This window comes from Kiritimatiellia bacterium (assembly GCA_026417735.1).
Lineage (GTDB): Bacteria > Verrucomicrobiota > Kiritimatiellia > PWTM01 > PWTM01 > CAACVY01.
On the sequence record JAOACR010000010.1, the window covers coordinates 57496 to 109022 of the forward strand.

Consider the following 51527-nt stretch of genomic DNA (forward strand, 5'->3'; position numbering starts at 1 on the left):
AGCGCCTCCTCCCGCGAGACCGGCCGGCCTGCCGCAACTCGAGCGGCCAGTTCGATCCAGTTCGTCGTCATGGTCCGAGGTCACTATACACAAGACGCCCGCCCGACGCGGCAGCGCAGCCACCTCAGCCGGGGTCTGCCATCCGAAACGCAAACGCGGATTCCGCAGCGGCTAGAACGTGTAACGCGCAGAAAGGCCCCAGCTCGTGCCGTCCAGAAACTCCAGCTGCAGCCCCAGCAGAAAATTGTGCGAGAGGTGCACCTCCGCACCCGCCGCCACCCCCCACGCCGACTCCCCCTCGAAGTCCTCGCGAATCGGCCCCGATTCGCTACGTCCGTCCAACGCGGAGTACAGCGGCCCGGCATACAGCGCGAAACTGAAGGGCACCCGGTCGGTGGACGCGGGCGAATCCGCGAACATCTCGAAGTGCAGATCGGCGGAGCCGGACGCGGTTTGCCAGTGCCCACCGTCACTGTCCGCACGCCGGAACTCCCCGCCCGCCCGCACCGACCAGCGGCCGGCCAGAAACTCCGGATCTTTGAGATCGTACCGCCACAGCCGCAGATGCATGCCCAGGCTCCAGCCCAGTCCTTCGCCGAGCGCGTCCGGGCCCACATCCGCGCTCGCACGGCCCAACGCTCCGTAGAGCAACATCCAGCGCGTCGGCCGCAGGCCAAGAAAGGCGCCGTACCAGTCCCCTTCCAGCTCGCCCGGAAAGCCCTCCTGCGTGACGTCCCTCCGCAGCTGCAACGCATCGGCGCCGACGACCCAGCGACGGATTTCCACCACCTCGATCATCGCGTCTCGGCTTCCCCCGACGATCGGCGTTGCCGCCGGCGTCCGGGGAGCCAACGCGCACGCGGCCAGCCACGCGAGAAAGCCGACCCTCAGCATTCGTTTCATCGCGATCGCTCCTGCCGCCAGCATCGCCCGGGCCGGCGGACGATGTCAAACCTCCGGTCGGCGGCCCGCCACCCACGCCTGCCCCGCCGCGATGCCGCCGTCGTTCGGCGGGACCGCGCGATGCACCAGCACCTGAAAACCGTCCGCCTCAAGCCGGCCGCGGGTTTCCTCGTGCAGGATTCGGTTCATGAACACACCGCCGGTCAGCGCCACGGTCGAGTGACCGGTCCGCTCGCGGCCATGGCGAGCCATCGCGAGGGCCGCATCCGCGAGCGAAACGTGCAGCGCCCGCGCGAGCACCGCGGCGGTGTCCGGCTCGACCGGCCCGCGGTCAAAGAGCTCCAGCAGCAGCGGCGACCAGTTCACCCTCAGCATCCCCTCCTGCTCGCTCGCCCGCCACCAGGCGCCCGGGGCCTTCACTGTGGCCGCGCGCGCAGCCAGCCCCTCCAGCCGGATCGCGGTCTGGCCCTCGTAACTGACGCGTTCCGGAGCAACGCCCAGCGCCGCCGCGACCGCATCGAAGAGCCGACCCGCCGCGTGCGTGAGTGGCGCAAGCGGCCCGCCCGCCCTCAGCCGGCTCCACACTTCCAGCTGCGCCTCCGCCAGCCCCAGCGCCTGTCGCCACTGCGCTGTGAGGGCCAAGCCCAGCGCGGCCCAGCGCGCAACGATCTGCCGTCTCGGCTCAAGGACCGCGGCATCGCCACCCGGCAACGGCGCGGGCTCGAATGTCGCCAGCCGCTCCATGCGGCCATCCTCGGGCAACCACAGCAACTCGGCCCCCCAGATACGCCCATCCGTGCCCAGACCGGTGCCGTCCCATGTCAGCGCCAGCAGGGCTTCCACGCCGTGTTCGGCCATCGCGGCGGCCGCATGCGCGTGGTGATGCTGAACCTCCACCACGCCGCAGCCGAGACGTGCGGCCAGTTCGCGACCGAGCCGCGTCGCGTGATAGTCGGGATGAAGATCCACGGCGATCACCGCCGGATCAATGCGAAGAAACCGCGGTAGATGCTCCGCGACTCTCCGCAACTGATCCACGGCGTCCGGGTCCTCCAGATCACCGATGTGCGGGGACAGGTACACCTCCGCGCCGGCTCCCACCGCGATCGCATTCTTCAGCTCCGCGCCCATCGCCAGCACGGCCCGGCGCAGCGGGCGGGCCAACGGGAGCGGACGTGGCGCATACCCGCGGGCGCGCCGCCACAGCTGGGGCCGGCCATCCCGCAACGCCACCAGCGAGTCGTCCGCGCGGAACCGGATCTCGCGATCGTGCAGCAGAAACACGTCTGCGACTGCGCCCAGTTCCCGAAGCGCACCGGCATTGTCCAGGCAGATCGGCGCTCCACTGCGGTTGCCGCTGGTCATGACCAACAGCTCGAACACGGGCACTGGATCGCCACCGATGGGCACCGCCAGCAGCAGCTGCAGCGGGGTGGCCGGCAACATCACGCCGACGGTCCGCACGTCGGGAGAAATCGCCTCCACCGGCAGCGCCCCCTCGCCGCGCGGCTCGAGGATCACGATCGGCGCCTCCGCGGAGCCCAGCAGCTCCGCGGCGACGCCGGACACTACGCAGAACTTCTCCGCCGCCGCCAGCGACGCGGCCATCACCGCGAACGGCTTGTATGGCCGGCGCTTGCGTTCCCTCAACCGCAGGATCGCACCGCGGTTCAATGCGTCGACCGCTAGCAGGAACCCCCCCAGCCCCCGCAGCGCGACAATGCCGCCGCCGGCCAGCGTCGCGCGGGCCAGCCGGATCGGATCACCCTCCAGCACCCGCCCCGCCGGATCGGTCGCCCACAACCGCGGACCGCAACGCGGGCACGCAATGCTCTCGGCGTGGTACCGCCGCGACGCGGGGTCCTCGTACTCGCGCCGGCACTCCTCACAGAGCTGAAACACCGACATCGTCGTTCGCTCCCGGTCGTACGGCATGTCGCCGATGACCGTGTAGCGTGGACCGCAGTCGCAGCAGGTGGTGAACGGATAGCCGTGGCGCCGGTCCGCCGGATCGAGCACCTCCGCCCGACATGCCGCGCACATCGCCAGATCCGGCGGCACCTGTGGGCGGGCGAGCTCGCGGAGGTCGCTGTCCACCACGCGAAAATCGGGCGAAGCGGCCGCGGCCGGAATCGTTTCGCGCGCGACGAGCTCGATCCGCTCAATCCGAGCGCGCGGCGGCGCGTGGTCGCGGAGCGCCTTCACAAACGCGGCAACCCGCTCGGACGGTCCTTCGAGAATCAACCGCACCGTGCCGCGCCGATTGCAGATGCTCCCGCGCAGACCCACCGCGCGCGCCCGCCGCGCGATCGCCGGGCGGAATCCGACACCCTGCACCAGCCCGGACACCTCAATGGTTTCTCTCGTCCAACGGTCGCTCATCGGAAGGGCCGGCCGCACCGGCACCGAGCTACACCAGACCCGGCGGAGGCGGCTGAGTGATCCGCTGCACCAGCAGCGGGAAGCGGATCTTGAGGTCCCCCTCGAGCAGCACTTCGACCCAGTGCGGCCCCTCGGTCTGAATCACCTTGTTCACAAACACTTCGACGTTCGTCGCGGTCGCTTGGGGATTGGGCAGATGGAACGGGATCGGCTGGCCCTCCATCACCACGGTCGTCTGGTCGGGTGCAAGAATTCGCGTGCGCTGATGAAAGGTGCCCTCGCCGCTGCACCAGCGGGTCACGACGAACATCCGCGGGTACACGAACGGAAACGTCGCAGAACCGACAACGTCGAACAGTCCAATCAAAATGAACTTGCCGTTGCGCTCCTGCCGTACGTCATCACACAGCAGGCAGGCTTGCAGGTCGGGCAACATGGGACCGCGCTCCAGCGGGCCGTGGGGTGGCGGAGGGGGGCGTCATCCGGCGCGACCAGGTCCAGTCGCGGGCTGGCCGTACTTCAGTACCCCCCGCAACATGTCCGCAGCCTTCAGCAGCTGGGGGTCCGACGACGGCGACATCGGCGCGTCGTTCGCGCGGCCGAGTTCCTGCTCCGCCCAGGGCACCAGCACGTCCGGCTCAATGCCCAGCTCGTGAATCATCCGCCGGTTCGGCGTGTAGTAGCGCGCGGTCGTCAGCCGCAACGCGGAGCCGTCCGAGAGCGGCAATAGCGACTGCACTGACCCCTTGCCGAAACTGCGCTCGCCAATCAACACGGCGCGGCGATGGTCCTGCAGACAGCCCGCGACGACCTCCGCGGCGCTCGCGCTGCCCTCGTTCAACAACACCGCGATCGGCCACTCGTATACCTTCGGCGCCGCGCGGGTGAGGAACGTCTGGCGTTGCCGCTCGTCGCGTCCCTGCGTGATCAGCACCATCCGGCCGCGCGGCAGAAACCGGCTACACACCTCCACCGCGCTCTCCAGCAGCCCGCCAGGGTTGTTCCGCACGTCGAGGATCAGCGCGCGCGCACCCTCCCGCTCCAGCCGTGCGAGCGCGCGGTCGAGCATCTCCGCGGTTCGCGCATCGAACTGCGTGATGCGTACGTAGCCGATCCCGTCGCCCAATACGCGCACGGACTCGACGCTGTCCACTTCGATCTTCGCGCGTTGCAACACCAGCTCCACCGGCTCGGGGCGGCCGGGCTTCAGTACCTTGATGCGCACCGTCGTGCCCGGCGGCCCGCGCATCAGCCGCACCGCCTCGCCCAGATCCATTTCGGACGTCGGACGTCCGTTGATTTCCACCAGCCGATCGCCGCTGCGCAGTCCCGCCTTCGCGCCGGGCGTGCCGTCAATCGGCGAGATCACCACCAGCGCGCCCTCCCGCATACCAACGACCAGTCCCACCCCGCCAAACTCGCCCTCCGTGTCCTCCTGCATCGCGCGATACTCCGCCGAGTCCATGAACTCGGAGTACTCGTCCAGCGACGCAATCAGCCCGCGCATCGCACCGTTGATCAGCTCCGCGTACGAGGTGCGATTCGTGTCCACGTAGTGCCGCCGCACCTGCAGCAGCACCTCCGCGAACTTCGCAATGCCGGCGTACGCCTCGTCCTGCGCCGCCACCTCGGGCCGCGGCGCCGGCGCGGCCCCCGCGATCGCGCCGTAGAGCGCACCCGCAAGGACCGACCAAGCTCTGCGTGGACGGCAGCGTGCCATGCTGAATATTATCGCGCCGCCCGCGCCCGGCCGCAAACCTCCGGCGGCCGCCGCAGCGGCCTCACTGCGCCCCCAGCGGCGGCACCCGAAGGAACCAAGAGGGCGTGCAGCACCAGACGTCGCAGTCGCTGTTCACCAGATGGCTCTGGTAGGACGGCCCGCGCTCGTTCGCCGCCACCCAAACCTCACCAGAACGCGTCGGCGCCCCCCTCGATCCTCCCGCCCCAGTATCGCTCGATGTGCTCCGGCGCCTCGCTCGAGCGCTCCGACCGCCACCCCGCCTCCACCACTAGATAAGGCGTCACCGGGGTGCGCACAGCCGAGGTCACAACGCATGCACCGCCGGCCCCTCCAGCACGCCCGCCGGCACCATCCAGGCCTGCGAGGCCCAGGAGACCTGACGCGAGGCCCCGCTGACGAAAAGCGCCAGCGACTCGTCCCACAAATGCCGGCGGGCCGCTCCCCTCATCCGTGCAATCTCCGCCGGCAGAAACCACACATCTCCCTCGCGGTCCCGTTGGCGGCCTAGCTCGAGCGTCGCACGCAGCCCAAACAGGATCGTCGCCGGCTCCGCCGCCTCCCAGTCCAGCCCCGGATCCCCGTCCACGAACAACCACCAGCTCTTGGCATCGCGCAACAGACCGTCCGGCCCGACCGGCTCCAGCGGGAACTCGAGCTGCCGGGCCGCCCCCGGCCAGAGCTCCGCGGCGGTGTCGCGGTCGCCGCTGGCCTCGAGATACACCAACGGCGCCGGCGCAAACAGCGCGGGGGCGTCAAGGATATTGTTGCGACCCCGCACCGGCTCCGTTCGCTCGACCTGACAAGTCGCGAGCAGACCGCGGGCGGTCGCGGTGCCCGCGTGCAGGTGGAGACATCGCCGCACAAGCTCGCAGTTCCGAAACGTCGCGAAGTTCCGCCCGCAGGCGCAGGTCGCCCAACCACAGCCACCGGTCGCGTTTCGGGCCGTCCTCCACCGCCGTCGGCATGCAGTTGCGCAGCGTGCATCGGGGCAACTCGTGAATCCGCTGCTGCCGCTCGGTGAGCGCCGACGGCGCGAGCGGCATGCCGCGTTCGTCCGCCGAGGTCACCGCCTCTACCCGCGGCGCGCGCACGATCGCGCGGGCGTGCGGACTGCCCGGCAGCACCTCGACGCGCACATATTCGGAATGCGTACCGCCGCGGCGACCAGATCTCCGCCAGCGCGTCGTCCACGTTGACGACCTCATCCTGCAGCGATGAGCGCGCGAGGCTCGCCGGATAGAGATCGAAGGGTTCGCCCGCTTCCGTGGGCCTTTCCACAAAGACCGCCCGCAACCGCACCGGCGCGTCAATCGGATGGGCGGGCGGACCGATCTACAGCGCGGAGCGGCCGACGAGGTGCTCACCGAAGTCCAGCGTAAACTGATCGTCGCGTTTCAGCCGCTGCTGCTCCAGCTGCGCCGGCTCACCCACCACCTCCACCCGCCGGCGTCCGCAGCCGGCCGGACCAGCGCACGCGGCTCGCCCAACGCCGCTAAAGTTCGGGCCGGAGTGCGGCAGCGCCCTCAAGCCGGCGCGGACGTTCTCACAACGCCCGCTCCACCCACGGCGCAAACCACCGCGGCGGCTCCACGCCCAGCTCCGCGAGCAGCGATAGCCGTCCGTCCGGCGCCTCCGGCCCGCCGAGCGCCGCAAGCCCCATCGCCCACATCCCCGCCACCGGCCCCAGCCCTCCCTCGCCTTCATCCTCGCACCTGCCCGCCGGCGGCGCGCCGGCGCATCTCGCAGAAACGCAGCATCTGCGCGAGCATTTCCACTCGCGCCATCACGACCCCGCGGCGCCGCGCGGCCTCAACCGGCCGCTCATAGATCGCCTCGATTTCCATCGGGCGGCCCGCATCGTGATCGAGCTTCATGCTCGGCGCATAGGGCACCATGCGGTCCGTGAGTTCAAACATGTGATCGAGAAACGCGTCGGCGATGTGCCGCCCCCACGCGCGGGCGCCCGCCTGCAGCTCGCACATCAGCGAACGCGCCAGCGCGCGCGTCGCAGGCGTCTCCACCAGCGCGCGCGTGTCGGTGCCGAGCACCACGCACAGCCCGCTGAACGGCACGTTCCACAGCAATTTTTTCCATCGCGCTTCGAGCAGATCCGTGGCCGGCTCGGTCTCGATGCCGGCGCCGGCCAGATCGCTCACCACCGCCTGGACCGCCTCCGCCAGCACCGCCGGAGGGGCGCTCTCCGGATGGCCGGCCACGGTGACCTTCCCGTAGTCGAGGTGCCGGACGCGCGCGACCGCGACGCGCTGGCTGCAGAGAAAACAAAGCCCGCCGAGCACCGGATGGCCCCGCACCGCCGCCAGCGCATCCTCCTCCGCTCCGAGGCCGTTTTGCATCATCAGCACGACCGCCTCCGGCCGCTTCAGCGCTGCCGGCAGCAGTCGGGGCAGCTCGCGATTGCCGGTGGTCTTGATCGCCACGGCGACGACGTCCGCGGCCGGCAGCTCCTCCGGCCGTTCGAACGCGGCGGGCGCGGCGATGTGCCACCGCTCGCCGCCCGTTTCCACCTCCAGGCCCGACCGCCGCCACACGTCCGCACCGGTGCGCAGGAGCCAGCTCACCGGGTGACCGGCGCGCGCGAGTGCCGCGCCGTAGTAGCCGGCGACCGCGCCGCCGCCGATGAATGTCCATGCCCGCTTCACGAAGCGGCGCGCTCGCGCATCCACCGGTCCGCCGCCGCCCGCAGCGCGCGCACGTGGGCGGGCGTCGTGCCGCAGCAGCCGCCGATGATCGTGGCGCCTGCCTCCGCCAGGCGCGGCAACCACGCCGCGAACGTCTCCGGCGCGTCCGGCCAGCTCTGCTGCCCCCGAACGATCGTCGGCAGGCCGGCGTTCGGCTGCACCAGTATCGGCGCCGAAGGCTCCGCGGCGCGCATCGCCCGCACCACCGCCAACGCCGCCTCGCCGCCGGCAACGCAGTTGGCGCCGATGATGTCCGCGCCCGCTTCCAACGCCGCCCGCGCGGCCTCGGCCGGATCATGCCCCATCATCGTGCGGTGCTCGCCCGCCGCGGCGGGCGAAAACGTGAACGTGCAAATCACTTCCCGCGCGCCCGCATCGCGCGCAGCGCGCACCGCGATCGCCGCCTCGTCGGTCGCGCTCATGGTCTCGACACAAATCGCATCCACGCCGCCGCGCAACAGTGCGAGCGACTGCTCGAGGAACGCCTCATACAGATCCGCCTCGCCAACATCCCCCATCATCAGCAGTCGGCCGCTCGGACCGACCGACCCCACCACCCATCGCACCTCCCCCGCCGCGGCGCGCGAAATCCTCGCGGCCGCCTCATTCAGCTCGGAGGCGCGGTCCCCCAAACCGTGATCCGCCAGCCGCAGCCGGTTGCCGCCGAAACTGTTGGTCTCGATGAGGTCCGCGCCGGCCTCAATGTACGCGCGCGCGATCTCCGCGACACGCTCGGGGTGCTCCACACACCACTGTTCCGGACATTCGCCGGGCGCCAGTCCCTTCGCCTGCAACTGCGTACCCCAGGCGCCGTCGGCCACCAGGATCCGTCCCGACCCGGCCGCCTCGCTCAGCCTTCCTCGTTCCATCTGCGGACTCCCGCCCCTCCGCCCGGCTCACCACAATACCGGCGCCGCCACACCGCGAGCAAACCGCCCCGCCATCGGTCGGTTCCGGCCCCCCGCTCCGCACCGTCGCTTGACACCGCCGCGAATCGCCGGCGATGGTGGCGCGGATGAGCGCCGACGACACCCTTCTCATTCGCAACGCGCGCGTGTGGCCCGCCTGGGATGCGGAGCTGATTCCGGACGGCTCAATCCTGGTGGTGGGTGAACGGATCGAGCGGGTGGGACGCTTCACCGCCCGTGCCCGCACAGTGATCGACGCGGGCGGCGCGCTCGCGATGCCGGGGTTCATCCACGCGCATGTGCATCTGTGCCAGACCCTTTTCCGCGGCCTCGCGGAGGACCTGCCCCTGCTGCGCTGGCTCCGCGAATACATCTGGCCGCTGGAGGCCGCACACACCGACGCGACGCTCGAGATTTCCGCGCGACTCGCCGCCGCGGAAATGATCCGGAGCGGCACGACCGGTTTTGCCTCGATCGAAACGGTGCGCGGCACCGAGGTGGTGCTGGACACCATCTCGCGCATCGGGCTGCCGGGGCTGGTCGGCCACTGCCTGATGGATGAGACCGGCGGCTATCCACCGCTCGCGGTGCCGATCGACGAGGCGCTGGCCACCTGCGACGCGCTGGTCTCGCTGAGCGGTGACCGTCAGTGGTTGCGCCCGGCGGTCGCGCCCCGGTTTGCGCTCTCCTGCTCGGAGCCGAACCTCGTCGAGGCGGCCGCGTTCGCGCGCGACCGAGGGCTACGGCTGCACACGCACGCGTCGGAACAGCTTGCGGAGATCGAGTGGGTCCGCGCGCACACCGGACGCGACAACATCGCCTATCTGCGCGACTGCGGCATTGCCGGCCCCGACGTGCTGCTGGCGCATTGCGTCCACGCGGACCGGACCGAGCGCGCCATTCTGGCCGACAGCCGCACCCACGTCGTCCACTGCCCCTCCGCCAACTGGAAGCTGGGCTCGGGAATCGCGCCGGTGCCGGAAATGCTCGCGGAGGGCGTCGCGGTAGCGCTGGGCGCAGACGGTGCCGCCTGCAACAACCGGCTCGACATGTTCGCAGAGATGCGGCTGGCCGGTCTCGCGCAAGCGGTTCGGCGCGGGCCCGGCGCGCTGCCCGCCCGCCAGATCGTCCGTCTGGCCACCGAGGGGGGCGCCGCGGCACTGGGGTGGGGTGGCGTGGTCGGCCGGCTCGAGCCCGGATGGCGCGCGGACGTTGTTCTGATCGAGCTCGACGACCTGGCGGTGCTGCCGGCTTCCGACCCCGCGACCGCCGTGGTGTACTCCGCACATCCCGGTTGCGTCTCGCTCACGATGGCGGCCGGCCGCATCCTCTACGAGAACGGCCAGTTCACCACCATCGACGCGGAGCGTCTGCCCGCGGACGCCCGCGACGCCCGTCGGCATCTGATGCGGCGCGCCGGCCTCGCCTGAATCGCGGCCCGCCGAACCTCCCTCAACGGCGAACCCGCTCGCGGATCTCGATCAGACGCTTCATCACCGGGTAGAGCCGGCCGTTTCCCTCCGGCGTGCCGAACGCGTCGTGCAGCATGCGGTAGAGCTCGTAGAGCTCGCGATAGACCGCGTGCGCGCCACGCCGCGGCCGATACGCGCCCGGTCGCGTCCCCGCCATCGCGGCCTGGGCGGACGGCACGTCTGGATACACGCCCGCGACCACCGCCGCCGCGATCGCCGCGCCGAGCGCACAGGTCTGCGAGGAGCGCGCAACGCGAATCGGTCGACCGGTCACGTCCGCGAGTGTCTGCATCACCAGCGGATTCTTTTCCGCAATGCCGCCGCACGCGACGATGCTGCGCACCGGGATCTGAAATTCCTCAAACCGCTCAATGATGCGCAGCGTCCCGAACGCGGCCGCTTCGATCAGCGCGCGATAGATCTCCGCGGGCGTCGTGTACAGCGTCTGGCCCACCAGCAGCCCGCCGAGCCGCGGGTCCGCCAGCACGGTGCGGTTGCCGTTGTTCCAGTCCAGCGCCAGCAAGCCGCTTTCGCCTGGCCGCAGCCGCGCGGCCGCGGCGGACAGCGCCTCGTGCGTGCCCGCACGGCCGAGCGGCCGCACGTGGTTCACAAACCAGTTGAAGATGTCGCCGAACGCCGACTGGCCCGCCTCCAGTCCGACGTGCGCGGGCAGAATGCTGCCGCGCACAATCCCGCACAGCCCCGGGATGTCCGGCACCGCGCCGCCCGGCGGCACCACCATCATGTGGCAGGCGCTGGTGCCCAGGATGATCGCCATCGTGCCCGGCGCCACGCCGGACCCGACCGCGCCCAGATGTGCATCCAGCGCGCCCACCGCCACCGGAATGCCGGCCGGCAGACCGGTGCGCCGCGCCCACTCGACGGTCAGCCGACCGGCGGGCTGGTCGATCGCGGCCGCTCGCGGCCGCAACCGTTCGCGCAGTGCGCCGAGTGCGGGATCGAGCCGCGCGAGAAATTCCGCGTCCGGGTAGCCCCCCCACTCGTCGCTGTACATCGCTTTGTGCCCGGCGGCGCACACGCCTACGGTGAGCCGGTCCGGCGCCTCGGTGCCGGTCAGCAACGCGGGCACCCAGTCGCAGCATTCCACCCATAGGTGGGCGGCGCGGAACACCTCGGGCGTGGTGCGGAGACAGTGGAGGATCTTGCTGAAAAACCACTCGCTGGAGTACGTGCCGCCGCACTTCGCCAGATAGTGCGGGCGCATCGCCCGCGCAAGCTCGGTGATCTCGGCCGCCTCCGCCGCCGCGGTGTGGTCCTTCCACAGCCACGCCATCGCCGCCGGATGCGCCGCCCAGCGGCGTTGCAGCGCCAGCGGCCGGCCCGCCGCATCCACCGGCATCGGCGTGCTGCCGGTGGTGTCCACGCCGATGCCCGCCACCTGCTCCGACCGGAAGCCGCGCACGGACCGCCGCGCCGCCGCCAGCACCGCACGGATCACCCTCACCGCGCCCTCCACGTAGTCGGCCGGATGCTGCCGCGCAAAGTTCGGATCGCGCGAAAGCACCACGCCCTCCTCACCGTGCGCGTAGGTCCACACCGCCGACGCGACCTCACGGCCGTCCTCGACATCCGCCAGCAGCGCGCGCACCGAATTCGTACCGTAGTCGAGCCCCAGCGTGTACTTCGCACCCTTCATCGCCGCATCTCCCCGAGACCGCCGGCGTTCTTGCACCGCGACGCGCGCCACGCACGACCGCGGCGGCTGGCGGCCGCCTGCCGCGCATAGTATCATGCGAAGATTGCGGAGACCGCTGTGGACGAGCCGGAATTCAAGCCCGATCGCGACGAGCTGCCCAATGGCCAGCGCATGCCGATGCGCGGCATGCTGGTCTGGCTGTTGCTGCTGCTGATGTTTTTCAGCCTGTTCCACTTTTTCTCGCAGACTGCGGACCGTCCGCGCCGGCTCAGCTACTACCCCGAGTTTGTGCAGCTGGTCGAAAGCAACCTGATCGAAAGCTGCGAAATTGTGCTGGAGGTCTCCGGCGTCCAGTACATCACCGGCCGGCTGAAGCCCACGCTGGCGGGTGGCCGCGCACAGCCCTTCCGAACCGATGTGATCGTCACCGACAGCCTGCCCCAGTGGCTGGCCGAGCACGGCGTGCCGTTCCGGTTCCGGCCGCAGAACCCCGTCGTCTGGCAAATGCTCACCAGCGCGCTGCCGTTTCTGCTGCTGATGGGGTTGCTCTACGTGCTGTTCATCCGGCAGATGCGAATGGTCGGGCGCGGCGCGATGAGCTTCGGCAAGAGTCGCGCCAAGCTGCTCACCCGGATGAAGAACCGGATCACGTTCGACGACGTCGCTGGCATCGACGAGGCGCGGGAGGAGGTGCAGGAGATCATCGAATTCCTGAAAAACCCGAAGAAGTTTCAGCGTCTCGGCGGCCGCATCCCGAAGGGCGTGCTGCTGGTCGGCCCGCCCGGCACCGGCAAGACGCTGCTCGCGAAGGCGATCGCCGGCGAGGCGCAGGTTCCGTTCTTCAGCATCAGCGGCTCGGACTTCGTCGAGATGTTCGTCGGCGTCGGCGCCTCGCGCGTGCGCGACATGTTCGAGCAAGGCAAACGCCATGCGCCCTGCATCATCTTCATTGACGAGATCGATGCGGTTGGCCGCAGCCGTTTCAGCGGCATCGGCGGCGGTCACGACGAGCGCGAGCAGACGCTGAACGCGCTGCTGGTCGAAATGGACGGGTTCGACACGAAGGAAGGCGTCATCATCATCGCCGCGACGAACCGCCCCGACGTGCTCGACCCCGCGCTGCTGCGGCCCGGCCGGTTCGACCGGCAGATCTTCGTGGATCTGCCGAACCTCGAGGGGCGCGAGAAAATTCTCCGGATTCATGCCCGTCGTCTCCGGCTGGGACCGGATGCCGACCTGCGCAAGATCGCGCGCGGCACGCCCGGGTTCTCCGGCGCGGACCTCGAAAACCTCATCAACGAGGCCGCGCTGCTCGCCGCTCGCCGCGGCGCCGAGTACATCGAGCACCGGGATCTCGAAGAGGCGCGCGACAAGGTCCGCTGGGGCCGCGAGCGCCGCAGCCGGCTGCCGGACGAACACGAGCGCCGCCTCACCGCATACCACGAGGCCGGTCACGCAGTCGTGATGCAGGTGGCCGGCGCCGAGCCGCTGCACAAGGTCACTATCATTCCGCGCGGCCAGTCCCTCGGCGCGACGATGCAGCTGCCCGAACGCGACCGCTACACCGAAAGCCGCTCGAAACTGCTGAAGATGATCCAGGGGCTCATGGCCGGTCGTGTCGCGGAGGAACTCGTGTTTGGCGACGTGACGACCGGCGCGCAGATGGACTTCCGTCAGGCGACCCAGATCGCCCGGATGATGGTGTGCGAGTGGGGCATGAGCGACGCGCTGGGCCCCCAAACCTACATCGAGCGCGAAGAGCTGCTCTTCCTCGGCCGGGAAATCTCCCGCACGCAGACCTACAGCGAGGAAACGGCCCGCCGGATTGATGCAGAGGTGCACCGAATCCTGATGGAATGCTATGCGGAGGCGCGCCGGATCCTCACCGAACACAACACGGCGCTGCACAGCGTCGCCCGCGAGCTGCTCGCCCGCGAGACGCTCGACGGTCAGGACGTCGCGGACATCGTCCGGCACGGCCGGATCCTGACAGACGCCGAGCGCCGCGCCGCGGACGCCACCCCGCCCCCCCCCGCCGGCGCCGCCGCGCCACCGCCGCCACCGGCCCCCGGATGAGCGGCGCGGCCCAACCTGCCCCCCACCCTCCGTGGCGCTGCGGCGATGTGCTCTTCGACGGACGCCGCACCCTCGTGATGGGCATCCTTAACGTGACACCCGATTCTTTCTCCGACGGCGGCCGGTACCTCGACACCGAGCGCGCAGTCGCGCACGCCCAGGCGATGGCCGAGCAGGGCGCCGACCTCATTGACGTGGGCGGTGAATCTACCCGCCCCGGCGCCGCGCCGGTACCGCCCGAGGAGGAGCTGCGTCGGGTACTGCCGGTGGTGCGCCGGCTCTGCGAAAATCGGCACATGGTCGTCTCCGTCGACACCCGGCGGGCCGCGGTCGCCCGCGCCGCTCTCGAAGCCGGCGCCCGCGTCGTGAACGACGTCTCCGCGCTGCGCGATCCGGAAATGGCCGCCGTCGTGCGAGACTTTGGCGCCGGTGTCGTGCTGATGCACATGCGCGGCGAACCCGCCACAATGCAGCAGGACCCTCGCTACCGCGACGTCGTCGCGGAAGTGCGCGACTTCCTACAGCAACGAGTCGAGGCGGCGGTCGCCGCGGGGGTGGACCCGTCCGCGATCGTGGTCGATCCCGGCATCGGATTCGGGAAAACGGCCGCCCACAACCTCGCGCTGCTGCGTGCGATTCCGCAGCTCACCGCGCTGGGCCGGCCGGTGCTGATCGGGGTCTCCCGCAAAAGCATCGTCGGTCATCTCACCGGCCGTCCGGTCGCCGAGCGCGTCGCAGGAAGCGTCGCGCTGGCTGCGATCGCGGTCTACCTGGGCGCGGCGGTGGTGCGGGCGCACGACGTGCGCGAAACTTGCGACGCCGTTCGCGTGGCGGATACGATGGCGAGCGGGGCGCAGCCAGATGGACTGGACCTGGGTTGAACGATGGCCGCGGCCGGGCGTGTCGGGTGTGCTGGAGATCGCGGTCCTGTCGTTCGCGTTCTACTACACGATCCGGTTTTTCCGCGGCACGCGCGGCGCGCAGGTGCTGACCGGCCTGGTCGTGGTGGTGCTGCTGTTGACCCTGCTGACGCGGGTCGTCCGGATGGAGGTGCTGTTCTGGTTGCTGCAGCGGTTCTCCGTCTACCTCGCGGTCGGGCTCGTGATCATTTTTCAGCCCGAAATCCGACGCGCGCTGGCGGAGCTCGGCAAGTCGCCCGCGTTCGGCATCACCGCGGACGAACGCAGCCTCGTGGACGCGGTGGTCCAGGCCGCGATGCTGCTCTCCGAGCGCAAGATTGGTGCGCTGATCGCGATCGAGCGGCAGATCGGTACCCGCGCGGTGCAGGAAACCGGCAAGCCGCTCGACGCGCGCGTCACGCCGGAATTGCTCGCGACGATTTTCCATCCGCACACCCCCCTCCACGACGGCGGCGTGATCATCCGCGACCAGCGCGTCGTTGCGGCGGGTTGTGTGTTTCCGCTCACCCAGCAGAGCGAGGCGGTGCGCACGCTGGGCACGCGGCACCGCGCCGCCATCGGTCTCTCCGAAGAAACGGATGCGATCGTGGTGGTGGTGTCGGAGGAAACCGGCACGGTCTCGGTGGCGTTGAACGGGCGACTCAGCCGCGGTCTGGACGAGGAGCGGCTGCGGCGCGTGCTCACCGCCGTGCTGCACCGCGCCCGCCGGCGCGGCGCCTTCCGCGCATACCGCGGCGACGCCGTCCCGCTCGGAGAGGCGAATGACTGACGGCGCAACCCTGGCAGCGGACCTGCGCGAGCGGCGGACGCGCCGCTGGACGATGGTGCTGTCCGTCGTGCTGGCGACGATCGTCTGGGCCACGGTCCGAGAGGCGATCAGCTTCGAAACGGTGGTCCGCGACGTGCCGATCCGGGTCGTCACCGCGCAGGGCATCACCGTGCTTGAACAGTCCGCAGACATGGCGGACGTGTGGTTTCGCGGTGCGCAGTCGGACCTCGCGCAGCTGGAGCGGCAGAGCGTGCTCATCGAAGTGCCCGCGCCGCCGGGCGTGCCGCCGGACGAGCACGGCCGGCAGGTGGTGGAACTGCGACCCCGGCACGTTCGTTCCTCCGGCGGCGCGCGCCCGGTCCGGATTGAACCCGGTCGCATCGCGTTCAGCGTAGACCGGGAGGGGGAACGGATGGTGCCGGTGCGGGCGGAATTCCAAGATGCGCCACCGCAAGGCTACGAGATCGGCGCGGTCACCTGCACCCCCGCCGCGGTGCGTCTGCGCGGTCCGCTGTCCCGGCTCGAAGAGATCGAATGGCTTCGAACCTCCCCGATTGATCTGCAGGGCCGGCTGACCTCGTTCCGAGTGCGCGCGGCGGTGGTGCCGCCCGCCGGCGTGCCGTCCGCACGGCTCGAGCCCGATCGCGTCAACGTCGAGGTGCTGATCGTCGAACACGCGGCGCAGCGCGTGCTGGACGCGGTGCCGATCCAGGCGCTCATGCCGCCTGGCCGCGGATGTCGGCTGGAGGTACGCCCGGCGACCGTCCGGGTGACCCTCCAGGGGCCGGCCGCGCTGCTCGAGCGGATGTCGGAGGACGAGGTACGCGCGTTCGTCGAACCCTCGTCAGTTCAACCGGACCGTCCGGTGGAAACCCGGATTCGCGTGTTCCCGCCGCCGGGCGCGAGGGTGCTTGCGCTCGACCCTCCTTCTGCGATGGTGGAGCTGAAACCATGAAATCGCTGATGCGATCTGGCGGTGCGCATCGTCGGCGGGCAGACCGGCGCCACTGGCCCTACCGACTGTTGATCGTGGTGCTCGCGTTCGCTCGCCCCGCAGGCGCAGCGGACACCGCCACACCGCCCGCCCGCACGAATGCGGTGCCGACGGTGACCACGCCGTTCGCCCGCCAGCCTCAGACCGAGGCCGAACGACGCGCAAATGCGATCGCGGAGGAGGGCTTTTTCCACGCACGCATCGGCGACCACGAGCGCGCAATCGCCTCCTTTCGCCAGGCGCTGCAGGTGGATCCGAGCAACCGCCGCGCGCTGTTCGGTCTGGGTACCTCGCTGATCGCCACCGAGCAGTATGCGGAGGCAACCAACGTGCTGGCCCGCTCGATCGAGCTGGACCCGGGCGACTATTTTGCGGTCAACAACCTCGCCTGGCTGCATGCGACCGCGCGGGACATCCGATTCCGTGACGGGCGGCGCGCGCTCGCTCACGCACAGCAAGCGCTCGTGATGGCCCCGCTCGATTATCGGGTGTGGAGCACGCTCGCGGAAAGCTACTACGTCTCCGGCGAATACGCTCGCGCCCGACGCGCCGCCGAAGAAGCGCTTCGACTCGCGCGGCTCGCGAACATCGCCTCCAACGTAGTCGCGGAGTACGAGGCCCAGCTGCGGCGCTGCCGCGCCGCCGAGCAGGCGATGAACATCCTCGAGTAGCGCGCCTACCGCTGGCCCGCCGGCTCCGGCGCAGCGGGCGCCCCGGCCTCCTCGATCCAGACCCCCATCCGCCGGAACTTCTGATACCGCCGCTCCATCAGCTCCGCCGCTGGCACCGTCACCAGCTCGTCCAGCGCGCGCGTGATCGCCGCCGAGAGCAGCGTCGCGGCGACCGCCGGCGCCGCGTGCGCACCGCCCTCCGGTTCCGGCACGATCTCATCCACCAGACCGAACTGCAGAAGATCCCGCGCGGTCAGCTTCAGCACCGCCGCGGCACGGTCCGCGTACGCGCGGTCCTTCCACAGAATCGCCGCACAACCCTCCGGCGAAATCACCGAGTAATATGCGTGCTCGAGGATCAGAATCCGGTCGCCGACGCCAATACCCAGCGCACCGCCGCTGCCACCCTCGCCGATCACCGCGACCACGATCGGCACCGGCAGCGTGAACATCTCGCGCAGGTTCACCGCGATCGCTTCCGCGATGTGACGCTCCTCCGACTCGATACCCGGGTAGGCGCCGGGCGTGTCGATCAGCGTGACGATCGGCCGACCGAACCGCGCCGCCAGCCGCATCAGCCGCAGCGCTTTCCGATACCCCTCCGGCAGCGCACAACCGAAGTGGCACCGGACATTCGTCTTTGTGTCCCGCCCCTTCTGCGTGCCGATCACCATCACGCGATGCGCGCCAATCGTCGCAAACCCCCCCACCATCGCCGCGTCGTCGCCGAAGCGACGGTCACCGTGCAGCTCGACGAAGTCCCGCATCATCGTACCGATGTAGTCGCGGGTGTACGGGCGCTGCGGATGGCGGGCCACCTGCACCTGCTGCCACGGCGTGAGCTCCGAATAGATCTTGCGGCGCAGCTCCCGGATTTTTTCCTCGATCCGACGGATCTCGCCGGAAACGTCGATGTCCTGCTCTTCGCTGAAGCGGTGCAGTTCGCGCAGCTTTTGCTCGAGCTCCGCGATCGGCTTCTCGAACGGCAGCATGTAGCCCGCCACAACGACCTCCGTCGAGTCAATCGTGAATCACCACCGGCGTGCCCGCCGGTAGCAGCGTGAAGAGTTCCTCGATGTCCGAATTCAGCAGCCGGATGCAGCCCGCGCTCACCGACCGCCCGATCGTCTCCGGCTCCCACGTTCCATGAATGCCGTAGCCCGGTACGTTCAGCGACAACCAATGGGTCCCGAGCACGTTCTCCTTGTCGCCGTAGGGCACCGTCCGCCCGTCCGGGCGCCACCACGTCGGCTGCGCGATCCGCTCGGTGATCGTGAACTGGCCCGTCGGCGTCTTGTCAAACTCTCCGGTCCCGATCCGGTATCGCTTAAAAAAGCGGTCGTTCAGCCGCACCACCAGCTCGTTGTCGGATTTATCCACTTCCACCGAAAAGCGACCGCTCAGCACCCGCAACCGGTCGCCGGGCCGGATCACCTCTCCCTTCAGCCCGTTCCCCTTCATCAGCAGCTCAACGGTGCAGCCGAACCGGCGCGCGATCGTCGCCAGTCGGTCGCCCGGCTGAATCACGTAGTCGCTCTTTTCCGGCATCGGCGCCGGCGAAAACACCATCGCGATGTGAATCTCCCCCAGCAGGTCCTCCGCCGCACGCCGCACCGCCGGCTCACGTGCCGATTCAAGCGCCTGAAACGCCCGCTCCCTCGCCGCGGCGAGCTGCCGCGCCTGGAACAGCGCCCGCGCCGCCTGCACCGCGTCAGCGCCGGGGTCCGCGGGGGCCGGCGTCGGCTCGGCGGTGGCCCGCAACGGTGCGGGGCTGGTCGGCGGCGGCGACGGCACCACATTGGTCGCGGGCACCGGGACCCCGACGGGTGCGGGCGTCGGCTTGGCCGGCCGCTGCCGCACCCACCGCACCCCGAGCGCCGCTGCGGCGGCCAGAACCGCCAGCCCGACCGCCCACCACGGCCCCCGAGAGCGGGGGGAGGATACCCGGCGAATGTACAAATCGTCACTCATGCCCGTCCGCGTTCAACCTGCCGCCCGGTCCGTGGCAGTCTGGATGATCCGCCCCCACGTTGGCAAGCGCACCGATCGACCGGTCCCCGACCGGTGCACACCGCCCAGCTAGGACGAGTCCGTCGCGGACGTCTGCGCACGTCCCGCCGCTTGCTTTTCTGCCGATTTGGAGCGATTGATAAATGTGAAAAAAGCCAGCTTAGCTCAGTCGGCAGAGCAGCTGATTTGTAATCAGCAGGTCGTCGGTTCGACCCCGACAGCTGGCTCCGGAGTGCGGCAGCGGGCGGGCGAGCCAGGGAGATTCCCCGCGACCGGTTGCCTCCATTGCGTGAGGGGGATTGAGGGGATGAGGGGGGAAAGAAGTTTCTACGAAATCGGCGGCAGGCCGACGGGCAGTCATTATCGCCGAAGACCCGGATTGCATCCTCCCCCACCCCGCGGCGGCGACTCCACCTCGGGCACGGCGCTGGTGCTGCTGGTGGGGGCGCTCGTCGCCGCGGCGGTGGTGACGGTTCTGTTGCTCAAGGGCAGTTAGACGTGGGTCAGCCGGCTGGCGCGCGCACAGCGCACCCGCTAAGCTGCCGCCCAAGGACACCCCGGTAGCTCAGTTGGACAGAGCGGCGGTTTCCTAAACCGCAGGTCGCGCGTTCGATCCGCGCCCGGGGTACGCCGGCGAGCCAATGCCGGTGATCTCACGGCCCGCCGAAGCCCCACGGCGACGGCACTCGCGAAAGCTCCTGCCGCACTTCCGCCAACGAAGGGGGCGTGGGCCGACGTCCGCGCATGTACATCAGACGGCCTTCAATCCACTTCATCGCCTCCCACATCCGACGCGCCTCGTCCTCGCGGCCGCTCAAAGCAACCACACGGATCACCGTCTCCAACGTGCACAGGCGTGCCGGATCCTCGGCGCGCCGGATCGCCCAGCTGGACGGAGCGGCCACCGGCAGCCGCACGCACCGCATCGCCCGCAACGCCGCGATCCGGCGCCGCATCCTCGCCGCCTGCCGCCATGTGCCATCGAGCAGCACCAACGTCGGCTGCCGCCCTTCCCGCCCCTCCAGATGACCCCGCAAAAGCTCCTCCGCGCCGAACGCCGGGAACAGAAGCAAATAGTCGCGTGTCGGATCCCGCAGTGGCATCTCGTCAAACCGCTCATGTCGATCCGCAAACACGAGCACCTCCACGTTCTCCACCATCGCGGCGACCAGACGGCCGGTGTTCGTCGGGCGTCGGCGGTCGGCGGCATGTTGCACTAGTATCCAGTGGTACGGGGTTGCAACTCGGGGCAGCTGCGCGCACACGCACAGCTCCGCGTGCAGCGTACATCCGTCACACCGCGGGCGGCGGTGACGGCGGCTCGGCAGCCGATCGCCTCCGCCGTTCATGAGAGCAGCGCCGCGAGCGCGTGTCTGAGTGCCGGATGCGCAAACTGAAACCCCGCCTCGAGCAGCCGTCGCGGCAACACCCGCGAACCGCGCAAAAGAAGGGCATCCGCCATCTCGCCCAGCACCAGCCGGAGTGCCCACGCCGGCGTCGGCAGCACGGCCGGCCGCCGTAGCGCCCGGCCGAGCGCCGCTGCAAACTCCCGCTGCATCACCGGATGGGGCGCGGTGACGTTCACCGGTCCGCGAAGTCCCTCCTTTGCGATCACAAAGCGGATCGCCCGCACCGCGTCGTCCAGACTCACCCAGCTCATCCACTGCCGACCGGAACCGATCGGCCCGCCCAACCCCAGCCGAAACAGCGGCAACATCCGGGCAAGCGCACCCCCCTTGGGCGAGAGCACCACCCCAAACCGCAACTGCACCACCCGCATCCCCGCCGCTGCCGCCGGCTCCGCTGCCGCCTCCCAATCCCGCACCAGCTCTCCCAGAAACGTCGGCGCTGCCGGCGCCGATTCCTCGTAGGGGCCCCCGTCGTCCACCGGATACCAACCGATCGCCGAGGCGCACACCAGCGTCCGCGGCGGCGGCGAAAGCCGAGCGAGCGAACAGGCCAAATGACGGGTCGCGTCCACCCGGCTCGATCGCAAGAGCGCCTTGCGCGCTGTAGTCCAGCGACCCGCCGCAATGTTCGCCCCGGCGAGATGGACCACCGCCTCGCATCCCGCCAGCCCCGACAGGTCGCCGGTCGCCGTCGGATTCCATTGGACTTCTCCCGGTCCAGCTCCGCTGCGGACCATCCGTACCGGACGGACGCCCTCGGCCTCCAGAGCCGCCCACAACGCCGAGCCAATCAGCCCGTGGCTTCCCGTGATTGCAATCGTCATCGCGATCCTCCGCCGTCCATCGTGCGCCCAGGTCGGTAGACCTGCTCGATCGCCTCGAGTTCCGCGCGCCGGCGCGACTCGTCCCAGCCCAGCTCCGCCGCCGCAATCGCGGCGCATTCCTCCAACGCCTCCGCGCCGGGGTGGCCGGCTCCCCCCAACCCCGTTCGCCGAAGCACGATGTCGGCCAGCGTCTGCGCCGCCTCCTCACGGCAGGCATACGCAACTTCCGCCCTCAGCACATGTGGCGCGCCGGCCAGTCCCCCTGCCAGCGTCCGCTCCCGCTCCGCGAGCTCCGCGATCGCGCCGGCCGCCCGCCCGTACATCCGCCCCATCCGCTCCGCCAGCGCCGGCGCCCATCCGTGGTCCCGCGCGAGCCTCCGCAGAAACTCGTCCACGCTGCAGCCCAGATCTCCACCTGCAAGCACCTTCGTCGCAGAGGGTTCCCGCTCATCCCGGCGCCCCAACCGCTCGGCCGCCCAGCGACTCGCACGCTCCGCTAGCGCACGAGCCACCGTGTACTTTACCCCTACTACCGTCAGCAGGTTCGGCGGTCCTCCCGCCCGGCCATGATCCACAAACTCCGGCCGGTTGGACGCCTGCACATGGTCCGGATCGGCATCCACATCCCCCAGCGGCCTCAGCCCACCGCACCAGAACCGCACATCCGCCCGAGTCAGTCCGGCGCCCGGATACGCCTCATTGAACGCCCCCAAAAAGCCTTCAATGTCCGCTTCCGTCACCCGATAGTCGTCCGGATCGCCCTCAAAAAGCGTGTCAGTCGTGCCGATGATCGTCAGACCGCGCCACGGCGTCGCGAAATAGCTGCGATGGCCGCGCGGGATTTTCGCGGTTTTGTCCCGCTCGCGAAGACTCTCCACGCCGAACGCCGTCGCACATTGCAGCGGGCGGACGATGAGCTGGATGCCTTTCGACCGCCTCACCCGGCGGCCGGGTTCCCTCCCGCGCAGCCGTGCCACCGTGATGTCCGACCATGGCCCGGTCATGTTGATGAAGACCCGCGCGCGCACCGCGAATTCCGCACCGCCGAGGATGTCCCGGACGCGGGCGGCGCGGATCGCACCGTCCGGCGCCAGCTCGAAGCCCACCACCTCCGCGTAGTTGGCCAGCACCGCTCCCTCGCCGGCCGCAGACAGCGCAAACGCGAGCGTCAGACGCTCAGAATCGTACATCTGCGCGTCCCAGAACAGCGCGCCGCCCGTTAGCCCCGCCTCGCGCACTCCTGGCAGCCGCTTCCGGCACTCTTCGGCCGTGACCATGCGCCCCGGCGGAATCCATCGCGTGGCATCGTCAATGCCCCGGTTGCGGTCCGCAGCGATCAGGTCGTTCACCAGCAACGCCGCGCGCATCGCTTCCGGCCCTCTCACCCCGTGGCCGTAGCACGGAATCAAAAACGCGAGCGGATGAACCAAATGGGGCGCCATCCGGAGCATGTGCCGACGCTCTCGAATCGAAAGGCGCATCCGCCGGAAATCGAGATGCTGCAAATACCGCAGGCCCCCGTGCACCAGCTTCAGCGAACCCGCCGAAGTCGCGCCGCCAAAATCGCCCCGCTCGACGAGCGCGGTGCGCAAACCCCGCAGCGAGCACGTCCAGGCGGTCGCCAGCCCGTAGACGCCGCCGCCGATGATGAGCACCTCGAACGTCTCATCCGCCAGCCGGCGCAGCTCGCGCTTCATTCTCCCCTGCCTCCCCTGACGGGGCGGCTCGATGCGATCGAGTGGTCAGCCCGCATCGCGCACCATCAGTTGTAGCGCATCCACCGTGCGCCGGACCGCGCCGGCGCGGCGGCGAGTGACCTCCAGCGCCCGTCGCCCCATCGCCTCCCGACCCGCCGGATCGGCCAGCCATTCCGCCACCGCGCGCGTCAGCGCCGCGGCATCCTCCACCAGCCGGATCGCGTCCGCCTCGCGAAAGTCCGCCAAGATCGACCGGAAGTTCTCCATGTTCGGACCGCAAAGAATCGGCCGACCGCACAACGCCGGTTCGATCGGATTCTGCCCGCCATGCGCGCACAGGCTCTTGCCGACAAAGACGATGTCCGCCAAACCGTACACGGCGCCCAGTTCGCCGGTGGTGTCGAACAGTGCCACGTCCGGCGCCTCGCTCGAGCGCTCCCCCGTGCGCCGCCGGTACAGATGAAATCCGGCGCGCCGAATCTCACCGGCGAGCGCCGCGCCGCGTTCCGCGTGCCGGGGAACCAGCAAAAGGCGCAACCGCGGCGCCCGGGCCCGACAATCGCGAAACGTCTCCAGCAGCGCCCGTTCCTCCCCGGGCCAGGTCGATCCGCCCACCATCCAGAGCGCATCGGCCGGAAAGCCAACCGCAACCAGAGCCTCCCGGATGGCCCCGGTCGCCGCGGGATCCGGGGGCGGCGCATCGTACTTCGCACTGCCGACCACCTCCACCCGTTCCGGAGGAGCGCCGAGGGCCACAAACCGGCGCCGGTCCTCGTCACTTTGCGCGCAGATCCGGCGGATCATCGGCAGCACCTGCCGCGTCATCGGCAGCGCCCAGCGGCGGTATCGCGGGAACGAACGATCCGACAGGCGGCCGTTGACGACGGCGACCGCCCCGCCCCCCGAGGCCACGCTCCGGATCCAGTTCGGCCACAGCTCCGATTCGCACAGCACCAACGCGGTGGGCCGCAGTAAGCCCACCGCGCGCCGGATCACACCCGGAAAGTCCAACGGGCTGTACACCAGCGTGTCGCCCGCCGTCAGCTTTCGCTCGGCAACCGCGCGACCAGTCGGCGTGGTCGTCGAGACGATGAAACGCCGTTGCGGCTCGCGGCGACGCCACTCCGCGATCACATGCATCGCCACCTGCATTTCGCCCACGCTCACCGCATGCAGCCACACGCGATGCGGCGCAGCGCGAGCCTGCGCCAGCACATCGCCGCGGTACCGCGCAAACCGCTCCCCAAATCGGTTCCACCCGCCCCCCCGCCGCGCAACCCGGATGAGGTGACCCGGAGCGAGCACGAGAAAGCCCGCCGCAAACAATGCCTGGTACAACATCCAGAGCATCCGCGAAATATATCGGATCACGACTCCCCCGTGAATTCGGCTTCCGGACACGCCCCCCCGCCGCGATCTTCGACCCCTACAACCGTGCCACCCGCGACGACAAAACGCGCGCGAAAATCCGTGCCGGATTTCGTCTCCAACCTTTGGACACCGTCCTGGGCAAACTCCCCAACGTTTGGACGCGTGTCCATCACCACCCTGACCACCCCGCCCGAAACCCAACCCCTACGCCCCATGGAGGGCCTCGCTCCCTCAACAAAACAGCGCCGGTGGAACGGCGCCCCCCACAATGCCGCGACCCGACATCCCCGCCTCATCCCCATGGAGAGCCCGGTTCCACCCGGGCCAACATGCATCTCCCCCACTTGGACGCCCGCAATCCTCAAAAGAAATGCGGCCGCACAAAGCGGCCGCGGAACAAGCCGGAGTTGTGGCGCGCTTTCGCGACTTGGGCTCTCAGGCCGACCCTGGCGGACCGAAGCCCGCCTTGCCACAGGTTTTGATCCGTTTTTATTCTCCACTAACGCGCTTCGGAGGTCAATATGAACGCCTGCCCATTGGCTCAGTCCACCGCCAATCCAGAAGAGCGCCGCGCGATCCTGCAGCGTTGGGAGAACCACGAGTTTTACCGGTCCGCCGTGGTCCTCGGCGTTGACGTCGGCGTGGAAGGCATCGGTATCTGGTTGCGAAAAGGCCCGGAGTGTCTCTTTCGCGGGACTTTCCTCGTTCCTCTCCCCGAAGCCGCGCCACTGCAGATGCGCCGCCAGCTGCGGGCGGTTCGCCATGCTCGCCGCGCCCGGCAGCAGCGCGATCGGCGTCTGAAAGAGTGGGTCGTGAAATACGGGCTGCTATCCGCCCAACAGGCCGGCCAACTCTGGGCAAATCCCCGCGCGTTCGAACGCGCGTTCGAACACCGCTGGCGCGCGATCGCCGGCGCGCAGCCGCTCGCCAGCCCCGAAGCGCTCGTCGTCTGCATCCGCCACTGCGTCCGCCACCGCGGATACGATCACCACATTCTGTTCCGCGACGAAAACACCACCTACCCCTGGGGAGACGATCTCGAACTCTCCAAGATCCGCGCCTGGGGCGCCACCGGCGTTCTCCCAGAGGAGTACGGAACCGAGCTGCAACTCCTCATCGAGGACAGCTCCGATCTGAAGGAGAGCCAGAAGGTCGAAGCATGCCGCATCATCGCTGACGCGATTTCGCGGTACCGTGGCGACCCCATCCGCCGAATGCTGGACGACCACATGCGCGAAAAACACCACACCAACCTCCGGCCCGCCGCGCGGGGTCACAACTTCCCCCGCGAGCTCGTCAAAGCCCACCTCCGACAGATCTGTGAACGCCACCGGCATTTCTTCCCGCCGAACCGGTTCGACGACGCGATGCGCGAGCTGATCGGCCCCCACGACGGGCGCGGCGAGGTCTACGACCCAAACGCGGAAAGCATCATGGATCTGCACCGACGCACACCGGCCGAAGCGCGCCGACTGTGGGAGCGCAAGGAGGGCCGCTGCGCGGTCGCCCCCCACCTCATCGCGCTCGGCCACCTTCCCGCCGGCGTCTACCGGCGCTCCATGGCCGGCGAGGCGGCGATCCGGCAGTGGCGGATCCTCCAGTTCCTCGCAGAACGCCGCGTTGAACTTGCCAGCGGCGCCCGTCAACACGTCACGGCGGACATCGTGCGCGAAGCGGTCTCGTTCGTGGCCGACGACGCTCAAGCGTGGGCCGCCCGCCAACGCCGGCCCACCGCGCCGAATCTTCGCCGCCAGATCGAACAACATCTCGGCCGACTGGTGCCCACGTCGCAGAGCAGCCTGAACAAGGACTTCTTCGATCAGCTCGGCGATCTCTTGAAACCCTCCTCCGCGCGCCTCCGCGCGAAAGCCCCCATCTGTAGCAGCGCGGCCCAGGTGCTGCTAAAGCTCGCAACCGACAACGAAACCGACTTCGATCCGGAACGCATCCGCGAACGTCTGACCGCCTGCGGCTACTACGAATGGCGCAAACAGGCCACCGCCGGCCGCGCGCTCTACCCGCAGGTCGACTACCTGCTCGGCGACCCCCGCCAGTTCGATCCGCAAACCGGCGAACCGCGCGACCGACGCGACGGCATCCCCCGCCAGCACGGCTTGCTCCGCCGCCTCTTCGCCGGACAGCTCCGGCTCGACACCGGCGAACTGGTGGACCTGCGCGACCAACTCGACGGTCGCACCGTCCCCGACTACGTCGTGATCGAAGCGGTCCGCGACATGCCGCGCAACACCGAACAACTGCGCGCAATCCGCGAAGAACTGAAAGCCCGCCGGGAAGAGCGCCGCAGAATCGCGCAACTGTTCGGTCTCGACTTCGACCAGCTCGACGACAACCAGATCCGCCGCCTGCTCCTCTTCTACGAGCAGTCCGGCAGCGACGGCACCGCGAAGTGCCCCTACACCGGCGACTCACTCGGCCGTGACCCCCTCGCCCCGGCGCTCGAAATCGAACACATCTTCCCACAGTCCCGCGGCGGCCTCTCCATCATGGAAAACCTCGTCATCACCCGCCGCCAGACGAACGCGCAGAAAGGAAACCGCACCCCCGTCGAATGGCTCGGTCTCGACCGCGCGCGAGAGCTGGCCGCGCCAATGCGCTGGAGCGAACGCAAACGTCGCGTCTTCCTCTGGACCTCCTCCGACTGCCCGGATTGGTCGAACCTCACGCGCACCGCCCAGCTCGCGCGGGAGCTCCAACGCCGCGTGATCGAATGGCTCGGCATCGAGCGCAAGCATGCCCACATCGCCAACCCCACCGAACGCGCTCGCCGCATCGAACTGGAGGTGCGCCAACGCGTCGCCACCCCGTCGGGCCCACTCACCGCCGCCTGCCGCGAAGCGTGGAGCGCTAAACTGCCGGGCGAGTACTTTCTGCCTCCCGGCAATGGCCCCGCCGCCCGCCCTCTGAAAAACCGAAACAACCTCCGGCATCACATGTGGGATGCCGGCGTGCTCGCGAATATCCCGCCGGGCGACGGCCTCAACCACGTGCGCTGCGGCGGCATCTTCGAAACCGTGACGGTCGCGGGCCATCCCCACCTGCAGCCCCTGCCGGAGCTGGCGCCCAACATCGCCGCGGTCGAAGCCGCCGACCCTCTCCGCTGCCATGTCCACCGCCTGCGGCAGCGCCATCCCCGCTCCTCCCGCACCCTGCAGCAGCCCGTCAGCCTCCCTCGCGCGGAAGGCCAGTGCTGGCAGCGCGTGCCCATTGTCAAAGTGGTGGACGAAAAAAACCAGGTGGTCAAAAACATCGAGCCGGAAAATCTGCTCGACGCCCTGCGACGCGCCGGCCTGGGACCCGACCGCATCTCGGACAGCGAGGTCAAGCGGTGGATGAACGATCCCCGCCCAGCCGAACTCCCCCCCCTCCGGTTGCGCGACGGCACCCCCGTCCGCCGCCTCCAGCTGCCCCTGCCGCAGCAGAAGGCGGACTTCGCCGCCCATCCACACATCACCACCGCCCGGTCCGCCGCACCCCACGCGCCACGCTACTACCGCAGCGCAAAGGGCCACACCAAGGGCTGGCTCATCGGCCTCAAGGGGGCGACCGAAACCTTCGATCGCCTGGAAATCTGGCGCGGGCCCAAGCTCGACCGCGCAGGTCGCCCCCTGCTCGATGTCACCGGCACGCCGGTCTGGGTCTACAAGTCCGTTGCTATCCCCACCGCCCGCAACATCGCCGCCTACAAAAGAATGTGGGGACGCCCGCCGCCCATCCACCGACCCGCCGGCGTCACCGAAAAGGTCGGCCACATCCGCAAAGGCGACCTGCTGCTCGTCCCCTTCGGCCCCTGCCAGGATGGACAGTTCGAGTTGGCGCCCGAAAACCGCGAGCCAACGGCCCGTTTGTGGATGCGCGTGCGCTCGATCAGGGCGTCAAAACAAGTAGAGCTCGAACTCGCGGAATATCGAGACTTCTCCGCTACACCCTTGCGCAATGTCATCCCCTCCGGACCGAAGATTTGGAGTCCGTCGAACCCCGAGACGCTCGCGCGCCTGCTCCGAACCCGAGAGCACGCGCTGGCTGGCCGTGCACCCCACCCGTAAATGATCCACCATCTGATCCTCGCTGACGATCACCCGATGCTTCGGGTGGAAGACGATCACCTGATCTCCGGTGACCGCCGCATCGCGATCGCAACGCTCGGCAGCGTCCAGTGTTTCTCAAACCGGGCCTGCTGGACCGAAACCGCGCTCGAGCGGCTGGCCTCCCAGTGCCCCGTCGTGATCGCGCGATGGGATCGAGTCCAACGCAAATGGGCGACGATCTCGCTGGCGCCGCGGGAACGCCACGTGAATCCCAACGCGCTCTGGCGGCTGTGCCGGCTCACGCCGCGGCAGGCCACCCAGTACGCCAGCGACCTGCTCTACGCCAAGGTCTGCAACCAGCACCTGATGCTGCGCTCGTTCAACCCCTCCCTCTCTGAACGGCCGGTGCTGAAGGAGAACTCGTTCAGCCGAATTCTTCGGCTCGAGTCGCAATACGCCCGGTTTTTCTGGCCCCGTTATTTCGACGCGGTGAAGCAGGACCTCTTCGCGCGGGAGCGGAGGATGCCGACGACGCCGCTCAATGTGGCGCTGAACTACGGCTACGGATTTCTCTATCACGCGATCTCCTGGCAGTGCCTGGCCGCGGGACTGGAGACGAGCGTCGGCCTGATCCACAAGCTGCGGCGCAGCCGCCCCAGCCTGGTATGTGATCTGATCGAGCCATTGCGCTGCACGGTGGAGTTGACGCTGCTGCGGCACTTCGACGACGTCGAGACGCCCGCGCGGATGGCGGCACACTTCGCCGCGATGATGGAGGAACGGTTCATCTACCGCGAGAAGGCCTACCGGCTGCGCTCGATCATCCGGCTGATGGTCGAGTCATTCGTGCGATCCCTGGACGGCAGAGAAAAGTTCCACCCCTTTCTGCTGCATGCTCGTGATGCTTGCCTATGACTGTCCGGAGACGCGGGACCAAACCTTTCTCCGGAAAGAGTTTGAGAAGCTGGGCGCCCAGCGGGTGCAGTACAGCATCTACCTGTTCAGAGGCGAGCCGCATGAGTGTGAACGGGTGATCCGGCACATGCGCCGGATCGCCAAGTTTGTGGAGGGCGACGTTCGGCTGCTACCGATGGACGAGAAGGTCTGGGAGGCCCAAATCGTCCTCAAGGAATCCGACGCGGCAGCCACCAGAATTCGCCGTTTACACGAATCCGTGGTGATATGGTAAGCGGAACCGGCTGATTTTCAACCGGTTCCGCCGACCTCTTATCACAATGCCCCGGTGAGGGCAAGATCAAAACGGCCGCATATCAGATCCGCCGCCGCCAACAGCCTTATCACAATGCCCCGGTGAGGGCAAGATCAAAACTCCTTCACCTTCAGTTTGCCCCACCAGCCCCCCTTATCACAATGCCCCGGTGAGGGCAAGATCAAAACGGCGGAGACGCTTCCATGTCCCGCGGCTTCAACTTATCACAATGCCCCGGTGAGGGCAATATCAAAACGGCACCGTCTCCGTCTCCGCTTGCGCCGGCTCCTTATCACAATGCCCCGGTGAGGGCAAGATCAAAACGCCGGGCCGAGGGTAGGCTGCCGCCCGTGGTCCTTATCACAATGCCCCGGTGAGGGCAAGATCAAAACGGAATCGTCTCCGTCTCCGCTTGCGCCGGCGCCCTTATCACAATGCCCCGGTGAGGGCAAGATCAAAACGAGACGCGGAGGCAGATTTTCCAGACGATCCGCTTATCACAATGCCCCGGTGAGGGCAAGATCAAAACTACACGATCTGGTCGCGGTGTCAGTTGGTGGCCTTATCACAATGCCCCGGTGAGGGCAAGATCAAAACGGCGCAAATAGCTCCGGCCGCGCCGCCAGGAACTTATCACAATGCCCCGGTGAGGGCAAGATCAAAACGTGACACGATTGCGACGAAGCCCCGACCAGTCTTATCACAATGCCCCGGTGAGGGCAAGATCAAAACGACGTAGAGTCTCCAGTCGTCGGAAACTGCGGCTTATCACAATGCCCCGGTGAGGGCAAGATCAAAACGCCCGTCCGCGCGGTCTACCCCGAAAACATCTCTTATCACAATGCCCCGGTGAGGGCAAGATCAAAACATCACTTCCGCGCTACCGGCTCGCGCAACTGCCTTATCACAATGCCCCGGTGAGGGCAAGATCAAAACCGCCAGCCGTTCGGGCGTGGGCTGGCGGGTTACTTATCACAATGCCCCGGTGAGGGCAAGATCAAAACCTTGTGTCTCCGCCGGCATCATCGGCATCGCCTCTTATCACAATGCCCCGGTGAGGGCAAGATCAAAACACGGATCGGCAACGAGTACGAGGCGATCCGGACTTATCACAATGCCCCGGTGAGGGCAAGATCAAAACAATGTTTGCCAGAGCAAAGACTTCCTTTTTGTTCTTATCACAATGCCCCGGTGAGGGCAAGATCAAAATAAGTTCGACCTTCAAGGTTTGGGTTGTTAGCTAAGGATCAACATCGCCCCCTTAGCTGCCCCCCTCCGTTCAACGAGACGATTCAGCCCCGCGAGTCCCCGCCCACCCGGGGCACAACCACGGTGCCGGGACCGTAGCGGCGGTTGAGCTCGTCCATCACGTGGCTGAGGCGCTCCAGCCGCCGGCGGGACGCCTCCACCTCTTCGAAGCCGAGCTCCAAACCACCGCGCTCGCGGCACAGTCGCGCCACACCAAAGCCGATCAGCCGAACCGACGCCGCATCGCGCTCGTGCCGCCACAGCGAGCGGGCCACCGCGCGAAGCGAAAAATCATCGCACGCCGGCGGCCGGATCGCGCACTGCCGCGTCACCGTCCGAAACGGCGCATAGCGGATCTTCAGTCGGGCGGTGCCGGCGTACACGCCGCGCTCGCGCAGACGCCGCCCCACATCGTCCACCAGTTCCAGCAGCACCTCCTCCACCACCGCGCGGTCGGCGACGTCGTAGGGAAACGTCCGCTCGCGTGAAAGAGACTGCTCCTCGCCGACTTCGCCGACGGAGCGCTCGTCGCGGCCTTCCGCAAGTTCCCGCAGCCAGCGAGCGGTCGCCGGCCCCACAATTTCCGCGAGGCGGGCGAGCGGCATCGCCGCCACATCACCGATCGTCGTAATCCGATGCCGGCGCAATCGCCGCTCGGTCGCCGCTCCAACACCCCAGAGCCGGCCGACCGGCAACGGCGCCAACCACGCCCGGACCGCCTCCGGACCCGTCGGCACCACCACCAGACCGTCCGGCTTGCCGAGCTCGCTGGCGAGCTTCGCGAGAAACCGATTCGGCGCGACGCCGATCGTAACCGTCAGGCCCAGCTCTTCCCGGATCGCGGCCTTGATCTGGCGCGCAATCTGCACACCGTCGCCGAACAGCCGCTGCGCGCCGGTGACGTCGAGCACCGCCTCGTCAATCGAGAGCGGCTCGACCAGCGGCGTGAAGCGCTCGAGAATCGCGAGCACTCGCCGGGACATCTCCTCGTAGCGTTCGATGCGCGGGGGCAGGAAGACGCCGTGTGGACACAGTCGGGCCGCCCGGCGGGAGGGCATCGCGGAACGCACACCAAACGCGCGCGCCTCGTAGGAGGCGGCCGCGACCACCCCGCGACGGTTCGGCGCCGCGCCCACGATCACCGGGCGGCCGCGCAGTTCCGGGTGATCGAGCTGCTCCACCGCAGCGAAAAAGGCGTCCATGTCCGCGTGCAAGATCACTCGCGGCGGGGCGTCCATGGGCGGGGCCCTCCCCGGCGTCGCGCGCGGGTCAGGAGGGCTCGCCGCGGGCGGCGGTGATGATGAAGCCGCCGGACTTTTCGTCTCGGCGCAGGTCGAGCCAGCCGCGCCGCGCCGCCTCCTCGAGCATTTGGTTGAAGGAGCGGAAGCCGTAGGCGCTTTCGTTGAAGTCTGGCCGCCGGCGTTTGAGCGTCTGCTTCACCATCGAACCCCAGACCTGGTCGCGGCCGCTGCCCTCGGCGAGCAGTTCGCCGGCGAGATCCACCACCAGCCGCAGGCCCTCCGCGGCCCGGTCGCCGGGTTCCGGGGCGGCAGCGGCCGATGCGGGGCGCGCGCGCCGGCGCACCGCTCCCGCGGCGACCTCCGCGCGCGGACTTGGACGGGGGGCGGCGCCGCGGCGGACGAGGTCATCGTAGAAGAGGAACTCGTCGCAGTTGGAGACCAGCAGCTCGGAGGTGGAGTTGCGCACGCCCACACCGATCACGGTCTTGTTGTTCTCGCGCAGCTTGCTGACCAGCGGCGAGAAGTCAGAATCCCCGCTGATGATCACAAACGTGCGCACATGGGGTTTCGTGTAGCAGAGGTCCAGCGCGTCCACGACCAGCCGGATGTCCGCGCTGTTTTTGCCGGACTGGCGCAGATGCGGGATATCAATGAGCTCGAACGCGGCCTCGTGCATCGCGGCTTTGAACGCGCGGTAGCGGCTCCAGTCGCAGTAGGCCTTTTTCACCAGGATGCTGCCCTTCAGCAGCAGTCGTTCAAGAACCGGCCGGATGTCGAACGATTCGTAGTTCGCATCGCGCACACCGAGCGCGATGTTCTCGAAGTCGCAGAACACCGCCATGTTGCCGAACTGGAGTTCTTCGCTCATGTTGGTGGTCACCGGCCGCGAGTGTACCGCGGCAACGACGCCGCTCCAACGCCGATGCGGGCGGCCGGGCGGGATCGCGCCGCGATCGCCTGCGGGTGGGCAGGGTGTCGGGGTTGCATTGAGGGGCGGATTCGTATTGAGTATGCACAGGATAAGCCGGCGGCGCCGCACGGTGGCAGCCGCCCGGAGGTCTGAGCATGGGCAAGGTGCTGCGGGTGTTTCTGATCCTCGCGCTCCCGGCCGCGATCGCGGCGCTGGTGCTCGAGTACCACGTGTTCCAGAAGCGCCAGGAGCTCCAGCGGCGCTCGGCGGCGCTGAAAGCGGGCATTTCGCGCATTTCCGGTAAGCTCGCCGCCGCGCGCGATCCGTACGTGGAGGCGCTCGGCGAACCGATCCGTCCCGAGCAGCTGGCCAGTAGCGACGCGATGGCCGCGCCGCTGGCCACGCTCGCCTCGAACGCGGCCACTCGCTGCGATCAGCTTTTCCGCACCCGGGATACGCTCAAACAGACGCGGGATGAGCTGACCGCCACGCAACAGGAGCTGGCGCGCACCCGGCAGGAGCTCGATGCGGCACGCCAGGAGATCGCCGGCCTGAACGAGCAGCTGGCCCAGAAAAACGCGCAGATCGCACAGGCCCGCCAGAAGGTGAACGAAATCAACAGCCAGATCGAGGAGCTCAGCCGGCAAGTGTCGGAGCAGAAGGAGCAGATCGCCCAGCTGGAACGCGGCAAGACCGAGCTGCTGGAGGCAAAACAGCGGCTGGAGGACGCGCTCGCCCCCTTCCTGCCGCCGCCGATCCCCAGCCGCGACGTGGTGCGCAATCTGCGCGGCCAGGTCCTGATCGCCGATCCGCAGTGGAACTTTGTCGTGCTGAACATCGGCAAAAACGCCGGGGTGCAGAAAAACACGACCTTGCTGGTGCACCGGGGCGACGAAATGATCGGCCGCATCCGTATCTCGGACGTCCGCGACGAGATTTCGGTGGGCGACATCGAGCGCGATTGGACGCGCGGGCCGGTGCAGCCGGGCGACCGGGTGTTCGTGCAGTAGGGGGCGGAGGATCACGGCCATGGCAAAAGTGCTCCGGGTGCTGGTGGTGTTGCTGGTGCTGATGGGCGGCGCCGCGGTCGTGCTCGAGTACCAGCTGTTCACGCGGCGTCAGGAACTCAAGCGCAGCGTGCAGACCCTCGAGCGCAGCGCGATGGAACTGGCCGAAACACTCTCCGCCGCCCGCGAGCCGTACATCGAAGCCATTGACCAGAAAGTGAACCGCACCGCGCTGATGCAGTCGACCGAAATGGGCCGCCAGCTGCGCGTGATCGAAACCCTCGCGGAAAATCGCTACGACCAACTCTTCTCCGCCCGGGACGACCTGAAGCGCACCACCGATGAGCTGAATCAGACGAAGGCGGACCTCGCGAAAACGCGCCAGGACCTGGAGTCTGCCCGCCGGGAGATCGTGAGTCTTCGCGAGCAGATCTCGCAGAAGGAAGCGGAGCTGGCGGAGCTGCAGAGGAAGATCGGCGAGCTGGAGGGCAGGGTCGCCGAGCTCAACAAGACGATCGAACAGAACAAGAACCGGATCGCGCAGATCGAAAACGAGAAGGCCGACCTGAAGGACGAGGTGCAGCGGCTGGAGGTGGAGCTGGCGCGGTACCTGAACGACCCGAACATCGTGAAGCAGATGCCGCGCGGCCTCGCCGGCAATGTCGTTGCGGTGAACACGGAGTGGAACTTCGTGGTGCTGGACATCGGCTCTCGCGACGGCCTGGTGAAGGATGCCCACATGCTGGTCCACCGCTCCGACGAGCTCGTCGGCAAGGTGCGGATCATGCAGGCGAGCGAGCATTGGGCGATCGCGGACATCGAGCGGGATTGGCAGTTGTCGCCGATCCGGGAGGGCGACCGTGTTCTTTATTAGACTGATGGCGGTGCTCAGCCTGGTGACGGTGCTGTGTCTGGCCGGCGTGGTCGCGCTGCAGATGTCGGAGCTGCACAGCTACAGCGCGGAACCGAGCGTCTGGCCGATCCTTCCGAAGTGAGCAGACAATGAACGGCCGGCGCCGTGGTGGTTCGGGCTGGATGCTGCTGGCCGGCGCGCTGCTGCTGGCATTGGCCGGTTGTGCGACCCCCACCGATCCGGATCGCGAGTCGGACCTCCCATGGAATCGGCAGCAGGCATGGGAGGGCCAGCTGCTGATGCCCGGCAGCTTGATGCCCGGCCAGCAGTTCTGAGCCGCACCGGCGACGAGTGACGGCGGGCGGACTCCGGCTCCGCTTGCAGACGCTCGCGAACGTCCCGACAATCCTCCGCGATGAAAATCGTCACCACCGCGCAGATGCGGCAGCTCGACCGCCGCACGATCGAAGAGGCCGGTGTGCCGGCCTATGAGTTGATGGACCGGGCGGGCCGCGGCGTGGCGGACGTGATCCGCTACCTCGCCGACCTGGCCGGGATGGGAGCGCCGGCGGCGCTGATCATCGCCGGCCGAGGCAACAACGGTGGCGACGCTTTCGCCGCCGGTCGGCACCTCCGCGAGCTCGGCTTTGAGGTGGTGGTCTGGATCGCCGGGCCGGAAAGCCAGATCGGTGGAGAATCCCTCAAACACCTCGCGAATCTGCGGGCGGAGGGCGTCACCATCGAGGAGTTCCCCACGCAGGAGGACTGGCAGGAGAACCTCGCGCGGCCGCTGGCGACGGACTTCATCGTGGACGGGCTGCTGGGCATCGGCAGCCACGGCGCACCGCGCGGCGCAGTCGCCTGGGCCATCGAGTACATCAACACCGCCGCGAACGACGCGTACGTCGTCTCGATCGACGTGCCCTCGGGGCTCAACTCCGACCGCGGCGTCGCAGAGGGCGCGGCGGTCACCGCGGACGTCACCGTCACCATGGGGCTGCCGAAGATCGGCCTGCTGGCGCCCGCCGCGCTTGAGTTTGTCGGTACGATCGAGGTGGTCGACATTGGCATCCCGCCCGCGTTCATCGAGGAGACCCCCGCAGTCTCCGACCTCGAAATGATCTACTCCACGGAGCTGCGCCACGTGATTCCGCGGCGCGCGCGCGGCTCGCACAAGGGTACCTACGGCCACCTGCTGCTGATCGGCGGCGCACGCGGCTACGCCGGCGCGATCGCGCTGGCCTGCCGCGCCGCCGCGCGCTCGGGTGTGGGGCTGACCACCGCGCTGGTCCCCGCCTCGATCGCCACGATCGTGGCGGGTGCCTCGCTGGAGACGATGGTGCATCCGGGCGCCGAAACCGAAATTGGATCGCTGCGAGCGGACGCGCTCGACCCCTGGTGGAGTCGCTTGGACCAGTTCGACGCAGTGCTTGTGGGGCCGGGTCTCACCACCCACGGGGAGTCGGCCATCCTGGTTCGACGTCTGCTGGAGCGCTGTCCGACACCGCTGGTGCTCGATGCGGACGCGCTGAACGTGATGGCGGGCGACGCGGCGGCGATCCGCTCGGCGCGTAGCTCGGTGGTGGTGACGCCCCACCCGGGCGAGATCGGGCGCCTGCTGCAGATGGATGTGGCGCGCGTGCAGGCCGACCGCATCAGCGCCGCACAGGCCGCCGCCGCGCTGACCGGCGCGGTAACGGTGCTGAAGGGCGCCGGCACCATCGTCACCGCGGCCGAGCCGCCGGCCTACATCAACATGACCGGCAACCCCGGCATGGCGCGCGGCGGCAGCGGCGATGTGCTCGCCGGACTGCTGGCCGGCCTGCTCGCCCAAGGCATCGCACCACTCGACGCGGCGCGCGCAGCGGTGTTTCTGCACGGCCGCGCCGGCGACATGGCCGCCTGGCGAAGCTCCCAAACCGGCATGGTCGCCGGCGACGTCGTCACCGAGATCCCGTTTGCGTTCCGCGAGCTGGTGCTGCGCTGAGACCACGGCGCAGCGGACCGTCGCGCAGCGGCCAGGCCGGATCGGGACGGTGCGCTTCGCGGAAAATCTCCTCCGCACGACGCACCAGCTCCGGATGTGCGGACGCAAGATCGCGGCTCTCGCCGGGATCGCTCTCCAAATCGTACAGCTCAACCGGCGCGGACGGGCCGTTGCGGACCGCCTTCCAGCGCCCGAACCGCGCGGCCTGCAACGAGGTGCCCTCGTGCAGCTCCCAGTAGAAATACGGCCGCTCCGGCGCCGGACCACCCCGCAGAAGCGCCGCGATCGAGCGGCCATCAGTCGCGCCGACCGCCTCCGGCGGCACCCCGGCCAGCTCCGCAAACGTCGGCAGCAGATCCCAGTACGCCCACGGCTCGTCCCGCACCACCCCCGCCGGCACCGTACCCGGCCACCACGCGATCGTCGGATTCACCAGCCCTCCCTCGTACAAAGAGCGCTTCGCGCCGCGCAGCCGGCCGTTCATCGAGTGGTTGAACAGGCGAGCCTCCACCGAGTCGGGGTCGAACGCGGAGCCGTTGTCGGCCCCGAAAATCACCAGCGTGTGCGAGTGCAACTCCAATTCGACCAGCAGATCGAGCAGACGCCCCACATCCGCGTCCAGCCGGCTCACCATCGCCGCATACGCGCGGGCCTTCGGCGGCCATGGCCGGTCCGCGTATTCGCCCTCGTTCGGCACTTCGTAGCGCCCATGCGGCAGCGTCGGCGCATAAAACAAAAAGAACGGCCGGTCCCGCACAGATCGAACCCAGGCCAGCACATTGCTGGAAAGCAGATCCGGCGAGTAGATCGCGCCGATTCCACGCCCGTCGTTGCCCGGTAGCTCGAAACGACGGTCGTCACAGTAGAGATAGGCGGGAAAATAGCTGTGCGCGTGCCGCTGGCAGTTGTAACCGTAAAAGTGGTCGAACCCAACCTTGAGGGGGCTCCCCGCGGTATCGAACATCCCCAGGCCCCATTTGCCCACACAGGCGGTCGCATACCCGCGGGCTTTCAGCACACTCGCAATCGTCGGGGTGCCCGCTGGCAGCGGCATTTGTCCCTCCGGCTGGACCTCGCGGTTGGCGCGGATCGGACAGTGCCCGGTGTGGAGGCCGGTCAGCAACGAGGCGCGGGTGGGCGCACACACCGCGGTGCCGGAATACGCCCGTGTAAACCGCATGCCCTCCGACGCCATCCGGTCCAGCCGCGGCGTGCGGATCAGTTGCTGCCCGTAGCAGCCAAGATCCGCGGCCGCCAGATCATCCGCAAGCACGATCACCAGGTTGGGCGGCCGCGCTGCACCCGGCGCCGTCGCCGCGCCCAGCCACACCGCCACCGCGATCGCGGCACAACCACGACCCCGCCGCATCCCGACCCGCATGCCGTCCCAACCGACCGGCTCGCCGCGGCCGTTCATCGCACCGCGCCCCCAGCCGGCAGAAACACCCGTTCGATCTGTTCCAGCCCGACGCCCAGCGCCGCCCGCGCCACCACGTCCAGCGCCGACCGCGGCCCCCGAACATGGTAGGTCCGCGACACATGCCGCAACGTCGCCCCCGGCGCCAACTCGCCGCCCGGGGACGAGGTTTCAATCTCATAAAACGGCCCCAGCGGCGGAAGCCCGGGCGCGGGCGGACCGTCGTTGTAGGCGTTGATCACGTCTCCGTCGAAGGGATCGGACTGCAGTTCCCACGCAGAATTCACATAGCGCGCGCCGGACTCGGGCGGCTGATAGGTCACCAGCGTGAGCACGCCCTGATCGGCCGCCCAGCTTCCCGCCACACCCAGCGAGCGCCGCGGAGAGACGCCGATCTTCCCGCGCCGGGTGCCGTCGGCCCGGAAAAATACGTGGTTGCCTACAACCGCCAGATGATTCGACGGCACGCGGCCAAAGTAGGCGTCGTTCACGGGGGGGCCCAATTCCGACTCTGGGCCGGGACGAATCGGAATCACCACCGTCGTCGCGGCGGAGGGGCGGAACATGCCGAGAATCCAGATGGAGAGCAGCCCGGTCTCCGCCGTCCATGGCGAGTTCCCAGCGTTGGTCAGGCGGTTGTCCGTTTCATAGGCGACCGCTTCGAGCCCGCCAGGCACCGACGGGGTCCAGACCGCGAGCGCGGCGCGCGCGTCGAGCAGCTGGATGATCCGCTCAACCCGACAGGCGCGAATGTGACCACTCCAGTTCGTCAGAACAAACTGGTGCTCGAAGCGCACGCGGTCGCGCGAACGGCTGGTCAGCCGGAACGGCTCGGTATCGATCGGCGGGGGCACGCGCCAGTGCTCGAACTCGAATGGCGCACCGGGAGGGAAATACACCGAAAACTGCCCTCCCTCCGGACCGAGCCAGAACCGCTCTTCGCCGCCAAACACGTGGATGTGGTCCTCGAGCGTGCCGCGGCGCTCCGCCGGCGGCCGGATCCCGCGCTCGATCACGGGGCGGTTCAACCAGCCGTAACCCGGCGCGCCGCCGCCGCCGGACGTGCTGGTGGCCACGCGCCCCTGCCAGGCCGGCACCACCGCGACGCGCGCGCGGCCGGCCTCGTCGGTGAGCTCGATCACCTCGACGTGGCGTCGTAAAAAGGCCAGTTCCTCGTCGTAACTCGGGAAGGACGGCACAGCCATGTGGATGTCTCCCCACGCCGCCGCGGCGGCAAACCCGATGCTCCAGGCTCTCACGACGTGTCTCATCGCTCTCCCCCCGCGAATGGTACCGGTCGGAGCTGCGAAACGCCACCCGAGCCGCTGCCGCCCGCACTCGGAGGCGATCGCGCCGCGGCGCAAATCGTCGTACGATGACTTCGCGCTCCGCGGCGATGCGCGCAGCGCGCGAAACTCATGGAGCCGGTGACCATTGCATTGCTCGGCGTCGCCAGCAATCTGCTCCACGGCGTCGCGCTGCTACAGCAGCTGGACTTCGAAACGGCGATGGAACGGTTCACTCGTGTCGTCGCCGCGTCGAACACGGCACCACAAATGGCGCAAATCGCGCGGCTGCTGTGCGCAGAGGCCGCGCAGCGGGCGGAGCGCCCCGACCGCGCCCGAGCGGAGCTCGAGTGGCTGATCTCATACGCGGAAGACCCGGCGATCCGCGAGGCGGCGGCCGCACGCCGCGGCGCACTCGCCGGTGCGAACGCGGCGGATCGAACGGGGGGCGGCAGCCTCCTCGCCAGTTGGCGGCGGCTCACGCACGAGGTCGCCCGCGGGCAGTGGAGTTCCGCACGCCGGCGGATCGCCGGTCCGCTGGGCCAGTTCGCGGACCGGATCGGATGGCTTGCCTCCACCAACGAGGTGGAACCGCAGGCCGCCTCGGGTGTGGCCTGGCTGGTGCGGCCATGGACGGATGCGAAAGTGATCGAAGTGACCTCCACGGTCGCGCGTGGCGAGATCCAGCTGCGATCGAACGCCGGAGAGGTCCGCCTCGCCGCTCGCCCCACCGCAGAGGGTTGGGTGTTCGAGGAGGTGGTTTGGTACCGTCCGCCCACCGGTGGTGAAGGCGCCGCTCCGGCTCCCCTTGAAGCCGCCAACGTGCCAGCCGGGGGCGTTGTGGTCGTTGCGCCGGACGGCGCACGGCTGATGCTGGGCGCGGCCGGTGGGCTGGGCGCCCAGTCCCGCGTCACGGTCGCGGAGACAACCCTCGCCGCCACCGGCGCACCGCCTCCGCAGATCGAACCGCCCGCGGAGGAGCGCCGGCGGCTGGAACAGTTGGTGACCGAGCTGGGGCATGCCGATCCGATCGTCCGCGCGCGGGCTCGCGCGGCGCTGCGCGCCGCCGGTGCGGCCGCGCGCTCAACGCTCCAGGCGCACCGCGACCACCGGGATGTTGAGGTTGCCACCACCGTGCGGGAACTGCTGGACGAACTGCGATGAGCGCGACCACCAATCTCACCGTGGCGATGATCGCAACGCTGGTGACGCACCTTCAACAAGCGCGCCAGGCGATCGAAGCCGGCCGCCACGCCGACGCAATTGCGCCGCTGACCGCGGTGATCGAACACTCCCCCAGCATCCGTGAGCTCACGTGGGCCGCGCGATGGTATCGTGCCCAGGCCCATCAGGCGGCCGGCCGCGCCGCAGACGCGCGCGCGGACCTTCAATGGCTGGCCACGCGCGATGTTCCGCCCCCGATTCGTCAGGCTGCGCGGGAGGCGTTTCTGGCCGCCGGCGGCACCCCCCGCGATCTGGCGCCCCGCACCACGCCTGTCGAAGAGTGGCAACGGGTTCAGGCCTGGATCGCCGCCGGCCAGCCCCAGCAGATCCTCGAAGTGTTGACCGCGGACGCCGCCACGCAGTTCCGCACAATGGTCGAAGATCTGCACGGCGAACAGGGGACCGAGGCTCTCGCAGAATGGTTTAACCAGGAGGATGCGGTGCTGACCTCCCAGCGCGTGGACCATCCCGGCGGCGTCGCGGAGCTCACATTCCGCCAAGACGACATGCTCTTCACCGTCGTCTGGCGGCAGGACGGCGACCGCTGGAAGATCGCCGCGTTGAAGAGCCGGCGAGCCGAAGAAGAACCGGGGCCAACGGCAGAGGTGGCCGTCACCAACCACACCGCCGCCCTGCCAACCAGCGAAATCGCGGAGCTGGTCGCAAAACTCGCCGCAGAGGATCCCGCGATCCGCGCCCGAAGCCGTGCACAGCTGCGCAAACTCGGTCCGGCCGAGCGCGCCGCCCTGCGGGAGTATCGCAATCATCCCGACCCCGAGGTGGCCGAAACCATCCGCGAACTGCTGGAGGAGCGATGACCGGCCGACTTCCCCTCGCCCTCGCGACGCTGACGTCGGGCATCGTGATGACCGCCTGCCGAACGCCGCCCTACGAAGCGCGGCGGCCCGCTGAACCGCCCCGCCACCTCTCCGCTCGGGTGCTGCGACCGGTGGTCGCAGTCACCGAGTTCGAAAACCAGTCCTGCTTCGCGGGCCAGTGGAAACTCGGCGGCGGCATGGCGGACCTACTGATCACCGAGCTACTGAACTCCAGGCGCGTGATCGTGCTGGAGCGCCAGCATCTTGACGACACGCTCGGCGAGCTGCTGCGGCAGGGTAAGGCGCTCTTCCGGCCGGAAGGACGGGCCTCCTCCGGCCGCCTGAAAAACGTCCGATACCTGATTCGCGGCGCCATCACGGACTTCACCGTCACCGGTGACGCCAGCGGATGGTTCCGTACAGAGACCACCGGCGGCCGGCTGGGCGGCCGTTCCGCCCGGGTATCGCTGAACCTCCGAATCACCGATGTCGAAACGGGCGAGGTCATCGCATCGGTCCGGGCAGATGGCTCCGCACGGGCCGGCTTCTTCGCCGCCACAGTGGATTACCGACGACTCGCCTTCGGCGGCGACGCGTTCTTCCAAACGCCGCTGGGCCGCGCAACGGAAGCCGCGATCCGCGACGCGGTCGCCCGCATCCTCGATCAGCTGCCGACCGAGTACTGGATGCCCCGCGTCGCGGACCTCGTGGACGGCCGCGTCGTCATCAACGGCGGCGAGAACGTTGGTCTGACGCCGGGCCTCGAAATGATCGCCCGCGAGGCGCCCCGCGTGGTGACCGACCCGCTGACCGGCGACCCGCTCGACGCCTTTCCCGGGCGCGTGATCGGCCGACTACGGGTCGACGAAGTCCGCCCGACCACTTCGCTCGCCTCGCCACTCGAAGGCGGTCCGTTCCCCCGCGGCGCGTGGCTCGAGGTGGTGCCCGCCGCGCCGCCTGCGCGCTCGCGTCGCTGCCCCGCCCCCCCCCCGCCCGCGCTGCGCCGCCGAGCGCCTCAGGGGATTGCCGCGCGCGCAACGTCTCGCATATCATTCGCCGCATTTCTGCATGATCCGTAAGCTGCTCAGCAAACTCCGGCAACTGCGGCAACGCGGCCAATCCTCTTCACCCGCATCTCCCGTGCAGCCGCCCGGCAGTTGTCCTCCAGACCGGGGTGACTCCGCAGCGACGCGCCCCGACCCCGCCGGCAACCATGGGCGTGAGCGGCGAGGCGCTCGTCGCTCCGCGCCGCTAGCCGCGCGACGCCACGGACGCGATCGACCCCGCCGCCAGAATGCCTCCGCTCCGCCACCACCCCCCAACGCCACCGAGCCATGGGATCCGGCCTCCTACGTCGTGCCCCCGGAGCCCGGCCGGGTGCGCTTCCAGGACCTCAATCTGCCCACCGAGCTCCTCCATGCGGTGGCAGACCTGAACTTCCGCTACTGCACACCCATCCAAGCAGAGGTGCTGCCAGCCGCGATCGCCGGCCGCGACATTGCCGGCCGTGCGCAGACCGGTACCGGTAAGACCGCCGCGTTCCTGCTCGCCGCAATGACCCGCCTTCTCCGCGCCCCCTCCGCCGACCGTCGGCCGGCTCACCCCCGCGTGCTGATCCTCGCGCCCACCCGGGAACTCGCCGGCCAGATCGCGCGCGATGCCCGCGCGCTCGGCGCCTACACTCCGCTCTCCACGCTCGCCGCGGTCGGCGGCAGCGACCTCGAGCGGCAGCGCGCTGCACTGTCGAATTCACCTGCCGACCTACTGATCGCGACGCCCGGGCGGTTGCTGGACCTGCAAGAGCGCGGCCACGTACGCCTCGACCGGGTCGAAATTCTCGTGATTGACGAGGCCGATCGCATGCTCGACATGGGCTTTATTCCCGACGTTCGCCGCATCGTCTCCAGCACCCCGCCGCGCGAGCGCCGTCAGACGATGTTTTTCAGCGCAACGCTCACCGAGCTCGTGCTGCGGCTCGCGGAGCACTGGACGCGGGATCCGTTGCGCGTGAACATCGAGCCCGCGCGCGTCGCGGCCGAGCAGATCCGCCAGATCGCCTACGTGGTCACCTCGGCGGAAAAATTTCCGTTGCTCTGTCACCTGCTCCGCGCCAACGCCAGTGGCCGCACGCTGATTTTCGTGAACCGCCGCGACACCGCCGAACGCCTCGCCGACGCGCTCCGCCGCGCCGATGTGGCGGTCGGCCTGCTCTCCGGCGCGCTCAGCCAGCGGCGACGCGACCGCGCGCTCGACGACTTCCGCGCGGGCCGCCTCCACGTGCTGGTGGCGACCGATGTCGCCAGCCGCGGCCTGCACGTCGAGGGCCTCGCCACGGTCGTGAACTTCAACATCCCGCTCAACCCAGAGGACTACGTCCACCGCATCGGCCGCACCGGCCGCGCCGGCGCCAGCGGCACCGCGATCACCTTCGCCTCGGAAGACGAGGCCTTTTACCTGCCCCCGATCGAAGAGTTCCTTGGCCACTCGCTGACCTACCTTCATCCCGACCCCGCCTGGCTGGAGGCGACCGGACTGCCGCACTTCCACGACCCCGCGCGCTCGCGACCGGCGCCTGACCGCTCTGGCCGGCGTCCGCCGCGCAGCGCCCGCCGTTGAGAGCCGTGCGCGTTGGACAACCGCGCTGCGCTCGGCGAAGATGAAACGGATCACAATGAAACGTCCCGACCGGTTCGATTTTTGGTACGCGGTGAGCAACACCGAAATCCTGCTGGCGCCCCGACGCCAACTGGAGACCTTCGGCACCACCGTCGTCGACTACCACCTCGTCAGTGAACTGATGGACACCGTGAACGCGGTCCGCATCCGGGAGGGACGCCTCCACGCCGCGCGGCCCCAGATCGTCACGCCCGCCGAGTTTGCGGAGTCCCTCCTCGAGGGTTTCGAGGAGCCCGCCGCGGAAGCCTACGCCGAATGGCTGCGCCAGAACCACCAGAATCTGATGATCATCCGGTACGGCTTCCGCATTCGGAAACAGGAAAGCCGCGAGGAGATCGTCCACGACACACTCGACGAAGTGATCGCCCGCGTGCGAGAGGAGTTCCAGCGCCGCGACAATCCCCTCGCCGCCCTTGTCCGCGGCGTGGACGAGCCGTGGGAGGTCTGCCTGATCAAGCTGATGGTGGATCTGGTGCAGCGCTCCAGCCCCGAACACGCAAGGATCCTTCGCCAGGACCCCACCGGTGCGCGCCACGCAGTCGAACAGCTGTTTCGGGCCGCCGCGGTGGACCGCAGCCGCCTCGGTGAGCTCGCCGACCTGCTGCGCCGCGAACGCCTCTTCGAGGAATACCAGGACCGTTTCTTCGCACTGGTGCGCTCGCACCAGCTGCGTGGCGGCTGAGCCCGGATGCACCTGACCCTCGCCGGACGTGACGACGAGGCGCTCGCCGAGCGCGTCCGGGCACTTGCCCGCACACTACCCGAACACGCCGGCCCCCCATCGCTCTCGCCGGAGCACCGCGCCCTGCGCCTCCGTGAATGCGAGGGCCCGCCGAGCTTCGATGCGCTCGCGCTCGAACTGTTGCGGTATCACATCGCACTCGACACGCGGCCAACCACCTGCGCTCGTGCCGCTTCGCTGCCCAACCGTCTCCTCGAAGCGCTGCGCCGTGTGCTCTGGCGGCTGCTCGGAAACCCTCTCGACCGAATCGCGCTGCAACAAACACGGGTCAATGAACTGCTCCTCGACGCGCTGTGCCGCGCCGTTGCAGAATCGTCTCGCTCGCCCGCCGGCCCCACGCCGCCCACACCACCGGCCAACGCGCCGTGAGCCGTGTCGATCAGCTCCTCGACGGTTTCGTGCCGGGCGACGCAATCTCGCAGGAAGCGCTCGCCGTCCGCGCCCACCTTCGGCATCTGGGCTTCGATTCTGAAATCTTTGCCGTGCCGCAGAGAATCTCCCCTGACGGCCTCGCCGAATGCCGACCAGTGACCGACATCGAAACGCGCCGCCCCGATGCGGTGATTCTGCACTACGCGATCGCCTCGCCCGCCGCCGACGTGTGGCGCGCCGGCGCATTCCGCCGGCTGCTGCTCTACCACAACATCACCCCGTCGGAATGGTTCCGACCGTACGACGCGGCGCTCAGCGCGCAGCTCCAAAGCGGGCGCCGCGCATTGCCCGACCTTGTCAGCGCGGCGCACGCGATGGCCGCGGTCTCGTCCTTCAACGCCAACGAGCTGCGCGCGGTCGGCGCCGATCGCGTCCGCTTGCTGCCGCTGGTCTCCGCCGCAGAACCACTTCCACCGCCGGACCCGTCGATGACCGCGCGGCTGGGCGACGGCTTCACGAATCTGCTGCACATCGGCCGGCTGGCGCCGAACAAATGTCTCGAAGAACTGATCGAGGGGTTTGTATGGTATCAGCGCGGTTTTAACCCCCGCAGCCGGCTGATCCTGGCCGGTTCCGACCGCGCCTGCCCGCGCTACGCCGCGCTGCTCCGCATGTTGCTGGTTGAGTACAAGGCCGAGAACGTGTGGCTGGCCGGCTACCTGACTGAGGCGCAACTGTCCGCGGCGCTGTCCGCCGCATCGCTGGTCATCAGCGTCAGCCGTCACGAGGGCTTCTGCGCCCCGCTGGTCACCGCCGCCCGCGCCGGTGTGCCGGTGCTCGCCCGCGCGATCGGTGGCGTCCCCGAGGCGGTGGGACCGGCAGCGTTGCTCTTCGACGAAGCTTCTCCACGCGAACTCGCCGCTCTGATCCACATCGCCACCACGGATGCCGCGGTTCGGTCGGCAATCGCCGCCGGCCAGCGCCAACGACTCGCCCAGCTTCATCGCCGCGACGTCGCCACCGAACTCCTCAATTGGTTGGCCGATGCCGGACTGGCCGTGAGCAAGCGCCACGCGCCGTAGCACGACAGTCGCGAATCGCCATGCGCTGGCGGGTTCGAAAAAACCCCGTATGTTTTCCAAATGAAATTTTTCACGCCTTTTTCATTCGGTATGCTCGTTGTCGCGGTGCTGTTCCCGCGCACAACCCCCTGCGCGACAGCCGGGGGGCAGGGCCCGTCTCCTTGGGCACTCACCAACGCGGTAACCACCGCCTGGGAGATGTCCGCAGTTCGGTTCGGCGATGCCGCCGGCCCTGCCCTCACGCTCGGGGAGTTTTCCGCAGCACTAGCGCGACGATCGTCCGAAGAATTTGAGGTGGCGCTGACGCTGCGGTACTCGCGACTGGAACCCGACGGCAACGCGGACACGCCCCACTGGGGAGCGTGGCGGCCGGTAAACGAGCTTTCGGTGGGCATGCCGCTGACCGTGGGTTGGACCGCCGGCCGTGCGCGGATCATCCCTTCAGTGCGGTGGGCGGCCGAAGAGGGGACGGACTGGGCGGACGCTTCCACCATCGGGGTGGTGGCCATGCACGCATGGCCGCTGAAGGCGGGCCACGAAGTCGGCGTGGGCGCGCTGGTCTCGCGGGGGCTGGGCCGCACGCGAGTGATCCCCTTCCCGTTGTTCTGGTGGCAACTCGGGGACCGCTGGCAGCTGGGCAACTCGATGCCATTGGGACCGGCAACGCCGGCCGGCCTAGAGCTGCGGTGGCGAGCCGATCGCCGCTGGACACTGGGCGCGGGCTGTTCGTATCGCAACGACCGCTATCTGCGGCACAGTGAGGAACAGGTGGCGGAGTGGCGGGCGGTGCCCATCTGGCTCCGCGGCTCCTACCGCTTCGGCCCCCTAGGTGTGACGCTCTGGACCGGCGTCGCCGTGGCGCGTCGCATTGAGCTGCGCGATGCCGATGACGGCCGCCGCCTGCGCTCGCTCGAGCCTACTTCCGCTCCCCTCGTCGGCCTCTCCCTCACCGCCCGCCTCTAACCCCCGCAACGGCGGCCGACGCGGTGGAGCGGTCGCCTCCCGAGACACCACGTATGCCCAACTCCTCACTCGGGAACTCTCGGCCCGGCGCGATCACGCCGTGATTGTTGCTGTTGGGGGGGCGGCAAGCTAAGCTGCAGCCGCAAACGGTAATGAGGAAGAACTGCCTGCTCATCCAGCCTTGCCCGAACGAATCGCTCATTCCCACGGGCCGCAGCTGGTGGCGACCGCCGCTGGGACTCGGCTACCTGGTGAGCGCGGCCGCGGAGCTCTCTCCCGAGGTCCGGGTGCAAATCTGGGACGAGCTGGTGCAGGGCCCCATCCCCCCTTCGCTCCTCGCGTCGGCGTCAATCATCGGAATCTCTTCCAATCTATTTACGCTCCGCCGCACGCTCGACCTTTGCCATACCGCACTGGCCCGAAGCGATGCGTTGATCGTCGTCGGCGGCCTCACGACCACCGTCCCCGCGGTTCGCAAGTTTCTGTTCCGCGAGGTTGGTGAGCGTCGCCTTCACCTCGCCGTCGGCGACGGCGAGCCCATTTTCCTCGAACTTCTGTCGGGGCGGCCGGCAAACTCGATTGAAGGACTGGTCACTTCGCCCGCACAAGCCGCCGGCGCCGTGCCTCCCAGAACGTTCGATCCCACCGGCCTCATCCCCGCCCTTCCGCATGTGGATCTCTACTTGGCCTGCCAGCGCGAAGAGGGGACCGAAACCCCTGTGCTGGCCATTTCGACTCGCCGGGGCTGTTTCTGGGCGCAGTCCCACGGCCGCTGCAATTTTTGCCTGCGACCCGGCCTGAAACTGGTGCTTCGCCCTCCCGAAGATGTCGCCTCGGAGATCCGAGCGCGTCGCGCAACGATTCCGGAGCTGTGGACGTTCTGGGATGTGTCGGACGACAGTCTCGAACCGCTCGAGTGGTGGGAGGAATGGCTACGACTTCGAACAAAGCATTCCGACCTGCGCAAGGTTCGCTGGATCATCTACGGCCGGGCCGACGAGGTGACACACGATGCTGCCCGGCTTCTGAAAGAGTGCAACGTGGTCGAGGTGGTTGTCGGCTTCGAGAGCGGCTCGAAGGAGGTGCTCGCCGCGCTGCACAAAGGATTGGACCCGGCGCGCGCACTTCAGGGCGCCTCGTGGCTCGGCAAGCAGGAGATCTCCGTGCTCGGCTGCTTCATGATCGGCTGTCCCGGCGAAACCAACGAGACGCTGCGCGAAACCGTCGCGCTGGCACAGCAAGTCGCCCGCCAATGCCGCTTCTCCGCGATCAGCATCGCCGACTTCGTGCCGCTGCCCGGAACCCGCTGGTGGAGCTCACTGCTGGGTTCGAACCGGGAGCCTTCGATCGAGGACTTTGATCCATGGGTACTGTCCGAGCGCTTCCGCAGGACAATGACGGAGGTCACTGACGATGAAATCCGATCCGCTCGAATCCATCTCGCCTCTCTCGCGTCAGTGCGCCACGGTTTTTTCCGGCTCGCGAAAACTTGAGCGACGCCGTTTTCTGAGGGACGCGGCGCTCGTGCTCGCCTGCAGCGCCGCCGGGAGCTGCCGACCGCGGAGCCCCACCCAGAACGAACTTCGCGCAGGATACGTGCCCGCAGCCTCCGCGTTGCCGCTATTCGTCGCGTTGGAGCAGCGCCTGTTTGACGGAGCGGGCATCCGCGTCGTCGCCCGGCAATATCCCCAGACCTCCGAAGTCATTCAGGCCCTCCTCGCGGGCCAGCTCGACATCGCCTGTGGCGTCGGCTGGCCCACCATCCTCGCCGCGGCGGTGGACAATCCAACGCGATTTCGATGTTTCCACCCGTTTTATGAGACCGCATCCGCTGCAGCGCTGGCGGTGCTCAAGCGCAAAGGTCTCGCGATCTCCGCGCTGAACGAGCTGGAGGGCAAACGCGTGGGCTGTTTCCCCGGCGCTTCGATGCAGATGTTTGCGCGCGAAATCCTGCGCGCCGCGAACGTAGACGTGGCCAAAGTCTCGCTGATCCAGGCGCCGGTCAACGCGCAACATATGCTTCTTGAGTCCGCGCAAATTGACGCGCTGATCACGGTCGAACCTTATGTGACCGCCGCGCTGATGGCCGGCACGGGCGAGATGCTCAGCCCCGCGCCCCGCCCCACCTTGCTCTGGACACCCTTTCCGGCCGGCACCGACGTCGCCGAGCGCTCCTGGTCCGACGCGCACCCGGACCTCTATCGGCGGTGCCGGGAAGCGTTGCGGTCAGCGATCGCTCACATTCGTACTCGCGAGCCGGAAGCCCGCGCCGTACTCCCACGCCATGCGCCGGTCGAGCCCGCGATCGCCGAGCGCATCAGTCTGTATTTGTGGCCGGAGCGACCCGATGTCCAGTCAGTGCAACGTTTGGCCGACCTTCTGCACTCGCACCAGCAACTGACCCGCCCAGTGAACGTGTCCTCGATGCTCGATGACTAATTCGCGCGTCATTGTTCGTTTGGAGCGGGTGAGCAAATCGTTTGGCACCCGGCAGGTGTTGCACGACGTGTCGGTTGACATCTACGGCGGATTTACTGCGATAATGGGCCCCACCGGGTGCGGGAAAACGACGTTACTCCGAATGTTGGCTCGGCTGGACCATCCGACCGTAGGGGAGGTTCGATTCGCAGAACCTGCCGGCCGGGTTGTGCTCGTGCCTCAGGAAATCTCGGGAGCCGTCGCACCTTGGCTGACGGTTCGCAAGAATTTGGAACTGGCCGCGCGCAACCATCCCAACGACCTCACTCCTGACGAAGTGTGGCAGCTGGTCGGTGCCCCCACGGAACTGAGCCGGTACCCCTACCAGCTCAGCGGCGGCCAGCTCCAGATTCTCGCGATTGCAATGGCGGTGGCCGCGCACGCCTCGCTGTGGCTCTACGATGAATCGTTCCGCGGCCTGGACATTTCGTTCAAATGGGAGCTGTTCCGCACGCTCCGCAGGATTGCCGCGGAGCGAAACGTCAATGTGATCTTTGTCACCCACAACGCGGCAGATGCCGCAACGTTCGCCAATCGCATTCTCATCTTGGGCGGACGACCGGCCACGATGATCGCGGACCGGGCTGGGCTGGCGGACTCGTTCCCGCCGCTGAAGGGATTTGCGGACCCACGCGTGATTGAAATGACCGCACACATCGCGCAGGCCATCGTCACCGCCCAGTATGCGCCAGTTTCCGAGTAAGCAGAGCGTACTGGGGGTGGCCCTCGCGATCGCGATCATTGGGGGGTGGGTGTTGCTGTCGGCCGGAGGTCGCATCTCTCCGAGCCTGCTGCCCGCACCGTGGACGGTCGCAAAAACGCTGGCCGACGAATGGAACTCCGGCAAGCTGAGCGCTCATCTCCTCGCGACCACTAGCCGCGTGCTCTCGGCGTCCGCGGTCGGTGCCGCAATCTCCACCCTCATCGCGGGCCTCTGTTTGCTGTTTCCATCATGGGCAGGTACCGCCTCACGGCTGGCCGACTTTCTGAGATCCGTACCGGTACTGGCGCTCTATCCGCTGTTTCTTCTGCTGCTCGGTCCCGGTCCGCACACGATCGTGTCCTCCGCTGCCTGGATCGTTGCGCTGATTCTCGTCTCCCACATGATCCATGGCCTTCAGGCGGCTCGGGTGCAACGGCTGGAATTTTACCGTCTGCTCGGCCTGTCCAACATGTCGGTGCTCTTTTGGTTGCGATTCCCCGAGGCGTTGCCGTCCCTGCTGTCCGGTCTGCGCATTGCGCTGTCCCTGGCGTTCGCGGTGGTGGTCGCACTCGAGATGTTGACCACGCCCGGCCGCGGTCTCGGCCAGCAGGTCTATGAAGCTTCTCTCCTCTTTCGCACCGCCATTCTGTATGCCTACATCATGCTGACCGGCGCGGTGGGAATGATGCTGAACCTGGTCACCAGCATACTGGAAACCCGTGTCGTCCACTGGAGGGGACATTAGCCATGATCGAAACACT

At 68.5% G+C, this 51527-nt stretch carries 48 protein-coding genes, 2 tRNA genes, 1 pseudogene and 1 CRISPR repeat array (1 of these 52 running past the window's edge); of the genes and pseudogenes, 29 read left to right on the top strand and 22 right to left on the bottom strand.

Translation table 11 applies throughout. From position 1 onward, the window contains the following. The 11 genes from bioB to N2652_06180 form a co-directional block, all read right to left on the bottom strand. A protein-coding gene (gene bioB / locus N2652_06130) for a biotin synthase BioB (protein MCX7818768.1) crosses the window boundary here: on the bottom strand, positions 1–71 show its 5' portion. The gene continues 916 nt to the left of window position 1, outside the view; the window shows 71 of its 987 coding nt (coding positions 1–71); its start codon is at positions 69–71; the stop codon falls past the left edge of the window. A gap of 100 nt (positions 72–171) precedes the next feature. Then, complete coding sequence (locus N2652_06135) at positions 172–903, bottom strand: hypothetical protein (GenBank protein ID MCX7818769.1); 732 nt, start codon at positions 901–903, stop codon at positions 172–174. Between the two features lie 45 nt (positions 904–948). Continuing rightward, positions 949–3285 carry a carbamoyltransferase HypF gene (gene hypF, locus N2652_06140; protein ID MCX7818770.1) on the bottom strand — a complete coding sequence of 779 codons (2337 nt, stop codon included), beginning with the start codon at positions 3283–3285 and terminating at the stop codon, positions 949–951. A 28-nt stretch (positions 3286–3313) separates the two neighbouring features. Further along, on the bottom strand, positions 3314–3721 hold the full coding sequence (locus N2652_06145) for a hypothetical protein (GenBank protein MCX7818771.1): 408 nt from the start codon (positions 3719–3721) through the stop codon (positions 3314–3316). Between the two features lie 42 nt (positions 3722–3763). After that, positions 3764–5005, bottom strand: a complete 1242-nt coding sequence (locus N2652_06150; GenBank protein ID MCX7818772.1) for a S41 family peptidase — start codon at positions 5003–5005, stop codon at positions 3764–3766. A gap of 185 nt (positions 5006–5190) precedes the next feature. Continuing rightward, positions 5191–5334 (bottom strand): hypothetical protein, encoded by a 144-nt coding sequence (locus N2652_06155; GenBank protein MCX7818773.1) that lies wholly within the window; start codon positions 5332–5334, stop codon positions 5191–5193. Then, positions 5331–5804, bottom strand: coding sequence for a hypothetical protein (locus N2652_06160; GenBank protein MCX7818774.1), 474 nt, complete (start codon positions 5802–5804; stop codon positions 5331–5333). The genes N2652_06155 and N2652_06160 overlap by 4 nt, the downstream gene beginning before the upstream one ends. After that, on the bottom strand, positions 5779–6231 hold the full coding sequence (locus N2652_06165; GenBank protein ID MCX7818775.1) for a hypothetical protein: 453 nt from the start codon (positions 6229–6231) through the stop codon (positions 5779–5781). Before N2652_06165 ends, N2652_06160 begins: the two co-directional genes overlap by 26 nt. Positions 6232–6569: 338 nt before the next feature. Continuing rightward, positions 6570–6704, bottom strand: a complete 135-nt coding sequence (locus N2652_06170) for a hypothetical protein (protein MCX7818776.1) — start codon at positions 6702–6704, stop codon at positions 6570–6572. Between the two features lie 22 nt (positions 6705–6726). After that, positions 6727–7710 carry a 2-dehydropantoate 2-reductase gene (locus tag N2652_06175; GenBank protein ID MCX7818777.1) on the bottom strand — a complete coding sequence of 328 codons (984 nt, stop codon included), beginning with the start codon at positions 7708–7710 and terminating at the stop codon, positions 6727–6729. Continuing rightward, entirely contained in the window at positions 7683–8594 is a 912-nt protein-coding gene (locus N2652_06180) for a homocysteine S-methyltransferase family protein (protein MCX7818778.1), read from the bottom strand. Before N2652_06180 ends, N2652_06175 begins: the two co-directional genes overlap by 28 nt. 146 nt (positions 8595–8740) lie before the next feature. On the opposite strand from N2652_06180, the gene N2652_06185 reads away from it, so the two are divergent. Then, complete coding sequence (locus tag N2652_06185) at positions 8741–10063, top strand: amidohydrolase family protein (protein ID MCX7818779.1); 1323 nt, start codon at positions 8741–8743, stop codon at positions 10061–10063. A gap of 22 nt (positions 10064–10085) precedes the next feature. Here N2652_06185 and N2652_06190 read toward each other — a convergent pair whose 3' ends face one another. Next, positions 10086–11762 carry a ribulokinase gene (locus N2652_06190; protein ID MCX7818780.1) on the bottom strand — a complete coding sequence of 559 codons (1677 nt, stop codon included), beginning with the start codon at positions 11760–11762 and terminating at the stop codon, positions 10086–10088. A gap of 117 nt (positions 11763–11879) precedes the next feature. On the opposite strand from N2652_06190, the gene ftsH reads away from it, so the two are divergent. The 5 genes from ftsH to N2652_06215 all read left to right on the top strand — a co-directional run bounded on the left by ftsH (position 11880) and on the right by N2652_06215 (position 17192). Beyond that, positions 11880–13838 carry an ATP-dependent zinc metalloprotease FtsH gene (gene ftsH / locus N2652_06195; GenBank protein MCX7818781.1) on the top strand — a complete coding sequence of 653 codons (1959 nt, stop codon included), beginning with the start codon at positions 11880–11882 and terminating at the stop codon, positions 13836–13838. A gap of 77 nt (positions 13839–13915) precedes the next feature. Next, positions 13916–14719, top strand: coding sequence for a dihydropteroate synthase (gene folP, locus N2652_06200; GenBank protein ID MCX7818782.1), 804 nt, complete (start codon positions 13916–13918; stop codon positions 14717–14719). Then, positions 14700–15527: a diadenylate cyclase CdaA gene (cdaA, locus tag N2652_06205; protein ID MCX7818783.1), complete on the top strand. Its 828-nt coding sequence runs from the start codon at positions 14700–14702 to the stop codon at positions 15525–15527. The genes folP and cdaA overlap by 20 nt, the downstream gene beginning before the upstream one ends. Further along, positions 15520–16482 (top strand): CdaR family protein, encoded by a 963-nt coding sequence (locus tag N2652_06210; protein MCX7818784.1) that lies wholly within the window; start codon positions 15520–15522, stop codon positions 16480–16482. The genes cdaA and N2652_06210 overlap by 8 nt, the downstream gene beginning before the upstream one ends. Then, on the top strand, positions 16479–17192 hold the full coding sequence (locus N2652_06215; protein ID MCX7818785.1) for a tetratricopeptide repeat protein: 714 nt from the start codon (positions 16479–16481) through the stop codon (positions 17190–17192). Before N2652_06210 ends, N2652_06215 begins: the two co-directional genes overlap by 4 nt. A gap of 5 nt (positions 17193–17197) precedes the next feature. On the opposite strand, the gene N2652_06220 is transcribed toward N2652_06215, so the two are convergent. Further along, positions 17198–18184 (bottom strand): acetyl-CoA carboxylase carboxyltransferase subunit alpha, encoded by a 987-nt coding sequence (locus N2652_06220; GenBank protein ID MCX7818786.1) that lies wholly within the window; start codon positions 18182–18184, stop codon positions 17198–17200. Between the two features lie 28 nt (positions 18185–18212). After that, on the bottom strand, positions 18213–19163 hold the full coding sequence (locus N2652_06225; GenBank protein MCX7818787.1) for a L,D-transpeptidase family protein: 951 nt from the start codon (positions 19161–19163) through the stop codon (positions 18213–18215). A 193-nt stretch (positions 19164–19356) separates the two neighbouring features. Between N2652_06225 and N2652_06230 the strand changes: the two genes are divergently transcribed. The 3 genes from N2652_06230 to N2652_06240 all read left to right on the top strand — a co-directional run bounded on the left by N2652_06230 (position 19357) and on the right by N2652_06240 (position 19830). Then, positions 19357–19429: transfer RNA gene (locus N2652_06230), tRNA-Thr, on the top strand. Between the two features lie 80 nt (positions 19430–19509). Next, the gene (locus tag N2652_06235; protein ID MCX7818788.1) at positions 19510–19698 is read left to right on the top strand and encodes a hypothetical protein; all 189 of its coding nucleotides are present in this window, start codon (positions 19510–19512) and stop codon (positions 19696–19698) included. 58 nt (positions 19699–19756) lie between these two features. Beyond that, positions 19757–19830, top strand: a tRNA-Arg gene (locus tag N2652_06240). Between the two features lie 25 nt (positions 19831–19855). On the opposite strand, the gene N2652_06245 is transcribed toward N2652_06240, so the two are convergent. The 4 genes and pseudogenes from N2652_06245 to N2652_06260 form a co-directional block, all read right to left on the bottom strand. Then, the gene (locus N2652_06245; protein MCX7818789.1) at positions 19856–20551 is read right to left on the bottom strand and encodes a DTW domain-containing protein; all 696 of its coding nucleotides are present in this window, start codon (positions 20549–20551) and stop codon (positions 19856–19858) included. Further along, a complete protein-coding gene (locus N2652_06250) occupies positions 20548–21435 on the bottom strand; it encodes a TIGR01777 family oxidoreductase (protein MCX7818790.1) in 888 nt (295 codons plus the stop codon). Before N2652_06250 ends, N2652_06245 begins: the two co-directional genes overlap by 4 nt. Further along, the gene (locus N2652_06255) at positions 21432–23132 is read right to left on the bottom strand and encodes a glycerol-3-phosphate dehydrogenase/oxidase (GenBank protein ID MCX7818791.1); all 1701 of its coding nucleotides are present in this window, start codon (positions 23130–23132) and stop codon (positions 21432–21434) included. The genes N2652_06250 and N2652_06255 overlap by 4 nt, the downstream gene beginning before the upstream one ends. Before the next feature lie 711 nt (positions 23133–23843). Continuing rightward, positions 23844–24473, bottom strand: a pseudogene (locus N2652_06260) (3-deoxy-D-manno-octulosonic acid transferase). Positions 24474–25024: 551 nt separating this feature from the next. Between N2652_06260 and N2652_06265 the strand changes: the two are divergent. From N2652_06265 to cas2, 3 genes are read left to right on the top strand one after another with little or no spacing between them, the layout of a single operon-like run. Then, positions 25025–28567 (top strand): hypothetical protein, encoded by a 3543-nt coding sequence (locus N2652_06265; protein MCX7818792.1) that lies wholly within the window; start codon positions 25025–25027, stop codon positions 28565–28567. After that, a complete protein-coding gene (cas1, locus tag N2652_06270; protein MCX7818793.1) occupies positions 28568–29464 on the top strand; it encodes a CRISPR-associated endonuclease Cas1 in 897 nt (298 codons plus the stop codon). It abuts the gene before it with no gap. Continuing rightward, positions 29442–29738 carry a CRISPR-associated endonuclease Cas2 gene (gene cas2 / locus N2652_06275; protein MCX7818794.1) on the top strand — a complete coding sequence of 99 codons (297 nt, stop codon included), beginning with the start codon at positions 29442–29444 and terminating at the stop codon, positions 29736–29738. The genes cas1 and cas2 overlap by 23 nt, the downstream gene beginning before the upstream one ends. Before the next feature lie 37 nt (positions 29739–29775). Beyond that, a CRISPR array of direct repeats spans positions 29776–30969; the repeat unit is 36 nt; unit sequence CTTATCACAATGCCCCGGTGAGGGCAAGATCAAAAC. 82 nt (positions 30970–31051) lie between these two features. Here the strand turns inward: cas2 and dinB are convergent. Together dinB and N2652_06285 are read right to left on the bottom strand one after the other, a co-directional pair. Continuing rightward, positions 31052–32245 carry a DNA polymerase IV gene (dinB, locus tag N2652_06280; GenBank protein ID MCX7818795.1) on the bottom strand — a complete coding sequence of 398 codons (1194 nt, stop codon included), beginning with the start codon at positions 32243–32245 and terminating at the stop codon, positions 31052–31054. Positions 32246–32276: 31 nt separating this feature from the next. Further along, entirely contained in the window at positions 32277–33116 is an 840-nt protein-coding gene (locus tag N2652_06285; protein ID MCX7818796.1) for an NYN domain-containing protein, read from the bottom strand. Between the two features lie 197 nt (positions 33117–33313). On the opposite strand from N2652_06285, the gene N2652_06290 reads away from it, so the two are divergent. The 5 genes from N2652_06290 (at position 33314) to N2652_06310 (ending at position 37005) form a co-directional block, all read left to right on the top strand. Further along, positions 33314–34168: a hypothetical protein gene (locus N2652_06290; GenBank protein ID MCX7818797.1), complete on the top strand. Its 855-nt coding sequence runs from the start codon at positions 33314–33316 to the stop codon at positions 34166–34168. A 19-nt stretch (positions 34169–34187) separates the two neighbouring features. Further along, on the top strand, positions 34188–35039 hold the full coding sequence (locus N2652_06295) for a hypothetical protein (GenBank protein MCX7818798.1): 852 nt from the start codon (positions 34188–34190) through the stop codon (positions 35037–35039). Further along, complete coding sequence (locus N2652_06300; protein ID MCX7818799.1) at positions 35026–35160, top strand: hypothetical protein; 135 nt, start codon at positions 35026–35028, stop codon at positions 35158–35160. The genes N2652_06295 and N2652_06300 overlap by 14 nt, the downstream gene beginning before the upstream one ends. Before the next feature lie 7 nt (positions 35161–35167). After that, complete coding sequence (locus N2652_06305) at positions 35168–35353, top strand: hypothetical protein (GenBank protein MCX7818800.1); 186 nt, start codon at positions 35168–35170, stop codon at positions 35351–35353. 80 nt (positions 35354–35433) lie between these two features. Beyond that, positions 35434–37005, top strand: a complete 1572-nt coding sequence (locus N2652_06310; GenBank protein MCX7818801.1) for an NAD(P)H-hydrate dehydratase — start codon at positions 35434–35436, stop codon at positions 37003–37005. On the opposite strand, the gene N2652_06315 is transcribed toward N2652_06310, so the two are convergent. Both N2652_06315 and N2652_06320 read right to left on the bottom strand, forming a co-directional pair. Further along, positions 36962–38422, bottom strand: a complete 1461-nt coding sequence (locus N2652_06315; GenBank protein ID MCX7818802.1) for an arylsulfatase — start codon at positions 38420–38422, stop codon at positions 36962–36964. The genes N2652_06310 and N2652_06315 overlap by 44 nt on opposite strands. Continuing rightward, positions 38419–39681: a hypothetical protein gene (locus N2652_06320; protein ID MCX7818803.1), complete on the bottom strand. Its 1263-nt coding sequence runs from the start codon at positions 39679–39681 to the stop codon at positions 38419–38421. Before N2652_06320 ends, N2652_06315 begins: the two co-directional genes overlap by 4 nt. Positions 39682–39849: 168 nt before the next feature. On the opposite strand from N2652_06320, the gene N2652_06325 reads away from it, so the two are divergent. The 12 genes from N2652_06325 to N2652_06380 all read left to right on the top strand — a co-directional run bounded on the left by N2652_06325 (position 39850) and on the right by N2652_06380 (position 51511). Then, complete coding sequence (locus tag N2652_06325) at positions 39850–40872, top strand: hypothetical protein (GenBank protein ID MCX7818804.1); 1023 nt, start codon at positions 39850–39852, stop codon at positions 40870–40872. Continuing rightward, positions 40869–41750 carry a hypothetical protein gene (locus tag N2652_06330; GenBank protein MCX7818805.1) on the top strand — a complete coding sequence of 294 codons (882 nt, stop codon included), beginning with the start codon at positions 40869–40871 and terminating at the stop codon, positions 41748–41750. Before N2652_06325 ends, N2652_06330 begins: the two co-directional genes overlap by 4 nt. Further along, the gene (locus tag N2652_06335; GenBank protein MCX7818806.1) at positions 41747–42829 is read left to right on the top strand and encodes a CsgG/HfaB family protein; all 1083 of its coding nucleotides are present in this window, start codon (positions 41747–41749) and stop codon (positions 42827–42829) included. Before N2652_06330 ends, N2652_06335 begins: the two co-directional genes overlap by 4 nt. Before the next feature lie 298 nt (positions 42830–43127). Next, on the top strand, positions 43128–44366 hold the full coding sequence (locus N2652_06340; protein MCX7818807.1) for a DEAD/DEAH box helicase: 1239 nt from the start codon (positions 43128–43130) through the stop codon (positions 44364–44366). A 40-nt stretch (positions 44367–44406) separates the two neighbouring features. Further along, positions 44407–45108: a hypothetical protein gene (locus N2652_06345; protein ID MCX7818808.1), complete on the top strand. Its 702-nt coding sequence runs from the start codon at positions 44407–44409 to the stop codon at positions 45106–45108. Positions 45109–45114: 6 nt separating this feature from the next. Beyond that, on the top strand, positions 45115–45537 hold the full coding sequence (locus N2652_06350; protein MCX7818809.1) for a hypothetical protein: 423 nt from the start codon (positions 45115–45117) through the stop codon (positions 45535–45537). Then, positions 45534–46622, top strand: coding sequence for a glycosyltransferase (locus N2652_06355; GenBank protein ID MCX7818810.1), 1089 nt, complete (start codon positions 45534–45536; stop codon positions 46620–46622). Before N2652_06350 ends, N2652_06355 begins: the two co-directional genes overlap by 4 nt. A gap of 60 nt (positions 46623–46682) precedes the next feature. Continuing rightward, on the top strand, positions 46683–47585 hold the full coding sequence (locus tag N2652_06360; GenBank protein ID MCX7818811.1) for a hypothetical protein: 903 nt from the start codon (positions 46683–46685) through the stop codon (positions 47583–47585). A gap of 152 nt (positions 47586–47737) precedes the next feature. Further along, on the top strand, positions 47738–49078 hold the full coding sequence (locus tag N2652_06365; protein ID MCX7818812.1) for a B12-binding domain-containing radical SAM protein: 1341 nt from the start codon (positions 47738–47740) through the stop codon (positions 49076–49078). Beyond that, complete coding sequence (locus tag N2652_06370; protein MCX7818813.1) at positions 48999–50024, top strand: ABC transporter substrate-binding protein; 1026 nt, start codon at positions 48999–49001, stop codon at positions 50022–50024. Before N2652_06365 ends, N2652_06370 begins: the two co-directional genes overlap by 80 nt. Positions 50025–50052: 28 nt before the next feature. Further along, entirely contained in the window at positions 50053–50766 is a 714-nt protein-coding gene (locus N2652_06375; GenBank protein MCX7818814.1) for an ATP-binding cassette domain-containing protein, read from the top strand. After that, positions 50747–51511, top strand: coding sequence for an ABC transporter permease subunit (locus N2652_06380; GenBank protein MCX7818815.1), 765 nt, complete (start codon positions 50747–50749; stop codon positions 51509–51511). The genes N2652_06375 and N2652_06380 overlap by 20 nt, the downstream gene beginning before the upstream one ends. Positions 51512–51527: the final 16 nt, after the last annotated feature.

Excerpts from the sequence above, each read along its gene's own strand:
- N2652_06135 (MCX7818769.1), bottom strand. The coding sequence starts at position 903 with ATGAAACGAATGCTGAGGGTCGGCTTTCTCGCGTGGCTGGCCGCGTGC.
- hypF (MCX7818770.1), bottom strand. The coding sequence starts at position 3,285 with ATGAGCGACCGTTGGACGAGAGAAACCATTGAGGTGTCCGGGCTGGTG.
- N2652_06145 (MCX7818771.1), bottom strand. The coding sequence starts at position 3,721 with ATGTTGCCCGACCTGCAAGCCTGCCTGCTGTGTGATGACGTACGGCAG.
- N2652_06150 (MCX7818772.1), bottom strand. The coding sequence starts at position 5,005 with ATGGCACGCTGCCGTCCACGCAGAGCTTGGTCGGTCCTTGCGGGTGCG.
- N2652_06165 (MCX7818775.1), bottom strand. The coding sequence starts at position 6,231 with ATGAGGTCGTCAACGTGGACGACGCGCTGGCGGAGATCTGGTCGCCGC.
- N2652_06180 (MCX7818778.1), bottom strand. The coding sequence starts at position 8,594 with ATGGAACGAGGAAGGCTGAGCGAGGCGGCCGGGTCGGGACGGATCCTG.
- N2652_06185 (MCX7818779.1), top strand. The coding sequence starts at position 8,741 with ATGAGCGCCGACGACACCCTTCTCATTCGCAACGCGCGCGTGTGGCCC.
- N2652_06190 (MCX7818780.1), bottom strand. The coding sequence starts at position 11,762 with ATGAAGGGTGCGAAGTACACGCTGGGGCTCGACTACGGTACGAATTCG.
- folP (MCX7818782.1), top strand. The coding sequence starts at position 13,916 with ATGGGCATCCTTAACGTGACACCCGATTCTTTCTCCGACGGCGGCCGG.
- cdaA (MCX7818783.1), top strand. The coding sequence starts at position 14,700 with ATGGACTGGACCTGGGTTGAACGATGGCCGCGGCCGGGCGTGTCGGGT.
- N2652_06210 (MCX7818784.1), top strand. The coding sequence starts at position 15,520 with ATGACTGACGGCGCAACCCTGGCAGCGGACCTGCGCGAGCGGCGGACG.
- N2652_06215 (MCX7818785.1), top strand. The coding sequence starts at position 16,479 with ATGAAATCGCTGATGCGATCTGGCGGTGCGCATCGTCGGCGGGCAGAC.
- N2652_06220 (MCX7818786.1), bottom strand. The coding sequence starts at position 18,184 with ATGCTGCCGTTCGAGAAGCCGATCGCGGAGCTCGAGCAAAAGCTGCGC.
- N2652_06225 (MCX7818787.1), bottom strand. The coding sequence starts at position 19,163 with ATGAGTGACGATTTGTACATTCGCCGGGTATCCTCCCCCCGCTCTCGG.
- N2652_06235 (MCX7818788.1), top strand. The coding sequence starts at position 19,510 with ATGAGGGGGGAAAGAAGTTTCTACGAAATCGGCGGCAGGCCGACGGGC.
- N2652_06245 (MCX7818789.1), bottom strand. The coding sequence starts at position 20,551 with ATGAACGGCGGAGGCGATCGGCTGCCGAGCCGCCGTCACCGCCGCCCG.
- N2652_06250 (MCX7818790.1), bottom strand. The coding sequence starts at position 21,435 with ATGACGATTGCAATCACGGGAAGCCACGGGCTGATTGGCTCGGCGTTG.
- N2652_06255 (MCX7818791.1), bottom strand. The coding sequence starts at position 23,132 with ATGAAGCGCGAGCTGCGCCGGCTGGCGGATGAGACGTTCGAGGTGCTC.
- N2652_06265 (MCX7818792.1), top strand. The coding sequence starts at position 25,025 with ATGAACGCCTGCCCATTGGCTCAGTCCACCGCCAATCCAGAAGAGCGC.
- cas1 (MCX7818793.1), top strand. The coding sequence starts at position 28,568 with ATGATCCACCATCTGATCCTCGCTGACGATCACCCGATGCTTCGGGTG.
- cas2 (MCX7818794.1), top strand. The coding sequence starts at position 29,442 with ATGCTCGTGATGCTTGCCTATGACTGTCCGGAGACGCGGGACCAAACC.
- dinB (MCX7818795.1), bottom strand. The coding sequence starts at position 32,245 with ATGGACGCCCCGCCGCGAGTGATCTTGCACGCGGACATGGACGCCTTT.
- N2652_06285 (MCX7818796.1), bottom strand. The coding sequence starts at position 33,116 with ATGAGCGAAGAACTCCAGTTCGGCAACATGGCGGTGTTCTGCGACTTC.
- N2652_06290 (MCX7818797.1), top strand. The coding sequence starts at position 33,314 with ATGGGCAAGGTGCTGCGGGTGTTTCTGATCCTCGCGCTCCCGGCCGCG.
- N2652_06295 (MCX7818798.1), top strand. The coding sequence starts at position 34,188 with ATGGCAAAAGTGCTCCGGGTGCTGGTGGTGTTGCTGGTGCTGATGGGC.
- N2652_06305 (MCX7818800.1), top strand. The coding sequence starts at position 35,168 with ATGAACGGCCGGCGCCGTGGTGGTTCGGGCTGGATGCTGCTGGCCGGC.
- N2652_06310 (MCX7818801.1), top strand. The coding sequence starts at position 35,434 with ATGAAAATCGTCACCACCGCGCAGATGCGGCAGCTCGACCGCCGCACG.
- N2652_06315 (MCX7818802.1), bottom strand. The coding sequence starts at position 38,422 with ATGAACGGCCGCGGCGAGCCGGTCGGTTGGGACGGCATGCGGGTCGGG.
- N2652_06330 (MCX7818805.1), top strand. The coding sequence starts at position 40,869 with ATGAGCGCGACCACCAATCTCACCGTGGCGATGATCGCAACGCTGGTG.
- N2652_06335 (MCX7818806.1), top strand. The coding sequence starts at position 41,747 with ATGACCGGCCGACTTCCCCTCGCCCTCGCGACGCTGACGTCGGGCATC.
- N2652_06345 (MCX7818808.1), top strand. The coding sequence starts at position 44,407 with ATGAAACGGATCACAATGAAACGTCCCGACCGGTTCGATTTTTGGTAC.
- N2652_06350 (MCX7818809.1), top strand. The coding sequence starts at position 45,115 with ATGCACCTGACCCTCGCCGGACGTGACGACGAGGCGCTCGCCGAGCGC.
- N2652_06360 (MCX7818811.1), top strand. The coding sequence starts at position 46,683 with ATGAAATTTTTCACGCCTTTTTCATTCGGTATGCTCGTTGTCGCGGTG.
- N2652_06365 (MCX7818812.1), top strand. The coding sequence starts at position 47,738 with ATGAGGAAGAACTGCCTGCTCATCCAGCCTTGCCCGAACGAATCGCTC.
- N2652_06370 (MCX7818813.1), top strand. The coding sequence starts at position 48,999 with ATGAAATCCGATCCGCTCGAATCCATCTCGCCTCTCTCGCGTCAGTGC.
- N2652_06380 (MCX7818815.1), top strand. The coding sequence starts at position 50,747 with ATGCGCCAGTTTCCGAGTAAGCAGAGCGTACTGGGGGTGGCCCTCGCG.